Source organism: Neobacillus sp. NPDC058068 (genome assembly GCF_042885335.1).
Classification (GTDB): domain Bacteria; phylum Bacillota; class Bacilli; order Bacillales; family Cytobacillaceae; genus Neobacillus.
On record NZ_JBHVSI010000008.1, the window covers coordinates 1 to 57,671 of the forward strand.

Consider the following 57,671-nt stretch of genomic DNA (forward strand, 5'->3'; position numbering starts at 1 on the left):
GCGGGACAGGTGAGACCCCGCAGGCGCTTTAGCGCCGAGGAGGCTCACCGCCCGCCCCGCGGAAAGCGAAGCGCCTGGAACGGAAATCAACATTCGCTTTTAACACAGCCTTATTTTTAAATATATTTTGAGATATTTCATTCATCATTACCTATTTACGGATAACACTGAATTTTGTTTCATAAATTATTGGACATTCTTGTGTATAACCTACACAAAAGCTACAATAGAATGGTGAATCTATATTGAGGTGGTTGTTATGAATATTTTTAAGCAATTAGTTAAGAGTATCTATTCTCCAAAGGATATTGCCTTATTTCGTTTTCAAGGAATCGGAAAAACAATTTTATATGTCTTCCTTCTAACTTTGATTTCCATCCTTCCTTCGATAATTTACTTAAGCACTGCCCTAACTACGGGGATAGATTCCGCTAGAACCATTATTAGCAAAGAATTACCTGACTTTTCAATAAAGAAAGGGCAGCTTACAGCAGATACATTAGTACCAGTTACTAGTAATCAAGATAACTTTACGATTATTCTTGACCCAACTGGGACAATTTCAGACACAGATGTTGAAAATGAAGGCAATGCTTTTGCCTTGTTAAAGGATGAATTTGTCCTAGCTGCAGGCGGTCAGAGCAATATTTATCCATATGCGATGCTGCAGGGATTAAATTTCTCTAAAGAAGAATTGCTCAAATTTATTGATACAATAGCGGGAAATAGAGGGATTATCATTCCACTCCTCTCTTTATTCATCTATTTAGTTTCTAGTGCAGCCAGTTTTGTGGAGGTTTCCGTCCTCGCCATAATTGGATTAGTACTAAAAAACCTATTAGGAAGAAAGTTAACTTATCGACAATTGTGGCGAATGGCCGCATACAGCGAAACCCTGCCTACGTTATTTTTCACAATTATGGCAGCCATTAAAACATCCGTGCCGAACAGCTTTATGATCAATTGGTTAGTCGTAATTATCGTCTTGTACCTGGCTATTAATGAAATACCCAAACCAAAAAAGAAAATAACTGAATAAGCGTCCCTTGTGGATGCTTTTTTTGCTTATTTGTTCTATTAGAAAATGGACAAGCATACGAATGTACAAACATTCCCTTTTGGAGGCTTGTCCGATGAAACAATTATTTGGGTTCTTATTTGCCATTCTAATCATATATGTCATTTATTTCGATTTAACAGTTGGCACGCTTCCAGCTGCTTTTACACAGCAGCGTGTAGATGCAAAGATAGAAACAACAACGGTAAAATCCAAAACTGACATTCCCTCTTTTGAAGCCAAAGTCAAACCTGGTGAAACGGTCATCTCAATTGTTGAGCATAAACTAAAGAAACCTCTGCCGGTTTCGATTACTGATCTTATCAACGACTTTCGAAAATTGAACCCAAGCCAATCGCCCGAGAAAATTCAAATTGGGTCCACATATCATTTTCCTGATTACTCAAAATAAACAGGATGGACGCTTATTCTTGTCAAAGATAGCAAAAGACTGGTAAAATAAACTCGGATTGTTGTTATCCTAACGGATTCCAATTAAAGGAGCGAATAAAAGTTGAATGAAATTACCCATCGTACAAAGACCCGGCCAATTAAAGTTGGTAATTTAACGATTGGCGGGAGTAATGAATTAATTATACAGAGCATGACAACCACTAAAACGCATGATGTTGAGGCAACTGTTGCTGAAATCAAACGCCTTGAGGACGCAGGCTGTCAAATTGTCCGAGTTGCCTGTCCAGACGAACGTGCTGCAAACGCCATCCCAGAAATTAAAAAAAGAATAAATATTCCCCTCGTTGTTGATATTCACTTTGATTATAAATTGGCTCTCAAAGCGATTGAGGGCGGTGCTGATAAGATTAGAATTAATCCAGGGAATATTGGAAGACGGGAAAAGGTTGAAGCTGTCGTCAAAGCGGCAAAGGAACGGGGTATCCCGATCAGAATTGGGGTAAATGCGGGCTCTCTTGAAAAGAAGATATTAGAAAAATACGGTTATCCAACAGCAGATGGCATGGTCGAGAGTGCGCTTCACCACATCAAAATTCTCGAAGATTTAGATTTCCATGACATTATCGTGTCGATGAAAGCTTCTGACGTAAACCTTGCGATTGAAGCCTATGATAAGGCTGCCCGTGCTTTTGATTATCCATTGCATTTAGGGATTACTGAATCGGGAACACTTTTTTCTGGAAGTATAAAAAGTGCTGCAGGACTTGGTGCAATCATCAATAAAGGGATTGGAAACACGCTTCGGGTTTCTCTAAGCGCAGACCCTGTTCAAGAAGTAAAAGTAGCAAGAGAACTTTTAAAGATTTTTGCTCTTTCATCTAATGCTGCAACTCTCATCTCCTGCCCTACCTGCGGTCGCATCGAGATTGACCTGATTAGCATTGCAAATGAAGTCGAAGAATATATTCAAAATGTCAAGGCGCCGATTAAAGTCTCTGTGCTTGGCTGTGCCGTTAATGGTCCTGGTGAAGCAAGAGAAGCAGACATCGGAATCGCTGGTGCCCGCGGCGAAGGCTTGTTATTTAGAAAAGGTGAAATCGTCCGCAAGGTTCCGGAGGCGGAAATGGTTGAGGAATTGAAAAAGGAAATTGATAAAATAGCTGAAGAATATTTCCAAAAGAAAGCGGAAGAAGAAGCGAAACTTGCAAAATAATGTATCAAAAAACCCGGTTAAAGTACCGGGTTTCTTTTTTGCTCCTATGCGTGCAGATTATGTTAAAAGAACGGAAGAATGAAGATACCGACAATAATCGATAAAGCCCCAATTCCGATTGCCCAAGCACCGAGACCTGCTGCTCCTCTGCTTCTGGCAACGAACCCTAACACAATACCTGCAGCACCAAAAAGAATAGGCAACACAAACAGTGATAAAATCGAAAGTGCTAAAGCCAGTGTCCCCATACCGGTTCCACCAGCTGCCCTTTCCCTATTGTCATCCCGATCCCTTCCTCGTACGACAGGAACAGGCGCCGCAATTTCCGCTGCTGTTTCTTCGTTATATTCTGAAGACCTGATTGGAACAGAAGCACCAATTTCCGCAGCCGTATCTTCATTATATGCAGCATCCCTAATTGGAACGGATGCTCCAAACGTGGTTTCTTCTAAATCGGCCGAGGATTGAATTGGATCAGGATGATCAATTTCTCTAGTTGCTTCCCTGAATTCAGAAGGGAAATTTGGGATATCTTGTCCAATAACAGCACTTTGGAGAGCCTCTTGCACTTTCGTGTCTCTTTCATCTGCCATCCTAATCCCTCACTTTCAGTAATAGGAGCATTTATTATTGTTAGCCTCTTGTTGAGTTTTAAAGATGTTAATGTTTATCTTATCTAGTGATAAATTTCTTTTCCTGATAAAATTTTCTACAAATTAATAACCCGTCTTTGGTAAAATATTAATGGGAATACTAAAGCAATTTGAAGGTGTGCATGCAAATGAGAAAAAGATTTGGAATCGACATTGATGGTACGGTCACATGTCCAAAATCAATATTACCTTATATAAATAAAGCTTTTGGCATGAACATTGCCTACGAGGACGTGGACCAATATGAATTAACCCCCTTTGTAAATGTTTCTGAGGAAGAGTTTGCGAAGTGGTTTGCTGAAAATGAACCAACTATTTATCAAGAATCACCATTTGCGCCTGGAGCAAAACGAATTTTACATAAATGGGAAAAAGACCATGAATTGTTTTTTATTAGCGCCCGGTCCTCCCATTTACTTGAAATCACTGAAAAATGGTTCTTTGATAAAGGTTTAACCTTTCATCACATTGAATTAATCGGCTCCCATAATAAAGTGAAAACAGTGAAAAAGCATCAAGTGGATATTTTTTTTGAAGATAAACACGATAATGCTGTGATGATTCATGAAGAGTGTCAAATTCCGGTCATCTTATTTGATACACCCTACAATCAAAATTCGATACCAAAGGGTGTCATCCGCGTTAATAATTGGAAAGAAGCTAATCTGTGGGTTGAAAATTGGCTGAAACAAGAGAAAAATCGTCAAGAAATGCTAATTTAACAAAAAAACTCGCCAATAATGAGCTGCACCCCAATTGTTAGACATAACTAACAGTTGGAGGTGCAGTTTTTTTATGGTGAAATTTTCTCCTGGGGACAAATTAAAAGCAGTTAAAGAATACATAAATGGTAATGACGGATTAAGAACAATTGCGAATTCTATCGGTGTACACCATAGTTTATTGAACGAATGGATTAAACACTATGAACAATTTGGGGAAGATGCTTTTGAAAAACGCTATACATCCTACCCGGCACAGTATAAACTAGACGTACTTAATTACATGAATGAACATGGGACGTCTATCAGGGAAACTGCGGTGATTTTCAAAATTCCATCTAGTGCTACACTTCGAAAATGGAAAATCGCCTTTGAAACAGAAGGATTTGATGGCCTACAACCAAAAGAAAAGGGGCGGCCGTCAATGAAAAAGGAGATTAAAAAAATATCAAAAAAACAAGCACCAGCAGAGGGATCGATAGAAGCACTTCAAAATGAATTAGAACGTTTACGTATGGAGAATGCTTATTTAAAAAAGTTGAATGCCTTAGTTCAAAGCAAGGAAAAATTACAAAGCAAGACAAAGCGAAAGTAGTTTTTGAACTAAGGCTAGAATTTCCTGTTGGTGCATTACTTGAACTAGCTGACATTAAAAGAAGTACATATTATTACTGGATTAAAACATTCGATCGTCCAGATAAAGACGCCGAATTAAAAACATTGATTCAGGCTATTTATCATGAACATAAAGGGCGTTATGGTTACCGTCGTATTACAGCTGAATTGAAGAATCAGAGGCATAAGATAAATCATAAAAATGTCCAGCGATTGATGAAAGGGCTGGGCCTAAAATGCATTGTTCGTATGAAAAAATATCGCTCATATAAGGGGGAAGTGGGGAAAACGGCACCGAATATCTTGAACCGCAACTTCGAGGCAGACACCCCAAATAAGAAATGGGTAACTGATATTACAGAGTTTAAATTATTTGGGGAAAAGCTTTATTTATCCCCTATGTTAGATTTATATAATGGTGAAATACTCACTTATACTCTAGCATCGAGACCTAGATATTCCCTTGTTAAAACAATGCTGGATAAGGCATTAGAACCACTAGCAGATGGAGAAAAGCCGCTTATCCACTCAGATCAAGGATGGCATTACAGAATGCCCCAATACCAAAAGGCATTAAAAGAACGAAACCTTACCCAGAGTATGTCTCGTAAAGGAAACTGTTATGATAATGCCGTAATGGAGAACTTCTTTGGGATCTTAAAATCTGAGTTTTTATATACACAAGAGTTTGAGAGTGTTGATCATTTCAAACAAGAACTAGAAAAATATATCCATTATTATAATCACAAACGTATTAAGGCAAAATTAAAGGGTTTGAGTCCAGTACAATACCGAACTCAAACCCAAGAAGCTGCCTAAAAATAAAATGTCTAACTTTTTGGGGTCACTTCATAATGAACTGGCGAGTTTTCTTTTACAAACATTCCGGACAGCGTCCATAAATTTCAAATTTATGTCCGGAAATATCGTATCCTTTTAAGTTTTCACTTAATCCATCCATAGGACAGGTTTCAATTTCTTTTGTTTTTCCACAGTCTAAGCAGATAAAATGATGATGATGCTGGTGTCTGGAACAGGTAAACCGGAAATGCTTTTCGCCTGATAACTCCGTCATTTCTAAAATCCCCATATTAACAAATAAGGTCAGATTGCGATAAATAGTATCAAAGCTTAATCCCGGATAATCATCCTTTAACTGATCAAGGACATCCTTAGCGGTTAAATATTTATCGCTGTCTGCGAATAATTGGAGCATATCCTCTCGTTTTCCCGTCTGCTTAAATCCATGTTCTTTTAAATATTGAATAGCCTCCTGCACATTCACTTGACTCCACCCCCAATATCCACCTGTTTATGAATCATTATTTTTTTATAAAAGATTGCCAGTACTAATATTAGCACCGCAAGCATGACGATGGTTCCCCCTGGAGCCAGGTCAAGATAATAAGCAGTGAAAAGGCCTCCAAGAACGGAAATTTCACCAAAAAGCACAGATAAGAAAATCGTTTGTTTAAACCCTTTTGCAAGGCGGATACTTGCTGCCACTGGTAACGTCATTAAAGAAGAAACCAAAAGAATCCCAACAATTCGCATTGAAGCTGCAATTACAAGTGCAACCATGACAATAAAAATGAAATGAATACTTTTTGCGGCAATTCCAGAGGCTTTTGCATGTTCCTCATCAAAGGAAAGTAAAAACAGCTCTTTGTACAATAAAATTATGACAATAATAACAAGGATACTAATAATAAAAATAACCCATAAATCGGTTCTGCTGACCGCAGATACACTGCCAAATAAATAACTGAACAAATCCGTATTAAATCCATTTGCCAGCGAAATGAAAATAACCCCGAGCCCAATGCCGCTAGAAAGGATAATCGGAATCGCCAATTCCTGATAATGCTTATAGACAGCTCTTAGTTTTTCAATAAACAATGACCCGCCAACCGAAAAAACCATCCCCATGTAAAGGGGATTTAAGCCGGACATTATTGGAAAACTCCTTTCAATGAGGAGACTGGCAGCAATACCGGCAAGCGTCACATGACTAAGGGCATCGGCAATCAAGGATAATCTTCGGACCACGATAAATACCCCGAGCAATGGGGCAAGGATGCCAATCATAATCCCAGTTAGGAAGGCATTTTGTAAAAATTCATAATGGAATAGTCCCTGAATCATCTTACAACACCCCCGTGTTCATGGTGATGGGTAAGCAAATGAACATCATGACCATAAACTTTCGACACATCTTCATTTCTAAATTGTTCAAATTCATTCGTTTCTCCGTGAAAATGCAAATATTTATTTAAGCAGGCAACATGTGAGACCCTATCCGATATTGTACCAATATCATGGGTAACCAATAGCAAGGTAATATTGCGGCGTGTATTTAAATCACCCAGCATTTGATAAAAAGAATTAACATTTTCGGCATCAACGCCGACAGTTGGCTCGTCAAGTATAAGCAGCCGTGGTTCACTCACAAGGGCACGGGCAATAAAAACTCTTTGCTGCTGCCCGCCTGAGAGTTCGCCGATATTTCTGTTACTATACCTTTTCATTCCGACCGCATCCAAGGCATCATTTACTTTGACTTCATGTTCCTTTTTAAAAAATGTAAACAGGCCTAATTTTTTTGTTAAGCCACTTGCGACCACTTCAAAAACGGTTGCCGGAAAACCGGTGTTAAAGGAATTGGCCTTTTGTGATACATAGCCGACTTGCTGCCAGTCCCTAAATTTGCTAATTTCTTTCCCAAATAAATGGATCTCTCCAGTTTGCAGCTTTAGTAAACCTAATATTAATTTTAATAAAGTCGATTTCCCCGACCCGTTTGGACCGACAATGGCCAAGAAAGAACCATCCGGAATCGTCATATTGATATTCTCAAGGACAGTATCCTTTTCATAGCGATATGACAATTGTTTTATTTCAATGATTGGTTGCATAGCTGAACTCTCACCCTTAATTATAAGAATCATTCCGATTTAACCTTAAGTAGTATACAATAGGCCCATCCAATTTGTAAAGGCTACAGACTTTTGTTAGATGCTTAAAGACAAATAATCCATTGTCACACTCCTGAATCTTTCTCATACATTAGCATGGAGGAGTGGTGAGAGAGTGAAAATATTTGAAAACATCATTAATCATAAGATTAACACGATAACTGCTGATGAGCTGTTAAAGTATGCCCAGCAATTTAATGTTGCAATTAATCGGCAGCAGGCCAGAAGAATTGCCGAATACTTAAGAGGTAAAAATATCAATATCTTTGATGACGGACAGCGGACCAAATTAGTGAAACAAATCGCCAAATTGGCCGGCCCCGAAACAGCTCGTGAAGTAAATAAATTATTTATGCAGTTTACAAAGCAATAAAAAGCTGTGCCTTGGGCACAGCTTTTTTCCTTATCCTTGCATGATTCGATCTAGCAGGTCTTCGTTGAACTGCTGATTGCGCAACATCTCGATTTCAAATTTATACGGTGCTTTTTTATTGTTCTTATCCTCGCCAACGTATGGGGTTTCTAAGATTTTAGGGACATCAGTCAGCTGTGGATGATGAACAATGTAATTGATGGCATTAAATCCAATATGACCGAACCCGATATTTTCATGCCGGTCCTTTCTCATTCCCACCGCATTTTTACTGTCATTGATATGGAGCACCTTAAGCTTCTCTATGCCAATAATTTTATCAAACTCATTTAAGACACCGTCGAAGTCCTCGACAATGTTATAACCAGCATCATGGGTATGACAGGTGTCGAAACAAACAGAGAGTTTGTCACTAAAGTTAACACCGTCGATAATCATTGCCAATTCCTCAAATGATTTACCACACTCCGAACCTTTCCCAGCCATTGTTTCCAAGGCGATTTGCAGCTGCTCCTTGCCAGTTAAAACTTCATTTAAGCCTTCAATAATTCTCTTAATTCCGGCCTCTGTACCGGCACCTACATGGGCACCAGGGTGCAGGACAATTTGCTTTGCACCAATCGCCTCAGTTCTTTCAATTTCACTGCGAAGGAATCTTACCCCCAAGTCAAACGTATCTGGATTGGTAGTATTTCCGATATTGATAATATAGGGAGCGTGCACAACAATTTCTGAAATCCCGTTTTCCTCCATATGCCTTTGCCCGGCCTCAATATTCAAGTCTTCAATTTTCTTTCTTCTTGTGTTTTGCGGTGCACCCGTATAGACCATAAATGTATTAGCACCGTATGATACCGCCTCATGACTTGCTGCGAGAAGCATATCTTTTCCGCTCATAGACACGTGTGAGCCTATTTTTAACATTTTATTCTCTCCCTGCTGCCGCTTATTTTTTTCTCTGATCGATTCTCCGCTTCCGTTTTTTAATTTTATCCATTTCCCATTGCATTTTCTTTTTATAGCCCGGCTTTACTTTTTGCGGTTTCTTAACCATTGATTTGGCTAATCTTTCCGCATCATCCTCTTTCCTTACGCGGGTCTTTCTTTTATTTCTTTCATCTGCCTCAACAAATCCATCCTTTTTGAGATCAACATACTGAAATTGAATACCCATTTTTTCTAAACGATTTAAGGCGTCTTCATCGGAAAGTTCATAAACCGTAAGTGCAACCCCTGAGTATCCAGCCCGTGCCGTTCTTCCTACCCGGTGGATATAGAAATCTAAGTCTGGTGGAAGCTCATAATTAATGACATGGCTGACACCCTCAATATCAATTCCTCTAGAAGCAAGATCGGTGGCAACGATATATTGGTATTCCAAATCCTGAATCTGCTTCATCATTTTCTTTCGTTCGCGCGGATTTAAATCGCCATGAACACGGGCGACCTTTAAACCTTTTTCACTTAAGAAGCCGGCAACTTCTTCAGCCATTTTTTTGGTATTGGTAAACACAATCGCTAAATACGGATTGTATTGTACTAGCGCATCGTGAACAAGCTGCTTTTTATTACGATGTCTTGAAGGCAGGAGATAATGCTGCAGGTTTTCCGCTGCTTTTCTCTTTGAATCAATCTGAACTGTCTTTGGATTTTCCATATATTTTTTTAAAAATGGTTTTAATTTTTCCGGAATGGTTGCTGAAAAGACGAGCATCTGCAGGTTTTCTGGCATTTTAGCCGCTACCTGATCCAAATCTTCAATAAATCCCATATCGAGCATCATATCGGCTTCATCGACAACAAGAACTTCCGAGGTATGAATAAAAAGAGCCTTCTCGATCATGAGGTCTTTAATTCGGCCAGGTGTCCCAACGACAATATGCGGCTGTACCTTTAATTTCTCGATTGTCCGCTGCTTGTCCGTCCCGCCAACATAGCATCTTGTCATTATAGGGCTTTCAGGACTGCATTGTTCTGTTACCTTCAAAATTTGGTGATAAATTTGCGTCGCTAATTCCCTTGTCGGTGCAGTAATAACGGCTTGAACTTCCTGCTTATCCGGATTGATTTTTTCAAGGATTGGCAAAACAAAGGCAAATGTTTTACCAGTTCCAGTTTGCGATTGACCGATCGCACTTTCCCCTTTTAATACGAGCGGAATCATCCGTTCCTGAATTTCAGTCGGCTCATAAAATCCAAACTTATTTAGGGATTCTATAATAAATGGTTGAAACTTAAAACGATTAAAACGATTTTCTTTCATGTAATTGCTCCTTATTATTAAAATAATCTAGTGATTATGGATTGATTTCTTCCCTTAAGCAAGAGCTTCCACTTTTCTTTCCATCATGTAATTATAGTAAAGTTTCTCTTAAATCACCAGCTAACAATCCTTTTATTCTAATCTTTTACCTTAAATTCACTTTTTAACATCAAATTTTGTTTATATTCTTGTGTTTAATACCTAAACCAAATTAGGTTATCTGCATAATTTAATGTATGAAGTTCATTTGAAGGGATGTTATAGGTATGATGCCAAGACCAGGAATGCCCATGCAAGGTGGGATGGGGGCAGGTCTGTTTGGAGGAAGAGGAGCAATGGGTCCTATGGCCGGAAGAGCGATGATGGGGCCTGGGGCTGGTCCATTTGGCGGCGGCGGCCAGATGATGGGGCAAATGATGGGCCGCCAAATGGGCAGGGGCGGCGGCGGTTTACTTTCGAGACTTGCCGGCGGAGGAGCGCAAGCCGGCGGCGGTCCGGGTGGTCTAATGGGTATGCAGGGTGCCGGAAGAGCGGCTTCAGGAGGCGGCGGCTTATTTTCGAGACTTCTCGGCGGAGGAGCGCGAGCCGGCGGCGGCCCGGGTGGACTAATGGGTATGCAGGGTGCCGGAAGAGCGGCCTCAGGAGGAGGCGGCTTACTCAAATCCTTAGCTAACCCCGCAGGAATATCAGGATTTCTGAATAATACCCAGAATGTGTTGAAGACAGCACAGTCAATTGGTCCGATGATTCAGCAGTATGGCCCAATGGTCAGAAATCTTCCTGCCATGTGGAGGCTATATAAAGGCTTCAAAAATGCAAAAGGTACGGTAGAAGAATCTGATGAAAAAAATAAAAAGGATACAGCCATAATGATTGAAGAGTCATCAGAAAACAGAACCTCACGGAAAAAAACCGGCCAGAAAAGACCACAAACAAGTTCCAAAATAAGCAGTCAACGGTCAAGTACTGACAGAAGAAGGAAGCCGTCAAGTTCACATAAAAGGAGCCCATCCCCAAAAGGAAGGTCCGTTCCTAAAATGTATATATAAGAGAAGAATGCTGTGTCCCCGCAGCATTCTTTCTATTTGTTCAAATTATTTAAGAAAAATTGTATCTTTGTAATATACCTATTAGTTTTATATAATACATATGTAGACTAGTAAACAATGTCTTATAGGGGGACTTCATATATGCAAATAATTAAAATCTCTCCACGCGGGTACTGTTACGGTGTTGTCGATGCAATGGTCATCGCAAGAAATGCCGCATTAGATAAATCTCTGCCGCGCCCAATCTATATTTTAGGTATGATTGTTCATAATAAACATGTAACCGATGCTTTCGAGGAAGAAGGAATTATTACCCTTGACGGCAAAAACCGCAAGGATATTCTCGATAAAGTCGATAGCGGGACCGTAATTTTCACTGCCCATGGAATATCTCCAGAAGTCCGCGAGCTCGCGAAAACCAAAGGTCTGGTAACAATTGATGCCACATGTCCGGATGTGACCAGAACCCATGACCTGATTGAAGAGAAAACAAAACAAGGTTTTCAAGTTATCTATATCGGGAAAAAGGGACATCCAGAACCAGAAGGAGCTGTTGGTGTAGCACCGGGTATGGTTCATTTGGTTGAAACCCCAAATGATGTTGAAGCGTTAACGGTTGAAAGTGAAAATCTTATTGTTACTAACCAGACTACCATGAGTCAATGGGATGTCTCCGATACGATGAAAAAAGTCCAGGAAAAGTATCCACATGTGGAAGTTTATAATGAAATTTGCCATGCGACCCAAATCCGTCAAGAAGCAGTTGCGGAACAAGCAACCGAAGCAGATGTGACAATTGTCGTCGGCGATCCAATGAGTAATAATTCTAATCGACTTGCCCAGGTTTCGGAGGAAATTGCCGGAACAAAGGCCTACCGCATCGCTGATATTACCGAATTAAAAATTGATTGGATTAAGGATGCCCAATATGTTGCTGTTACATCAGGAGCATCAACTCCAACACCAATAACAAAGGAAGTCATTACATTCCTTGAACAATTCGACCCAAATAATGAAGCAACCTGGGAACTTAGCAAAAAGGTCCAATTAAGCAGGATTTTACCTAAAGTGAAAAAGGCAGCAGAATAAAATAACAAAAAGAACCGCGTCTAAATGGTAGACCGGTTCTTTTTGTTTTATATAAATTGAAAAGGTTCGGTATTGACTTCAGAAGGAAAAATCTCCACTTTATAGCCTGATTCCTGGCACATTTTTTGTAAGGTAGCGGTCAACCCTTTTTTCATCACTTTTTCGACATTATGGCCCGGATCAATCATGTTCAAGCCTTGCATCATCGCATCATGTGCGGTGTGGTAATAAATATCTCCTGTCACATAGACATCTGCCCCTTTAAATTTGGCATTCATGAAATATTTATTACCATCCCCGCCTAAAACAGCAACCTTTTTTACCTTTGCGGCTAAATCGCCCACTACCCGGACTTTATCCACTTCTAGTGCTATCTTCACCTTTTCCGCGAATTCAGCTAAGGTCATTTCCTCGACTCTCCCGATTCTGCCAAGCCCAAGAACTTCCCCCTTATTTTCGAGTGCATACACATCATACGCAACCTCCTCATATGGATGTGCTTTAATCATTGCCGTAATCGTCTTCTTCAGAAGAGACTCGGGAACAATGGTCTCAATCCGCACTTCATCCACTTCCTCCAACTGTCCAGCTGTCCCCAAAAATGGATTAGTTTGCTCACCCGGCAGAAACCGCCCAGTCCCAGTTGCTGTGAACGAACAATGGCTGTAATTGCCGATAAAGCCTGCTCCTGCATCGCCCAAGACCTGTCTAATCTCTTCTGAATGACTAGCTGGGACATAAACAACTAATTTCTTTAGCTTTGTATCAAAAGTAGGGACAAGTACCTCTGCACCTTCTAAATCTAGAGCCGCTGCCAGTAAATCGTTCATCCCGCCCTTTGCGACATCAAGGTTTGTATGCGCTGCATAGACAGCGATATCGTGTTTAACTAATTTTTCTATCATTTTTCCTTGAACCGTATCGGTCAGTAAATTTTTAAGCGGGCGATAAATGATCGGATGATGGGCAATTATCAGCTGCACATTTTTTTCGATTGCTTCGTCGATTACATTTTCGAGCACATCAAGGGCGATCATAACCCGTTCAACCTTCTTATTTAAACGTCCGATTTGTAAACCAATTTTGTCACCCTCCATCGCCAAACCCTTCGGTGAAAACTGTTCGAAAAGTTGAATGATTTCATGGCCATTAGGATTCTTCATTTTTCAAAGCCTCCTCTATGAGTTTTATCTTATTCAATAGCTCTTGTTTCTTTTCGATTGTTTCAGCTGTTTCGGCTGCCCCCTCAAGTGCCCCGTATATGCGCTGCCAATTTTTCTTTTCTGCTGTCCATTTCTTCCGGAAGGCCGCATCTTGGTTTTTCACAAGGAATGGTCCTAGTAAAAGTCCCATATCTTTATTCGTCTTATATGGCTTGTCAGGGTCTCCTTTTTCAGCTATTAATATCTCGTAAATCTTTCCATCCTCCTCGATTATTTCTTCGTCAACAAGCTCCCAGTTGTTTGCTAAAAGCCAGTTTCGAATCGATATCGCACTAATATTCGGCTGTAACACAAGCCGCTTGACCGAACCCAGCTTGTCTTTGCCATTTTCTAAAATACTTGTAATTAAAGCACCGCCCATGCCGGCGATGGTAATGCAATCTACTTCTCCCGGCTGAATCACTTCAAGACCGTCACCCATCCGTACAGAAATAGTATCAGATAGCCCTTCTGACAAAACATTCTTTTCAGCCGATTGAAAGGGGCCAGCTGCCACTTCACCCGCAATCGCAAATCGAATGCCCGCATTCTTCGCTAAGTAACAAGGCAAATACGCATGATCGGAGCCAATATCCGCAATGGTTGCCCCTTTCGCCACATATTTAGCCACTGTTGCCAACCGTACTGACAATTTATTTGTATTCAAAAATACCACCACTTCTTTATATAATCATTTAAGTATAAAAAAAGTCCTTTACAGATGCAAAGGACTTTTTTATATTACCTTACTTAATCTTCGACACCCATTCTACCATGGCATCCATTTGTTCTGGTGCTACTAAGCCTGCCGGCATTCCTTTATCACTGCCATTCGTTAAAAACCCTTTGATTTCGTCTTTTGATATCTTATCACCAATACCTTTTAACGAAGGACCCATACCACCTTGATATTGGTCGCCGTGGCAGCCAATACAGCCGGCATTTTTATAAATGTCTTCAGGTTTGGCTGAAGCCGTTTCTTCTGTTTTAGCGCCGCCAGCCCCTTTATTATCCGTTGCAATCTCTTTCATATCACCAAGGCCTTTGAACGACAAGATAAATACAAGTACAATTCCAAAAACCAAGATAAGAATGTAAGGAATGGCTGGATTTTTCTTCATGATAATACCTCCCATATGTACGAATATCTGTTAAATAAAAAATCGTTTACAAACAACTACTATTTTACTTGAAAAAGAACAGAAGTAAAAGCCCTAAACATATTTTATCACTATAATCTTTGTAAAAAACAAAAAAGAGGCTGTATAACATAAAATTATCTTTTCAGCCTCTTGTTATCTTCCCCTATTTAGTTCAAATATAACATTTGGCCATTGAGAATTGTCCAGCTCCAGGCGCTTGCGCTTTTCTTGCTAACAACCAATTAATCGTGAAATAACCATTCGTTGAACTTCAGATGTTCCCTCGCCAATTTCCAGAAGCTTTGCATCACGCATCATTCTCTCGACGTGATATTCCTTCATATAGCCGTAACCACCATGAATTTGGACGGCTTGGTCCGTCACTTCCATGCATATTTCTGAAGCATAGAGTTTACACATGGCAGCTTCCTTAGAAAACGGTCTTCCCTGGTCTTTTAACCAAGCCGCCTTATACACCATATTTCGTGCTAATTCAATTTTCATTGCCATATCAGCAAGTTTAAATTGAATCGCTTGAAAGGAAGAAATCGATTTACCAAACTGTTTCCGTTCCTTCGCATAGGCAAGCGCCTTTTCATACGCACCCTGAGCAATCCCTACTGCCATTGCCCCAATTCCTATACGTCCGCCATCAAGCGTAATTAAAAACTGCCTAAAGCCCTCTCCACGCTCTCCTAAAAGGTTTTCCACAGGAACTCTTACATCCTCTAACACAAGCTCCGTTGTATTCGATGCATTTAAGCCCATTTTTTCATAATTATCGATGACTGTAAAACCAGCTGCATTAGTGGGAACGATGATTGCTGTAATTTCCTTCTTCCCATCTTTCTCGCCCGTCACAGCCGTGATCGCTAATTGATTGGCAAAGCTGGCATTGGTAATAAAACACTTATTACCATTAATGATAAATTCACCATTTTCCTCTTTGGCAGATGTTCTCGTTCCGCCTGCATCTGAACCGGCATTCGGTTCAGTCAAACCAAATGCGCCAAAAGATTCTCCCGTACAAATCGGCGTTAAATATTTTTGCTTTTGTTCCTCTGTCCCAAACAAATAGAGTGGCGCCCCGCCTAAGGAAATATGTGCAGAGTAGGTAATACCTGTCGAACCGCACGCTCTGCTTAATTCCTCTACTACGATAGCAAAGCTGACAGTATCCGCACCGCCTCCGCCGTATTCCTCAGGAAAAGGAAGCCCCATAATCCCCATCTCAGCCAATTTCTGAAATATCTCCAAAGGAAATTTCTTACTTCGATCCCGTTCTATGGCACCAGGTGCAACTTCTTCATCTGCAAACTGGCGGATCATTCGTTTAATCATTTCTTGTTCAGAAGTTAAATCAAAATTCATTTCCATCCCCCTAGAACACTTTGTATACGCTTTCTTTATTATTATACGAGTATTTATCTTGATTTCTCAAGGTTTAAAAATTTTAGAAAATATAATATTATGTGAATATAATAAAAATAACTTGACCTTTAATGGGAAAAAGAAGAATTGAATGAAGACTATTACAACCCGCAAAAAATGAATGCCATTGAATCTTTTTTTGCAAAAATAAAAAACGTTAAAAATGAAATAGATTTCCCTTTGTCTATTTGCAAAATGAAAGACAATTCAGTAAAATAACAGAAAGCGAATGCTTTACTTTACCAAAGAGGTTTCGGCAAAAAAAATAGTTCACCCCTGTAAGGAGTAAACTATTTTATCTTTATATTCTATTCCAAAAAGTCTTTCAGTCGTTTGCTCCGGCTTGGGTGGCGTAATTTCCTTAATGCCTTCGCTTCAATTTGGCGAATACGCTCACGGGTTACACCGAATACTTTTCCTACCTCTTCAAGGGTGCGAGTCCGGCCGTCATCCAACCCAAAACGAAGGCGAAGAACGTTTTCTTCCCGGTCCGTTAACGTATCAAGGACATCTTCAAGCTGCTCTTTTAATAATTCATAAGCAGCATGTTCAGAAGGTGATGTTGCATCCTGATCTTCAATAAAATCTCCAAGGTGTGAATCATCTTCTTCTCCAATTGGTGTTTCAAGCGATACTGGCTCTTGGGCAATTTTGAGAATTTCCCTTACCTTATCAGGTGTTAAATCCATATCTTCACCAATTTCTTCAGGTGTTGGTTCACGTCCAAGATCCTGAAGCAATTGACGCTGAACACGAATCAATTTATTAATGGTCTCAACCATATGAACAGGAATACGAATGGTCCTTGCTTGGTCTGCAATTGCACGGGTAATCGCTTGACGAATCCACCATGTTGCATAGGTGCTAAACTTAAAGCCTTTGCGATAATCAAATTTCTCGACAGCTTTAATGAGACCCATATTTCCTTCTTGAATTAGATCCAAAAATAGCATTCCCCTGCCAACATAGCGTTTTGCTATACTTACAACAAGGCGCAGGTTTGCTTCAGCAAGACGGCGTTTTGCTTCCTCGTCGCCTTCTTCAATGCGGTTAGCGAGCTTAATCTCATCTTCAGCAGAAAGCAAATCTACCCGGCCAATTTCTTTTAGGTACATGCGAACGGGATCGTTTATCTTTACTCCAGGTGGAACACTCAGATCATTTAAATCAAATTCGTCATCTTCTTTTGCTAACTTTTTAATATCTGGATCTTCATCGTCACTTTCTCCGACCAATTCAATCCCCTGATCACCTAAAAACTCATAAAATTCATCCATTTGATCAGATTCCAACTCAAAGTTTGCCATTTTTTCAGCAATATCATCGTAGGCAAGGACGCCGGTTTTCTTTCCCAGTGCCGTTAACATGTCTTTCACTTGTTCAAAAGTTAATTCATTTTCAACTTCTTTTGAACGGGCTGATTTTTCAGCAGCCATATGGGGCCCCTCCTTCCAAAATCAAAGACAATTCCAATATAATCTATAGCGATTTACGTAATTGGTTGATTTCGTTTCCAATTTCAGCAGCTCTGCTAAATTCACCTTGCCGCTCTGCTTCCTTTAGTTCCACTTCTTTTTCTTTTATCTTTAACAACTTTGGATAATTCAACACCTGTTTGATATAATCAGTTAATTCTTGATTGCTTAACTCGTCATTAATCGACATCATTTCAATGTTCGCAACCATTCTTCTAAGATTTCCATCTTGAATATAGGTTAAAAATGCACTTGAGTCAGGTTCTTCGTGTTCCTCATAAAATCCTAACAGATAGGTTATTATTGCCTGATGTTCATCATTATTAAACGTATTCCCCGCAAGTAAATCCTGAACCTTATAGGCAACATCGCGGTTTTTCAGCATATGAGCAATTAAACGTCTTTCTGCCGTAAAATGGGCGGGCTTTAGTTCATTTACCTGTTTTACAATTAAAACTGGTTTATTAACAGATTCCTTTTTCCCTGCTGAAACCCTCTTTTCAGCAAAGAACATCTGTTTTTGCTGCTGGTTTAAAGCATCAAGCGAAAGCGAAAATTCTGCTGCAAGCTGTCTTAAGTAATGATCTCTTTCAACCGCTTTATCTAATTTGCTGATTTCTTTAATTATCACTTCGATATAAGCAAGCCGATCTCCTTCAATTTGAAGATTTTTCCCTCTGCGAAAGTAAAGAAATTTAAAGGCCATCCAAGTTAAACTTGCACCAATCACTTCATTGCGGAATTTATCTGGGCCCTTTTTTTTAATATATTCATCAGGATCCAGTCCATCAGCCATCATGGCAACCTTGATTTGAAAACCCGCATTGTTTAAGTGATTACCGGCACGGAAGGCAGCTTCAATTCCCGCTTTATCAGAATCATAGCAAATGGTTACGGATTGAACGCTTTGACGTAATAGGGCTATATGTTCATCTGTCAAGGATGTCCCCATTGTGGCAATACCATTCTCCACCCCAGAGCGATCCGCAGCAATGCAATCAGCAAATCCCTCAAATAGAACAGCATGCTGCATTTTTTTTATACTTGGTCTAGCCAAATGATAATTATAAAGAATTTTGCTTTTATTAAAGATTGCTGTTTCGGGACTATTTAAATATTTTGGCTCATCATGCCCAAGTGATCTCCCTGAGAAAGCAATCGTTTTGCCGTTTCGGTCATGGATCGGAAACATAATTCGATCCCTGAAGCGATCAAAGTAATTCCCGTCCCTTTCACGCCTGATAATTAAGCCGGCCTTTTCCATCCATTCGGCTGAAAAATCCCTTTTAGAAAGGAATTTATACACAAAATCCCATGAATTTAATGAATAGCCAATTTGAAACTTATCGATGGACTCACGTGTAAAACCTCTTTCTAGCAAATACTCCAATGCATGCTGGCCTTCTTTTGTATTTACCAGTAAGTGATGATAGAATTTCCGTAACAGTTCATGAGCATCATGCATTGCTTGAAATTCTTTGGAAACTTTTTTCTCACCATGTGCTGCTGATAAATTAATTTCAAGGTCAACATTAACCTTCGCTGCCAGTTTAATGGCTGCTTCTTGAAAGGAGATTCCTTCTAGCTCCATTAAAAAAGAAAAAACATTCCCCCCAGCTCCGCAGCCAAAGCAGTGGAAAATTTGTTTGTCGGGTGATACTGAAAAAGATGGGGTGCTTTCTCCATGGAATGGACATAATCCGAAGTAATTTCGCCCTTGTTTTTTCAGTTGGACATAGTCACTAATTATCTCGACAATATCAACAGTTTGACGAATTCTATCTATTTTTTCTTCGGCAATACGGTCTGCCATGAAAACATCTCCATTTATACTACAGGTATTCGGCAGAAACTTATTAAATTCCTGCAAATTTCGACAAAATTTTTATTAATTTTGTCCTGAATCTGACTCGAGTCCTCCCTGTATATCGTAATATCTCCTTTACCCTAATTGTTCATGATGAATCGGTCTGCGAAAACTTTCCTGAATCAACATATTTCCAGGCTGCATATGTATTCTTGTCTTTCACATGCGATACAGGAGCAGCAAACAGTACTTCAATGGAAAAATGAGCAGCACCTTCGACAAAAAATGTCGGAATGCTTTTTACTTAAGTATTAATTCTACATCACTCCGCATATTCCTTCTTAACAAGTGAACTTTTATAAAAGGATTTATGTCGAATTTTTTTGGGAGTTTAAAGGGGTCCCTGCCTTGACATCTAACAATAAATAGTTTATTCGTTCACATCCAACTCTAAACCTAAAAAGATACATTTTTATCACAATTTTTTATTATAGTATATAAATTATCATTTTGCCATAATTATTTCTTACTACATCTCATATTTTTTTTAAAAAAAACACATAATCAAATGATTATGTGTTACGGTCTGCCTTTTTGAATATAATTTTGAATCACGTTTGCCGTTTCTTCAACTGCTTTATTTGTAACATCAATAACTGGACAATTAATTTTTTTCACTACATTTTCGAAAAAGGCCAATTCTTCTTTAATCCGCTCGATATTCGCATAACTCGCCTGATCATTTAAACCTAACGATATTAAACGTTCTCGTCTAATATTGTTTAGTTTTTCTGGGCTTATTTTGAGACCAAAACATTTTTCAATTGGAACTTTATAGAGTTCTTCGGGTGGATCGACCTCTGGGACAAGCGGGACATTCGCTACTTTTAAGCGCTTATGAGCCAAATACTGTGATAATGGCGTTTTCGATGTTCTTGAAACACCAATCAAAACTATGTCTGCTTTTAAAATTCCTCTTGGGTCACGTCCATCATCATATTTAACTGCAAATTCGATTGCTTCTACCTTTTTGAAATAATCCTCATCAAGCTTTCTGACAAGACCCGGTTCACATAAAGGCGTCTTTCCACTGAACACTTGGATCTGATCTATGATCGGACCGATCAAATCCACTGACAATATTCCTTCCTTTTCCGCTCTTTCCTTCATATATGTACGCATTTCAGGCTTAACGAGGGTATAGGCAATCATCCCTTTATCCAGTGATACTAGCGATAATACCTCATCAATATGTTCCACGTCTTCTACATATGGAAACGTTTTTAACACCATCCCGGCGCCATTAAACTGGCTGACGGCGGCTTTTGTAACTAATTCAGCTGTCTCACCAACTGAATCAGAGACAACATAAATGATTGGAATACTCATTCTCCCTCAACAACTCCTAATCCTAGTTTATTCGTCGCCTAACGACACAAATGCTTTTGTGATGTTTGTTTTTGTTACTCTGCCAATTACCTCGAAACCTTTGTCTGATTTCTTAACTACTGGTAAGGCATCAATTTGCTTTTCAATCAATTTTTTAGCGACATCAATTAATAAATCTTCCCGTTCACACATGGTTATATTTGGCATCCTAGTCATAATGATATTGACTGGAATCGCGGTAAGCTCTTGTTTCCCTATACTTGCCCGAAGGAGATCCTTTCTGGATAATACACCAACTAAAATTGTTTTTTGATCGACTACAAACAATGTTCCTACATCTTCAAGGAACATGGTACAAATAGCATCATAAACAGAAACATTTTCATTCACTACAACTGGAATGGATTGATAATCTTTGACATAAATTTTCTGCAGGTTCTCTGTTAACAACTGAGCCCCGGATTTACCTGTATAAAAATAGCCGACACGAGGTCTTGCATCTAGAAAACCTGCCATCGTTAAAATAGCTAGATCCGGTCTTAATGTCGCTCTGGTCAAGCTTAGCTGGTCAGCAATTTGCTCACCGGTAATCGGTCCATTTTCCTTTACAATATCCAAAATATGCTCCTGGCGTTTAGTCAGTTCGATTGTTCTCACCACCTTAAAAATAAATCTGAAGACCTAATAAAGTCATACTATAATAGAATTATTATATACCAAATAGCGTTGTTTTTAAAAGAAAACCCGCCGGTGGCGGGTTTCTTTTAAAATGACATTTTTTCCTGTAAAAAGCTCACTAGTTCAGTAATCGGGAGTCGTTTTTGCTCCATTGTATCACGGTCACGAACTGTAACCATGTTGTCTTCCTTGGAATCAAAGTCATACGTAATACAGTATGGTGTACCGATTTCATCATGACGGCGATAACGTTTTCCGATCGAACCCGCTTCATCATAATCTACTGAATAATGTTTAGCTAATGTTGCGAAAACCTCTCTTGCCTCTTCAGACAGCTTCTTCGATAACGGAAGGACTGCCGCCTTAAATGGTGCGAGTGCAGGATGGAAGTGCATTACCGTTCTAGACGTGCCATCTTCAAGCTGTTCTTCGTCATATGCATCAATCAAGAATGCAAGCGTTACTCTGTCGGCACCCAGTGAAGGCTCAATACAGTAAGGCACATACTTTTCGTTCGTCTCAGGGTCTAAATAATGAAAGTCTTCGCTAGAATATTCCATATGCTGTTTTAAATCATAATCTGTTCTCGAAGCAACACCCCATAATTCACCCCAGCCAAACGGGAACTTAAATTCAAAGTCAGTTGTCGCATTACTGTAGTGAGAAAGTTCATCTTCTGAGTGGTCGCGCAGTCGTAAATTTTCTTCAGTAAGACCTAATGACATTAACCAGTCTTTCGCAAATTGCTTCCAATAATCGAACCATTTCAGCTCTTCACCTGGTTTGCAGAAAAATTCAAGCTCCATTTGTTCAAATTCTCTTGTCCGGAAGGTGAAGTTACCAGGGGTAATTTCATTTCGGAAGCTTTTTCCGATTTGGGCAATACCAAATGGCAGTTTCTTTCTCATCGTCCGCTGCACATTTTTAAAGTTAACGAAAATACCCTGTGCAGTTTCCGGGCGAAGAAATATTTCATTCGTGCTTGATTCTGTTACCCCTTGGAAGGTTTTAAACATTAAATTGAACTGGCGAATTCCGGTGAAATCATGGCTGCCACAATCTGGGCAAGCGATATGATGCTCTTTAACCAGCTCTTCCATTTGGTCAAACGGCAATCCGTCAACAACCATTTCAATGCCTTTTTCATCAAGCGCATTTTCAATTAATTTATCGGCACGATGACGGGCTTTACAATTCTTGCAATCCATCATCGGGTCGTTAAAGTTACCAATATGTCCAGACGCTTCCCAAGTTCGCGGATTCATCAGGATACTTGCGTCCAAGCCGACATTATATGGAGACTCTTGAACGAACTTCCTCCACCATGCCTGTTTTATATTGTTTTTAAATTCAACGCCTAATGGACCGTAATCCCAAGTATTAGCAAGACCGCCGTAAATTTCCGATCCCGGAAAAATAAATCCTCTGTGTTTGGCATGTGATACAATTTGCTCCATCGATACTTTCATTGCTTTTCGCTCCTTTTTTAGATAAATAAAAAACTCTCGTCGCTATGCTTTATTAAGCATAGGGACGAGAGTTACCCGCGGTTCCACCCTATTTGCTGCTATGATAGCAGCCTCTTTAAGTTGTGTTATAACAACACTTGATTGCTCAAGAACGCCTTCGTTAGTGCCCTATACCCTAGCTTACACCGTCCTAGGTTCGCTTTTATAGAGTTGACTAACTACTCTTTTCCGTCACTGCAATTATTTTATTAACCAAAATTTTAACCAATACTCCAAACATTGTCAACAAGGCAATTATAAAAGATTGCGAAATTGATCCATGGAATTAAGGAATTTTTTCGTTTTGAGATGTAAGCCGGAATACTCTTCATAATAAGCAGTAATCACTTTTTTCAATTCAGCCTTCGTTTCTTCTTTAACCGAAATATTACCTAACCTGGAAAGATCAAAATAATAAAATAGCCGTAATAATTTAACTGCAGCTGCTGATAATTTAAAATGATACGGATCCTTATCTAAACAGCGGTGGCAGATAAATCCACCTTCCCGAATCGAAAAGGAAAAATGTCCATCTGTACTGCCGCAGATGGAACATTGATTTAAGATGGGATACATACCGATGACATTTAACATTTTCATCTCATAAATATTCATCAGAATATCCGGGTCATAGCCTTCATTCATGAAATTTAATGTTTGATAAAGCAATTCAAAATGAAACGGGTTTGGTTTTTTCTCGTCTGTACATTTATCAGTTAATTCAACAATGTAACTTGCATAGGCAGTTAAAAAAATATCCTCACCGATCGAACGCAATGAGGTAATGATTTCTCCCTGCTGTAAGCTTCCTAATCCGGAACCTCTAGAAATGAGAAAATACCCATGTGTAAACAGCTGGGTAATGGAGGAAAGGCGGCTGTTTGGCTTTTTTGCTCCTCGTGCCATCGCACCAATCTTTCCCCATTCCCTTGAATATATAGTTACAATCTTATTGGTTTCACTGTAATCTGTCGTTCTAATCACGATGCCTTCACACTTCTGAAGCATTAAAAGCCACCTTCTTAAGGAGCGCGAAAGACTTGCTTATGAAACGGGAAAATCGATTTGTGCTAGCTCTTCATTCAGATTTCCGGGTATTTCTTGGTTTTCCTTCTCAAGCTCTTTGAAGAGAAGATATGTGTCAATATTACCTGTCTGAAGGAATACTTTCCACGTAAAATCCATCAACGAAAACCCCACCTTTCAATATTTAGACTAGCTTTATTCGGGTCCCAAACCTTACAATTATCATAGCCTGCCAGCGCAAAAATCATAAGACGAAAATATTGTTAATGTTGTCCATGCATAAATTGTAGATAAGATAATATTTTATTAGGGTGATTATTAGTATTCATCTTCGTTGAAGCCGTAATCGCGAAGCTGGGACATCTTATTGCGCCAATCTTTTTGAACTTTCACCCAAAGCTCTAAAAACACCTTTGAACCAAGGAGATTTTCAATATCTACCCGGGCCCGCTTTCCGATCTCTTTCAGCATACTTCCTTGTTTTCCGATAATGATCCCTTTTTGTGAATCTCTTTCCACTATTACAGTTGCCATGACATGAATGATATCCTTACCCTTTTGCCGCTCCATTTTGTCAAGAACAACAGCCAAAGAATGGGGAATTTCTTCCCTCGTTAAGTGCAGCGCCTTTTCCCGAATCAGTTCAGTAATGATAAACCGTTCAGGATGATCGGTTACCTGGTCAGCTGGATAATATTGTGGACCATCGGGTAAGAAGGACTTTATTTGGTCTAACAATCGCTCCACATTATTTCCTTCAAGCGCAGATATGGGAACAATTTCTTTAAAGGCGTATTTGTCTTTATAAGACTGAATAATTGGCAATAATTCATCCGGGTGAATTTGATCAATTTTATTAATCACAAGGAATATTGGTGTGTTGACCGTTTGGAATTTTTCAAGAATAAATTCTTCACCACGTCCAAATCCTTCTTCAGCATTTACCATAAATAGAATCAAATCTACTTCTTTTAGTGTATTTTGTGCAACCTTCATCATAAAGTCGCCTAATTTATGTTTTGGTTTGTGGATACCTGGTGTATCAATAAAAATCATTTGTGCGTCATTAACTGATAGCACACCCTGAATTTTGTTACGAGTTGTTTGCGGTTTATCACTCATAATGGCAATTTTCTGGCCAATCACTCGATTAAGAAAGGTTGATTTCCCTACATTCGGCCGGCCAATAATCGAAATAAACCCAGACTTGTATCCGTTTCCATTCCCATTATTCTGCATGTAAATCCTCCGGTGAAAATGCTCCAGGCAATAATTCTTCGACGGTAATTTCTTGAATATCCCCTTTTAAGTTGGTTAAAACCACCTTCATATCCTTAGGGCACAGTTCAGAGATTACCTGCCGGCAGGCACCACAAGGAGAACATGGTCGTTCTGTATCAGCTACAACAGCAAGCAGCGCAAAATCCCGATCGCCATGTGAATAGGCACTAAATAGAGCTGAACGTTCTCCACAGTTGCACATACTGTAAGCGGCATTTTCTATATTACAGCCATGATATACTTTTCCATCCGTTGTTAACAATGCTGCCCCTACTCCAAACTTCGAATAAGGAATATAGGCTTTTTCTCTTGCTTTTTTTGCTTCTTCAATTAATTCTTCGATGTTCACAATTTTTCTTCCCTTCCAGCAGAAATCTGCTGTTCCTTTATTTTACATCAAAAATGAGAGAAAATCATTACCTGCAACAAAAAAGTAATAAAAAAATTAGAATTTTCTCACAAATCAACCTATCCAAGAATTATAAGCTGAAATGTTATTTTACCGAATTCCCTTTCCCTTTTCAAACCGTTGCTAAAATAAATTTAGAATGTAAGGGAAAAAAATGATCATCCCAATTGCCACCGATAGGACAGCATAAACTAAGACTGCCCCGGCAGCCAAATCTTTCGCTTGTTTTGCAAGTGGATGATATTCTCCTGTCACTAGGTCAACCACACGCTCGATAGCGGTATTCACCAGCTCTAAGGCAAACATGCCGCCAATCGCGAAAAGGATAAATAACCACTCTATTTTCGTAATCGAAAAATAATACGAACCGAGTAAAACAATGATAGAGCTGATGAAATGAATCCGCATATTTCTTTCTGCTTTAAGAGCTATATTAACCCCTGAAATGGCATATGACAAAGAGCTAATGAAAGATATCGGATTTCGTTTATCTTGTGAGTCCATACTCGTTTAATATTTCCTTTTGCAGAGTGAACATTTCTCTTTCTTCATCCTCGCTCATGTGGTCATAGCCTAAGAGATGCAGGAAACCATGAACCGCGAGAAATCCGAGCTCCCGTATAAAAGAATGCCCATACTCCTCTGCCTGTTCTTTTGTTTTTGGAACAGAGATAATAATATCCCCTAGGACACGAGGAAGCTGGTTTCCGGTTATTTCAATTTCACCTTCACCCAGTTCTTCCATAGCAAAAGAAATAACATCGGTTGGGGCATCTTTCATACGATATTCCCGGTTAATCTCCTGAATTCTCTCGTTGGAAACAAATGTGACCGAAACTTCGCTATTGATTTCAACATTTTGTTTATTTGCGGCAAAATTTAATACTCTTTCAATTTCAAGCATTTGTTCGTCTGAAAGTTCATTGGTTTCATCAATACAATCAATCAGTAATGTCATGCTTGCTTCACCTTCTTTTTCGTCATTTCTGGATATTCAATCCGCGAGTGAAAAATCCCCTTTAATGTTTCGCATAACGTATGGGTTACCGTTTCAATTTCTTTGATTGTAATATCGCATTCATTTAATTGACCATCCTGGAGCCGGTCAGCGACAATTTTATTGACAAGCGATTCAATTAATTCGGGCGTGGGCTGTGATAAAGACCGGACAGCCGCCTCCACGCTGTCTGCAATGCCAACCACAGCAGACTCTTTAGTTTGCGCCTTTGGTCCCGGATAGCGAAAATCGCTTTCCTTTGTTTCTTCTTCGTTTTGGAGCGCCTTATGGTAGAAAAATTTCAATAAAGTTGTCCCATGATGCTGTTCGGCAATATCAATAATTTCTTTCGGCATATGGTATTTCTTCAAGATGGATGAACCGTCTATTACATGCGCAATGATGATATGAGAACTCTTGTCTGGCGGCAAGCGATCATGCGGATTGTCATGGTGCATTTGATTTTCAATAAAAAAGTTTGGCCTTTTTGTTTTGCCAATATCGTGATAATAGCTGCCAACCCTTGCCAACAGGCCGTTTGCCCCAATTGCCTCACATGCAGATTCTGCTAAATTAGCGACCATTACACTATGATGATATGTACCGGGTGCCTCCATTAAAATTTTTCTAAGCAGCGGATGATTGGGATTAGATAGTTCAATCAACCTCATCGTCGAGAGAATCCCAAAACTAGCCTCTAAAAAAGGCAGTAAGCCAATGGTTAACACAGCTGAGCCAATTCCTGATACCAAGGCTGTAATAAGATAATACCCATATTCGATTCCTGAAAACTGACCGTTCGGCAGAAACATTAGCGCCACTATCGCCAAAAGATTGACTAATGACGCAATCGAGCCTGCTTGCAATATTTTCGAGCGATGATTTTGCCCGCTCAAAAACAGGATGCCCGCTAAAGCGCTGAAAAGGATATAAATACCTTCCGAAAAGTTTAGGGTTCCCGTCACTCCCTCATTGAAAAGAACACTACCGCAAACCGCCAGAATAATCGCCGTGAGGATCGCCAGCTTTTCATCAATTAATATCCTAATTAGCATGCCCCCCATCGCGGCAGGGAATAAATAGCCAATTCCCGCGTAATTAAATATTTGCAGCAGACTGACCAGTTTCATAATTAAAATGGAAAGTAGAAAAATAATCCCATACAATAATAAAAACATTTGCCGTTTCTCGGGAAGAGATTGCATTTGATAAAAATAATAATAAACGGCCGAAAGAATAATGGTAATTAAAACAACTAAGCCAATGAATGGTTTAAATGATTTTTCAGTGTTGAGAAGACCGACTAGCTTTAACTGATGATAAATATCCTGATTAATTAATTTTCCTTCTTCGACAATGATTTGCCCCTGAAGAATCTTTACATGTTCTACGTTTTCAGCCGCCTGCAGTCGTAAATCCTCTGTGGCAGCCGGGTCATAAAATTCATTCTGGATAACTGCATACCTGCCCAGATCAATCGCAGCACTTCTTAAACTATCATTTAATGCTGAGTATTTTAATTCTTCTTCGACTCGCTTTTTAGCGTTTTCTACTTCATCTCCAGGTATTCTTTTCGTCATCACATTGTTGATTGCTGTTACGGTCAAATCCTTAGCGTTCGACAACTCCTCGTTACTCGCTTGGACTAAGCTTGAGAACACTTGACCGGGGAGATCCTTCGAAACACCGGAGGTCAATTTTGCTTTAAGCCTTGTCACTTTTTCTGATACACTCGGCTCCTCTTTTGCCGGTTTTTCCTCCGTAGCCGGCTCTTCCTGCTTCTTTAATTCTTCTTTTATTTCATCATTGACCTCTGCTGCTGCGGAAAAAATAGACGTAATTAAATCCACTCGGTTTTGCGTGTATTCATTTTTTAAGGTATAAACAGGCTGGACTTGGTCGCGTGCCTCTTTCCGTTTTTTCTCGGTACTATTTTTATCCTCCACTGTTCCAGGGGATCGAATCGTTTTTTCTGCAACGGAAAACAAGCTCAAGTCAAGTTTTTCTGGTTTTACTTGACTATACATTGCCGCAAAAAGGATGGCTCCTAATACAATAAAAAATAAGATTCGAAAAAAAGTAAAATCGAGCAGCTTGCGTACCCGTATGAAGTATTTCTGCAGTTTTCCCAACTTTATCCCCCCAAAACACGGCCCGACATTATAACGCAAGAATAAACATATTATTACTGAAAGTTCGCTTTATGTAAAATGATAACAGTTTTTCTTTCAAGTTTCATCCACTAAACGAAGAAGATTCATTATTTCGCTTTATCTTGGTAAGGAAAAAGGGGTAAACCATTTATTCAGGTTTACCCCTTGTGTTTTTGTTAGATTGTTTTCTTCTCATACGCTTCAATAATCCTGCCTACAAGCGGGTGACGGACAACATCGGTTTGTTCTAAAAAGGTAAACGAAATGCCGTTTACATTTTGTAAAATTTCTTCCGCTGCGATTAATCCGGATTTTGCTCCCTTAGGCAAATCAATTTGCGTTTTGTCGCCAGTAATAATCATTTTCGACCCAAAGCCTAGTCTTGTCAAAAACATTTTCATTTGGGCATGTGTCGTATTTTGTGCCTCATCTAAAATAACAAAAGCATCATCTAACGTACGGCCTCTCATATACGCAAGAGGAGCAATTTCAATCGTCCCCCGTTCAATTAACCGCTGTGTATGTTCGACGCCTAAAACGTCATTTAAAGCGTCATACAAGGGCCTTAAATATGGATCCACCTTCTCTTTCAAGTCTCCGGGTAAAAACCCAAGACTTTCTCCCGCTTCAACAGCCGGCCTAGTTAAAATAATTTTATTTACTTGACCGTTTTTTAGGGCACCCACAGCCATAACAACTGCTAGATAGGTTTTCCCCGTTCCAGCTGGCCCAATCCCAAAGACAAGATCATGCTTTTTTATCGCCATTACATATTGCCTTTGTCCGAGGGTTTTAATCCGAATGGTTTTACCTTTGACATTTTTGCCGATTTCCTCATCATATAAATTGACAAAGTAATCAAGTGTTCCCTTATTCGCCATTTGAACCGCATAGTGAACGTCTCTTTGGCTAATATTAATTCCCTTTCGAATCACAATCATTAATTTGTCAAGAATTTCCCCAGCAAGGCTGACCTTCTCTTCGTCGCCTGACAAATTAACAGATTCCCCTCTTGTAATGATGGAGACATCAAGTTCTTGTTCAATTATTTTTAAATTTTGATCAGAGTTACCCAGTAGTGTAATCGCCTCGGCTGGGTTTTCTAGCTGTACTTTAATTGTTGTTAATTTTTCTGTCATTCAGGTGTCTCCTTGAATATCGGTTGTCCGACTGCTATATTTTCAATTATTTTAAAGTGAATATCTAGTATAACTTTACCATTTTTAGTTGACTTGTGTAAAATTTTTTCATCTTTGATGATAGCATCTTCATCTAATTCGCTTTTTATTTGTTTTCTTGCCAAGTTAAGCGCTTCTTTTTCTGCCTCTTCGTTTGTATATTCACGAGTAAACTCTTCCCGTTCTCGAATTGTTTTATGAACATAGGATATCGGCAAATCCCACTTTAAAAAGTGAATTTTACGAACATCCTTTTCTGTCTCATATTTTTCAAACTCTGGCTTCCCAAAGCCCCAAATTGGGATTTCCCAACTGCCCACTAAAAGAGATCGTTTTTGTTTTTCCTTGCCATTATATACCTTAAAGCTCGTTATTAACGGAAGCTTGACGTTACTTTTATACCAAGTTTCTCCCCAAACCTTGCCCGTAGCTGCAACTAACTCGGTCTTACCTTCTTGTCCATACACCCCAGAAACGAGTATTTGCCCCGGCTCTACATGGTCATTCCTCTCAACCACCGGCTGACCCGTTTCAACAAACATCTTTACAATAGTGGCCTTCTTTTTCGCGACAAGATTTTGCGGGGATAATTGCTCTGGCTTTTTGGGCTCATTTTTTTCGACCGCTTGAAGATGATAGGTTGTCCCGTTTAATTCCACACCAACCCAGGTAAGATCGCCAATGTTATTCGTTAATTGCCGCTGTATTCCTTCCACATTTTTAACGAAAAATTGAACCTTGCCAATTTTCACACCCATCTTGTCCAATTCTTTGCGAATTTTGTATTCTGTCGCGGGCTTGGCCCCTTTTATTTCAATGCCCCAAATAACGTTAGATAACAATAAGATAATCAACAGGAAAACTCCTGCACCTAGTAAAAAGCCGCTATTTTTTAACAATCTTTTGAATAAAAATGGGATTCCACTTCTTCGTAAAAATGTGATTGAACATTCGCTTTTTCTTGCATAAAAACGAATGTTCTTGGCATCATGAAGCCTCATTTTAAAGGTAACCGTCTCCGTTCCATGCCGCTTAACATTCCAAATATGAATACCATTCCTTATTAGCACATTTAAGAAACGCTCAATCCCCTTCCCAGATACTTTAACGGTCACTCTGCCATAGAGAAATTCAATCCACTGGTTCTTCATTTTTTTCCTCCCGGATTATCAGTTATATACATGACCTGATCAATTTTTCCTTCTAACAAAATTTCTTCAGGTAAAATCGTTTTAATCACAAAAGAACTTCCCTTTATCAACAATTGGCCTTGCTTTAATAGCAGGCGCAGCTCTTTATCGGTAAAGGCCAGCAAGCCACGGTGGTTCTCAATATACACATGGATTTGGCCAATCATCGTAATCCGAGGCAGATCCATCATGACATCCTGAGGAAGATCCATTTTATTAGCCATCCAATTGCGGATTCGCCCGCCCCATTTTTTTGCCATAAAAAAAGAACCCCCTTTCATCTCAATTTATGAAATGAAAGGGGGTTCTAGCACATTTTTTTCGATTTGATTTATGATTGCCTGTTTAGCCTCTTTTAGTAAAATACGGTTTTTTCGAACGAGGCTCGCCAAGAATTTCTGACCAGACAATTCCATTAACCAGTGTTTTGGCGTCCGGGTATTCAGAAAGAATAGTTCCAGCTTCTTCTTGCTTATCCTTCTCAATATGTTCTTTAATTCTTTCTTTTTGCTGTCGAGAGGCGGCCGCTCTCTCTCGACTGAATTCAGACTCTTTTCTTACCTGCATGTACTCATTTTCGAGATTTTCCGGAGCAGCTGTTTTTTGCTCAACGATTACAGGGCTCGTTCTTCTTGGTTTCATAATTGGGCTCGGTTCACTTAATTCATTATCAGTAAGCTCTTGAAAAAGTTTGCGGATTTCCCCAATGGCATTGGTTGAAGTTGGCTTATTTGGGGATTGGCCGCGATTATTTTTTACTTTACTAAACATCGAAGTGATAATGCCGATAACAATCATGACTAATAGTGTATTCAATTCTTCACCCTCCTTTTTTGATCAAAGTGGGTTTTACTGGTCATCCTTTTTCTCACCGGTTATTTTCCCAATAGAGCCTCTCATATCTGTATCGGCGGAAATGTTTTTAATGTTCATATAGTCCATCACACCGATATTTCCTGATTTTAGTGCTTCTGCCATCGCTAGAGGAACCTCTGCTTCTGCTTCCACAACTTTTGCTCTCATTTCCTGTACTTTTGCCTTCATTTCTTGTTCAGAAGCGACAGCCATTGCCCGGCGCTCTTCCGCTTTTGCCTGCGCAATCTTCTTATCAGCTTCCGCTTGTTCTGTTTGCAGCTCTGCACCAATGTTTTTACCGATATCAACGTCAGCAATATCAATCGAGAGAATTTCAAATGCTGTACCTGCATCAAGCCCTTTTGCAAGGACCGTTTGTGAGATTAAATCTGGATTCTCAAGGACCTTACTATGACTATCTGATGAACCGATGGTAGAAACGACCCCTTCACCAACACGGGCAACAACCGTTTCTTCACCGGCACCACCGACAAGACGCTCGATATTGGCACGAACGGTAATTCTAGCCTTCGCTTTAACTTCAATCCCATTCATCGCAACACCCGCAATAAACGGAGTTTCGATAACTTTTGGATTAACACTCATTTGCACCGCTTCTAACACGTCACGACCGGCAAGATCGATGGCTGCACAGCGTTCAAACGATAGTTCAATATTGGCACGGTGTGCGGCAATCAATGCATTTACTACCCTATCGACATTCCCGCCGGCAAGGTAATGGCTTTCAAGCTGATTGATCGTGACATTGATTCCAGCTTTATGAGCTTTAATCAGCGGGTTAACTACCCTGCTTGGAGTTACCCGTCTAAGTCTCATCCCTACTAATGTAAAAATACTAATTCGCACTCCGGCAGCAAGTGCTGAAATCCAGAGCATAACTGGTACAAAGGATAATAGAATTCCAAAAAGAATTAAGGCAACGACGACAACGGCAAGAATAAAAATTGTTCCATCATTAATTTCCATTTATAAAAACCTCCTTCAACTATTTCACTTCTCTTACAACAATGCGGGCTCCTTCAACTTTAATTACTTTTACTCTGGCATCCTGTTCAATAAAGCCGCCTTCACTGACCACATCGATTCGTTCATGATTAATGATAACCGTACCAGCCGGCCTTAAGACCGTTAATGCTGTCCCTGTCTTCCCCAAAAGGTCTGTCCGGTTAATATTCGAAACATATCCATTCTCATTTCCCGCTGAATCAGACAGAACCATTTTGCTAAACAGCACCAGCTTTTTGTCAAAAACCTTAATCATGATAAAGAAAACGATGATCGAAATGATGATGGCAATTAAGATGGAAACCCCCATTTGCAAAGCATCTTCTCCTGATAAAAAAAGACTTAAAATTAATGCTGCAACACCAAGTGTTCCCGCAACCGCCCCCGGTACAAAGAATTCCAAAAAAATAAGAAGAATTCCTGCTACAAACAGGACTAATGTACCGAATCCAACAAGCCCCGCTTGAAAATGACCATAAAAGAATAGCAATAATGCAAATACACCGATGAACCCAGCTATACCAAACTTCGATGAAAAAAGTTCTAACACAATGCCGACTCCTGCAATCGTTAAGAGAACGGTTACAACAATCGGGTCAGTAAGCAATTCAATCATCAGCTGCCCCCCCTTTTTTTCTTTTTTTCAACTGACTGTATGTAGTACGTATGAAAGCAATAAAAGTTTCATTCGTTTATAAAAAAAGGCTCTGTTAAAAGTGAATGTTGATTTCCGTTCCAGGCGCTTCGCTTTCCGCGGGGCGGGCGGTGAGCCTCCTCGGCGCTAAAGCGCCTGCGGGGTCTCACCTGTCCCGCTGCTCCCGCAGGAGTCTCGCGCCTTCCACTCCAATCAACATTGTCCTCAAAATCAACAATGTGCTTTAATACAGCCTAAAATAAAAGACCGCAGACTTTAATGGTCTGCGGTCTTAGTGTCAGAATACTATGAAAGGTGTTGTTGTACAAATTTATTTACAAGTGACCCGTCTGCTTTTCCCTTAACTTTGGGCATAATCGCAGCCATCACTTTTCCCATTTCCGCTTTTGATTTTGCACCGACTTCAGAAATTGTTTCTTTTACAATCTCTGATAATTCAGCTTCAGAAAGCTGTTTCGGCAAATACAGGTCGACGATTGCCAACTCTGCACGCAACTTATCAACTAGATCTTGACGACCAGCCTTATCAAATTCATGGAGGGAGTCTTTGCGTTGTTTTACTTCGCGAGAAAGGATTGTTAGCTCTACATCTTCGGAAAGCTCTTTTGTTCCGAGCTTAATGGCTTCATTTTGCAACGAAGCTTTCACCATCCGAATGACTGAGAGTCTGTCTTTTTCCTTGTTTTTCATCGCTTGTTTCATATCATCATTTAAACGCTCGAGAAGACTCATATATTACACCCTCTCTTAAAACTTACGTTTTCTAGCAGCTTCAGACTTTTTCTTACGTTTTACACTTGGCTTTTCATAGAATTCGCGCTTTCTTGCCTCTTGCAAAGTACCAGTTTTTGATACTGTACGTTTGAAGCGACGAAGAGCATCTTCAAGCGATTCGTTTTTACGAACGACGGTTTTAGACATTCTCTTTCCCTCCCTCCGAAACACAACACACTTACATTCAATCCATGTACCTTGCAATTATAATATAACCTTGAAACAAGGTCAACTGAAATTCGCAGTGTTAGGACGAGCTTTTCATTTTTTTTATGCAAATTATAGAAGAGCCTGTCTGAAAAAGTGGCATGTCCCGCAGTATTTGACCATAGAATGAATGGGAGGGGGCCAAAGACATGCTATACATACTATTATTTCTTCTTTGTATTTTATTATTTATTTTTGGTATGACCATTATTAGGTTTGGGTTATTCAATTTGTCGGCGAATAAATTGAAAACATGGCTGATCAAACTAACACGTACACCATTAAAAGGGATGTTGACAGGAACATTTATTACCGCTCTCCTGCAAAGCAGCACTGCTGTCATGGTCATTACCATTGGCTTAATTTCGGCTAGAATTATGACCTTTCCTCAGTCAATCGGGATTATTCTCGGCACCAATATTGGCACTACATTTAAAACTGAACTAATTACCTTTGATTTAGATGCGGTCCTAGTTCCCCTTGCCGTTAGCGGAGCATTTCTAATTTTATTTAAAAATAAAAAGGCAAGAAGTATTGGCATGCTTCTGTTCGGAATTGCCTCTGTTTTCACGGCGATGAAAGGTTTTGAATTATTAGCGGAGCCATTAACTACAATGGACTTTATCAATAAATTTATCTTATCGATTAATGATAATATTTTTTTAAGCTTATTAACAGGCACAGTGATTACGGCGATTATTCAGTCAAGCACGGCGATGACTGGGATTGCGATGGGTTTTCTAACTGCCGGGCTGCTGCAGTTGGATGCCGGCATCGCGATTGTACTTGGTGCTAATATCGGCACCTGTATTACAGCGGTTATTGCATCGATTGGCGGCGGAAAGGAATCTCGCCTGGCCGCATTTGCCCACGTTTGGTTAAATGTATTCGGGGTCTTGCTGTTTATTCCGCTGATCCCGATACTCACTGATAATGCACCGTTACTCGCAAGTAAAAGAGATGTACAATTAGCGCATATTAGTGTGATTTTTAATGTTGCCACTTCCCTGCTTGTTTTACCGTTTGCTACTAGGTTTGGTGAGATGATTTTATACTTGCACGATCGAAAACCAAAACGCCCTGTATCGTAGAAAGACAGCAAATTTGCTGTCTTTCTTTGTTATTGAGTACTGGGACTTGCAAGAGTGGGTGGGATTGGCTTCACGCGAATTGTAGAGTACCGAGATTCGTTTTTTTACTTGACGGGCACTGTGATCTTCCTGAGTGCCCGAGATGTGCTCTTTTCTTGCTTTACGGGCGCTGAGACATTAATTCTTTTTTTAGTAATTTGAAGTCACTAGCATCCCGTTTATGATTGCGACACTTGAACTTGCTCCAATCCTGGTCGCTCCGGCATCAATCATTTTTTGGGCGTCTTCTGTGCTTCGTACACCGCCGGAAGCTTTGACACCGATATCAGGTCCTACCGTTTTTCTCATTAGGGCAATGTCTTCAAAAGTTGCCCCGCCTGTTGAAAATCCGGTAGAAGTTTTTACATAATCAGCACCAGCTTTAACAGCAAGTTCACAGGCGCGAATTTTTTCTTCCTTTGTTAAAAGACTTGTTTCAATAATCACCTTCGTTAATGCTTTTCCCTTGGCTGCTTCAACAACAGCCCGGATATCGCTCCCCACCAATTCATCATTGCCATCTTTTAGTGCCCCAATATTAATGACCATGTCTACTTCATCAGCACCATGTTCAATTGCATTTGTTGTTTCAAACGCTTTCGTTTCAGAAGTTGTCGCACCTAAAGGAAAGCCAATTACCGTACAAACCTTGACATCACTGCCCTGTAATAATTCCTTTGCCGTCCTGACCCAAGTTGGATTAACACATACGGAAAAGAATTTATTCTCCCTGGCTTCTCGACAGAGAGTTTCGATTTGTCCTTTTGTTGACTCCGGCTTTAGTAAAGTGTGGTCAATCATTGCAGCAACATTTGTAGTAGTAGCCATATGCATACTCCCTCCGATATCATTTTATTTTCAGAAAGAAATTTGCTGCTTATAATAGTTTGCCCCAAAATAAAAAGGACCCGAAATAGGTCCTTTCCTTAAATGGCAGCTTCTTCTTTAGTAAATACTTCTTTCTTCACTAACGCAGATTCCTCAACAACCTTAACAAATTGGCCTTCATTGTATGGATATCCAGCTTTGGTTATCTTAACTTTAACAATTTTACCAATCATCTCTTCAGTTGCCGGAAAGACAACTTTCAAGTAGTTGTCAGTATAACCAACATATAATCCAGAATTTGCTTCATCCTTATATACCTCTTCTGGAATTACTTCTAATACTTCACCTTCAAAAAGTGAGGCGTATTCCTTTGCCAGTTGATCGGAAAGGGAAATTAAGCGGTGAACCCGTTTATTTTTCACTTCTTCATCCACTTGGTCTTCCATCCGTGCAGCCGGCGTTCCTGTACGCTTAGAATACGGGAATACATGGAGTTCAGAGAATTTATGTTCCTTAATAAAATTGTACGTTTCCATAAATTCCTCTTCGGTTTCCCCAGGGAATCCAACGATCACATCAGAGGTCACCGCAAGGCCCGGAAGCACCTCTTTTAGACGGTCCAGTCTCTCACCAAAGAATTCCATCGTATATTTGCGGCGCATTCTTTTTAAAACGGTATTGGAACCAGATTGCAATGGAATATGCAAATGCCGGACAACAATATTCGAATGTTTAATTACCTCGATCACTTCATCGGTGATCTGGCTCGCTTCAATTGATGAAATCCGGAGACGTTCAATTCCGTTTACTCCCGCTTCTAAATCACGAAGGAGCATCGCAAGATTATAATCCTTCATGTCTTCACCATAACCGCCAGTATGAATACCTGTTAATACGATTTCTTTGTAGCCTGAATCCACAAGCTGCTGCGCTTGGCGAATCACTTCTTTCGGATCACGGGATCTCATTAGGCCGCGGGCCCAAGGAATGATGCAGAAGGTACAGAAATTGTTACAGCCTTCTTGGATTTTTAACGATGCTCGTGTTCTGTCAGTAAAGGCCGGAACATCAAGCTCCTCATAAACACGATTTTTCATAATATTGCCGACGCCATTAATCGGCTGGCGCTCATGCTTATATTGTTCAATATAGCCGAGCATTTTCACACGGTCCTGTGTGCCGACAACAATATCTACACCAGGAATCGCCATGATTTCAGCAGGGGATGTTTGTGCGTAACAGCCAGTAACACAGATGACTGCATCAGGATTTTTCCTCACTGCACGGCGGATAACCTGACGGCTTTTTTTATCGCCGGTATTCGTTACTGTACAGGTATTAATAATATAAACGTCGGAAATTGATTCAAAATCAACCCGATCGTAGCCTTCTTGTTTAAACAACTGCCAGATAGCTTCAGTTTCATAATGATTCACCTTGCATCCAAGTGTATGAAACGCGACTGTTGCCATCGTATCCTCACCTCAATAGTTCAAAATGATAGGAAATGGCCGAAAGTGCATAGAGCGGGGCCGTTTCCGTTCTTAAAATCCGCGGGCCTAACCCGCATAGACCAAAACCATGATCCATTAATTGCTTAACCTCTTCGTCCGCTAAGCCGCCTTCAGGTCCAAAAACCAAAAGCAATGACTCACCGTTCTTCATTTGTTTGAGGGTTGAAGAAAAAACGGAAATTTCGCCTTTTCTGCTCTCATCCTCAAAGGCAGCTAATTTATAATCAAAATCCTCACTTTTTCCCATTAGAGCTTTAAAGCTCATCGGGCTTACGATTTCCGGCATAAACGCTCGATGAGATTGTTCAGCAGCTTCTTTAGCAATTTTTTGCCATCTCTCTACTTTCTTCGCTCCCTTTTTTTCATCCCATTTTACAACTGAGCGAGCACCAGAAAATGGGAGAAACTGATGGGCTCCGAGTTCCGTTCCTTTTTGGATAATCCATTCGAGCTTGTCCCCTTTCGGAAGCCCGCTGGCAATCGTTATTGAAATTGGAAGCTCAGAAATCTCTTCTTTCCATTGTACAACGTCTGCAACGACACTTTCATCGGTAATTTCTGCAAGCCTGCATATAGCCTGTTTCCCTTCTTGGTCAACACAAATGATTTTATCACCAACTTGCATTCGCATAACCTTGACGATATGATGACGGTCTTCTTCGTCAATGAAAAAACGCTCATCATTTACTCGGTGTTTAACAAAGTAGCGTTGCACACTTTTGCACCCTCTCTAAAACATTTTACTCTTTATTTTACTAAAAATAATTTTAATTGGGAAATGAAAAAAAGGGGATTCTCCCCCTTTATTCCAGCATTATTTCCGTTTGGCAATAATTGCAACCCAGTCTTCCATCAAAATGGTTTCGGAAATTTCAAAGCCCGCTCTCAGTAGAACTTCTTTAACCTGATCTTTCTTCTGCTGGATAATGCCTGATGCAATGAAAGTACCACCAGGCTTCACAACATGGGCAACATCGTCCGTAAACCGTAAAATAACTTCGGCTAGAATATTAGCCACTACGACATCCGCAGAATTTTCCTCGACACCATCAAGCAGGTTGTTTTGCGAAATAGTCACGGAATCATTTACTTTATTTAACTTAATATTTAACCTGGCAGTCGTTACCGCAACTTCATCCAGGTCATAGGCCCTAACATCTTCCGCACCAAGCTGTGCGGCGGCAATGCTCAATACGCCAGAACCAGTCCCGACATCAATTACTCTGTCGCCCGGACGGACAGTTCTTTCAAGCGCTTGAATACACATCACTGTTGTTGGATGTGTTCCCGTTCCAAACGCCATACCAGGGTCTAATTCGATAATTAATTCATCGCTGCTGACAGGCTCATAAATCTCCCAAGTCGGTACAATCGTGAATTTTTCAGAAATTTTCACTGGGTTATAGTATTTCTTCCAAGCTGTTGCCCATTCTTCTTCGTTCACTTCACTGATGGTTACTTGGTTTTTGCCAATATCAATATCATAAATAATTAAATTATTGATGGATTCCTTAATGGCATCTACTGTTTCACCTAGGAAGCTGGTAACTGGCAGGTAGGCTTTCACAATAACCCCTTCTTGTGGGTAATCGTCTGGATTAAGTTGGTAAATTTCTCCGAATTGATCTTCCCTTTCCTTTGTCAGTTCAAAAGGATCTTCAATAACTACACCGCTCGCTCCAGCTTCATGCAAGATATGAGAAATAGGTTCAATTGCCTCATTTGTTGTGTGAATACTGATCTCGGACCATTTCATCTTACCAACTCCAATCCTTACTCGCTTTTAAAGGCACGTTTTACTTTTGAGAAAAAACTTTCTTCATGCTCACCAATTGGCGAAGAGCCGCTTAGCTCTGCAAATTCTCTTAGAAGCTGCTTTTGTTTGTCTGAAAGCTTTGTTGGGGTAATAATGCGAACGAGAATATACTGATCCCCCACACCATATCCGCGGACATTAGGAACACCTTTCCCTTTCAAACGGAACTTTTTGCCCGTTTGTGTACCGGCAGGGATTTTTAGCTTTACTTTTCCATGGAGAGTCGGAACTTCGATTTCATCACCCAAGGATGCCTGAGCAAATGTGATAGGCATTTCACAATAAATATCATCGCCATCTCTTTCAAAAAACTCATGCGCGCGTACTTGGAAAACAACGTAAAGGTCACCAGCTGGCCCGCCGTTTGTTCCCGCTTCCCCTTGCCCCGCCATGCGAAGCTGCTGTCCATCATCAATCCCGGCAGGAATTTTGACGTGTATTTTCTTGCGCTTTTTCACTTTTCCTGCGCCGCCGCAAGTGGAACATTTATGTTTTATTTCTTTCCCTGTTCCATTACAGTGATGACAAGTGCGACGATTAACAATTCTGCCAAACGGTGTATTTTGTTCTACGTTCAACTGTCCGGTTCCTTGGCAGTGCTGACAAGTCTCAGGCTTTGTTCCTGGCTTAGCTCCAGACCCGCTGCATGTTCCGCATGTTTCTTCACGTGGAATTTCAATGTCTGTTTCTTTGCCAAACGCTGCTTCTTCAAAAGAAACGGTCATCGTGTATTGAAGGTCTGCACCCTGCCTTGGCGCATTTGGATCACGTCGTCTCGAACCGCCGCCGCCGCCGCCAAAAAAGGTATTAAAGATATCTTCAAAACCGCCAAAGCCGCCGCCAAAATCTCCCCCGCCGCCAAAACCTTGATTTGGATCGGTATGGCCAAATTGGTCATAATGGGCCTTCTTTTGATCATCGCTTAATACTTCATATGCTTCTGTAATTTCCTTGAATTTATCTGCCGCATCTGGCTCTTTATTAATATCTGGATGATATTGTTTAGATAGTTTACGATAGGCTTTTTTTATTTCATCCTTTGAAGCGCTCTTAGTAATTCCAAGCACTTCATAGTAATCCCGTTTACTCATGATTACCACTCCCGAATCTGTCACATAAAGATTATTCTAACACCGATAATGATGCTATTGCAATAAAAAAGCCAAAGCAGTTAAACTGACTTTGGCTTTTTCTTTTTTCACAGCCGATTACTTATCATCTTTTACTTCTTCGAATTCTGCATCAACGACGTTGTCGTCTTGGGCACCAGCATGAGCGCCGCCTTCTTGGCCGCCTTGCTGTGCTTGCGCCTGCTGTGCTGCTTGCTCATATAGCTTAACAGTCAAAGCTTGAACGATTTCTTGCAATGCATCCTTTTTAGTGCGGATTTCATCAAGATCATTTTTCTCTATTGCTTGTTTTAATGCTTCTTTTGCTTCATTAGCTTTTTCGACTTCACCAGCATCAACTTTACCTTCAAGATCCTTTAAGGTTTTTTCAGTTGTAAACACAAGCTGATCTGCTTCATTACGCAGTTCTACTTCTTCTTTACGCTGCTTGTCAGCTTCTGCATTTTCTTCTGCTTCTCTGACCATTTTTTGAATTTCATCATCAGAAAGACCAGTAGAAGACTTAATTGTAATTTGCTGCTCTTTATTCGTACCTAAATCTTTGGCCCGAACGTTTACAATACCGTTTTTATCAATATCAAAGTTAACTTCGATTTGCGGAATTCCCCGTGGTGCTGGTGGAATATCAGATAATTGGAAACGGCCTAATGTTTTATTGTTGGCCGCCATTGGACGTTCCCCTTGAAGCACATGGATGTCAACAGCAGTTTGGCTATCTGCAGCCGTTGAGAAAACTTGTGATTTAGATGTTGGGATGGTTGTATTACGGTCAATTAATTTCGTAAATACGCCGCCCATTGTTTCAATTCCAAGGGATAGCGGTGTAACGTCAAGTAAGACAACATCCTTAACATCACCTGTGATAACGCCGCCTTGAATCGCAGCACCCATCGCCACTACTTCATCCGGGTTTACTCCGCGGTGAGGCTCTTGTCCAGTTGCTTTTTTGATTGCTTCTTGGACAGCAGGGATTCGCGTTGAACCACCGACAAGGATAACCTTATCAATTTCTGATGGTGACATGCCGGCATCGCTAAGAGCTTGACGAGTTGGACCCATAGTCCGTTCAACTAAATTAGCGGAAATTTCATCAAATTTTGCTCTAGACAAGGAAACTTCAAGATGAAGCGGTCCAGCAGCTCCCGCAGTAATAAATGGAAGTGAAATCTGAGTTGAAGTCACACCAGACAAATCTTTTTTCGCTTTTTCAGCGGAATCTTTTAGGCGTTGTAACGCCATTTTATCTTTAGAAAGGTCAATTCCATTTTCTTTTTTAAATTGTTCCACTAAGTAATCAATGATGACTTGGTCAAAATCGTCACCGCCAAGACGATTATCTCCGGCAGTTGATTTTACTTGGAAAACGCCGTCCCCTAGTTCAAGGATAGATACGTCAAATGTACCGCCGCCAAGGTCATAAACAAGGATAGTGTGGTCTTGATCGGTTTTATCTAAACCATATGCAAGTGCTGCAGCAGTTGGTTCATTGATAATCCGCTCTACTTCAAGACCAGCAATTTTTCCGGCATCCTTTGTAGCTTGACGTTCTGCGTCATTAAAATAAGCCGGTACTGTAATAACAGCCTTTGTTACTGGCTCGCCAAGATAATCTTCAGCATAAGATTTTAAATATTGAAGAATAATGGCAGATAATTCCTGTGGTGTAAAGTTCTTACCTTCAATCTCTTGTTTAAAACTTGTGCCCATGTGACGTTTGATAGACATAATTGTATTTGGGTTCGTAATTGCTTGGCGCTTTGCCACTTCCCCAACTTGACGCTCGCCATTTTTAAACGCAATAACGGACGGAGTTGTACGATTTCCTTCTGGATTAGGAATTACTTTTGGTTCTCCGCCCTCAAGCACTGACACACATGAGTTTGTTGTACCTAAGTCAATACCAATTATTTTACTCATAGCCTTTACCTCCTAAAAAATATGTAGAATTATTGATTTACTTTAACCATTGATGGGCGAATGACCCGATCCTTTAATATATACCCTTTTTGAAATTCATCAGTGACAATGTTGGAGCCGAAATTCTCATCTTCTCCCTGCATCACCGCTTGGTGCTGATGGGGATCAAACTCTTTCCCAACCGCTTCAATCTGCTCAACGCCTTCTTTTATTAGGGCATCTAATAAATTGCGGTAAACCATGTCCATGCCTTGCAGCACAGACTTTGTTTGTTCATTGTCTGCTTCTAAATTCATTGCTCTTTCAAAGTTGTCTAATGCAGGCAGTAAATCTGTTATTAGGTTTTGAGCTCTATATTTTTCGCCAGCCTCTTGATCCAATCTAGTTCGGCGACGGAAATTATCAAAATCTGCTTGAAGTCTTAGGTAACGATTTTCCGCTTCCGCTAACTTCCCCTGTAGTTGTTGAATTTCTTCGAGCTGTTCTTCGACGGGATCAACAATAGTTTGTGCGGTTGTTCCATTCTCATCAAAAACAGGCTCAACTGTTTTTTCTTCAGTAAGTTCAACATTATCAGTATTTTCAGATTCTACTTCTTCATTAATGGTATTGTTTTTCTCAATTGTCAACTTACTCACCTCCCTTAAAAGCGTTAGGTATAATATTAAGATTTCCATAGAAAAGGGGGTAAAATAAGCAAGTATTTCACCCTTACTCAATATTACCTGTGTTAATTATTTTGATACAGCTTGGTTAACACTTCTGATAAATCCTTGCTTAAGAATTGCAGCAAGCTGATTACACGTGAATATTCCATTCTAGTTGGCCCAAGGATGGCTATCGTACCCAATTTTTCTTGACCAGCCGAATACGTAGCGGTAATTAGGCTGCAATTTTCCATTGCGCTATTATTATTTTCCCTGCCAATTTTCACATGAATCCCTGCTGAATTTTTTCTAATTAAATTATAAATCCACTCTTCCTGATCAATCATCATTAATAAACTGCGGATTTTTGAAATGTCATGAAATTCCGGCTGACTTAACATATTTGTTTTTCCGCCAAAAAAAAGCTTTTCATGGATTGGCATTTTCAAGGAATCGGCAATCGTATGGAGCATTAAATCGTAATTATGGATATGCTGCCTAAGGAGCATTGCGACTTCCTTGTAAATCTTATCGTTTAAATCATCAAGAGGCACTCCCGCTAAACGATCATTTAAAATATTGACCGTTTTTTCCAAATCTCCAGCATCCACCGAAGCAGGTATGGAAAACGTTCGGTTTTCGACATGACCTGTATCCGTAACAAAAATGGCTACTGCGGTTTCTTTGTTTAACGGAATAATTTGGATTCTTTTTAACTTATTAATACTTACGGCCGGTCCAAGGACGATCGAAGTATAATTGGTTAATTCGGATAAAATTTTCGCCGATCTTTGAATAATTTTCTCGAATTCAAAAATTTTCTCAGCAAAAATGGATTGAATAATGGATACATCCTGCTGATTTAACACCTGAGGCGACAATAAATGATCAACATAATACCGATACCCTTTTTCAGATGGAACACGCCCTGAAGAGGTATGCGTCTTTTCAATAAACCCCAAATCTTCAAGGTCGGACATTTCATTGCGAATTGTTGCTGAACTGAAGGAGATTTCCTCCTTTTTCGACAAGCTTCTTGAGCCGACTGGTTGGGCAGATCGAATAAAGTCATCAACAATTACCTGAAGAATTAACAATTGACGATCTGTTAACAACATTTATCACCTCTGTTAGCACTCCTGATTGCCGAGTGCTAATTATACTAATAAATTATCAAAAAAAGGGGGATGGTGTCAATCAAAAAGAAAAGTAGAAGCTAGACAATACCCAAAAAGGATTGAAAAACTTCATTGCCTAAAAAACGACCCTGTTTAGTTAAATATATATTATCCTTCTTCACTTCTATCCATTGTTTAGATACTAAATCAGTAATCTCGTTCTTAAATAACTCTTGTGGATCCTGGGCAAATTTCTTGATGAAATGAGAAATCGATACCCCCTCAGTTTTGCGTAAACCAAGGAACATTTCCTCTTCCATTTGTTCCGCTTTGGTTGTTATATGAGTTTCAAAAACCGGGAGTGCCCCGCTATTTATTTGATCGATATATTTTTTCACTGGTCCAGAGTTTGAGCGTCTACTTCCGTTAACATAGCTGTGGGCACCTGCTCCGAAACCATAATAGGATTCGTTATTCCAGTAAGTTAAGTTGTGCCTGCTCTCAAAGCCCGGCTTTGAAAAATTGCTTATTTCATACTGCCCGAAGCCGTGTTTTTCCATTTCTTCCATTAACATATCATACATTTGCGCTTCGATATCCTCACCAGGTGTCGGCAGTTTGCCTTTTTTTAGTAAGTTATAAAAAACTGTCTTTGGTTCGATGATTAACGAATAGGCAGAATAATGGGTAATATCTAATGTAAACGCCTCAGCTAATGATTCTTGGAAGTCGGTTACCGTTTGCGTCGGCAAACTAAAAATGAGGTCAATACTAATATTTTCAAAGCCAATCGCTTTTGCACGTTCAATTGTTTGATAGACATCCTTCGCCCGATGGACCCGGCCGATTTTTTTCAATAAGTCGTCGTTAAAGGTTTGGACCCCAAGGCTGATTCGGTTTACACCTGCATCTTTTAATATTTGCAATTTATCCGTTGATAAATCACCGGGATTTGCTTCAAAAGTGAATTCCAGGTTCGCAGATTTAGGTAAATTTCGGTTAATGCTTTCACAAAACTGTTCAAGCTGCTGCTCATTTAAAGAAGTCGGCGTACCGCCGCCGACAAAGATGGTTTCAAGCTGATCTGTTTGATATTCGCTGAGGGTCATCTTCATTTCCTGGTCAAGCGCTTGTAAATAGTCATTTACAGGCTGGCCCTTTAGAAATACTTTATTAAAATCACAATAATGGCAAATATGTTCACAAAATGGGATGTGGAGATAGGCCGCTTTAATCATTTTCTCACCTCTTTTTTGATAATTAAAAGAGGCTGGATTTTGTCTGTCAAAAGACTTGTCCCAACCTCCCGCTTTTTATTTCTTGGTATTGTTATCGTCCATTTTTAAGACAGCCATAAATGCCTCTTGCGGTACTTCAACGGAACCAACTTGTTTCATCCGCTTCTTACCTTCTTTTTGTTTTTCAAGCAATTTACGCTTACGGGAGATATCCCCGCCATAACATTTCGCTAATACGTTTTTCCGCATCGCTTTAATCGTTGAACGCGCAACGATTTTTTGTCCAATCGCTGCTTGAATCGGAACCTCAAATTGCTGCCTCGGAATTAAGTCCTTCAGCTTTTCGACGATTATTTTCCCGCGTTCATAAGCAAAATCATTATGAACGATAAAGCTTAAAGCATCAACCTTTTCAGAGTTAAGCAATATATCCATCTTTACCAGCTTGGACGGTTTATAACCAATCAATTCGTAATCAAAAGACGCATAACCTCTTGTACTTGATTTCAATTGATCAAAGAAATCATACACGATTTCTGCTAATGGGATTTCATAGATAATACTTACCCGGTTTTCCCCTTGGTATTGCATATCTATAAAAATTCCACGTTTTAACTGACAAAGCTCCATAATAGCCCCGACATAATCATTAGGTGCCATCATCGTTGCTTTTACGTATGGCTCTTCCACACGGTCAATTTTCTGCGGGTCCGGCAGGTTAGATGGGTTATCCACCTTGATTTCTGAACCATCTGTCATGTGGACATGATAGATAACGCTTGGCGCGGTGGTAATTAAATCAATTTTGAATTCCCGCTCAATCCGTTCCTGGATAATTTCCATATGAAGGAGTCCTAAGAAGCCACAGCGGAAGCCAAATCCAAGTGCCTGGGATGTTTCTGGTTCGAATTGAAGCGCCGAATCATTCAATTGTAGCTTTTCTAGTGCTTCACGAAGGTCATTAAATCTTGCTGTATCAATTGGATAAAGACCACAATAGACCATTGGATTGAGCTTTCGATAGCCTGGAAGCGGTTCAGTTGTTCCATTTTTGGCATTTGTAATCGTATCACCGACACGTGTGTCACCGACATTTTTAATCGAAGCTGTTAAAAAGCCAACGTCACCGACGGTTAATTCATCAAGCATTGTTGCTTTCGGTGAAAAAACACCTACTTCATTTACTTCAAACTCTTTTCCAGTCGCTACCATTTTTATTTTGTCACCGACTTTAACGGTTCCATCGACAACACGAATATAAGCGACAACGCCGCGATAAGCGTCATATAAGGAATCGAAAATCAATGCTTTTAATGGAGCATCAGGGTCGCCAGTTGGTGCTGGGACTGATTTTACGACTTGTTCAAGGATGTCTTCGATACCGATTCCTGCTTTAGCAGAAGCTAAAACCGCTTCGGAGGCGTCTAAACCAATGACATCCTCGATTTCATTACGCACCCTTTCCGGGTCCGCACTTGGTAAGTCGATTTTATTGATAACCGGTAGGATTTCAAGGTCGTTATCAAGGGCAAGGTATACGTTCGCTAGTGTCTGTGCTTCAATTCCCTGTGCAGCGTCAACGACTAAAATCGCCCCTTCGCATGCAGCAAGGCTCCTTGATACCTCGTACGTAAAATCGACATGTCCTGGTGTATCAATTAAATGGAAAATATAGTCTTCTCCATCATTTGCTTTATATTTTAACTGGACGGCATTTAACTTGATTGTAATCCCGCGTTCTCTCTCAAGATCCATTGAATCTAAAAGCTGGGCCTTCATTTCACGGGATGTTAAGGCATTCGTTTTTTCCAAAATTCGGTCAGCCAGTGTTGATTTCCCGTGATCGATATGGGCAATAATCGAGAAATTTCTTATTTTTGCTTGTCGTTTGAGTCTATCTTCTCTGTTCATGGTAGTTCACTCCTACTATACTCGCACATTTACACTATTTTTGATTATATCAGCAAAGAAAAGTGGAAATCAATGTTTTTATAAGAAAAGCGGAAGCGCCCTGGTCAGCGGCGTATGGCCTGGAGCACTCCAACTGAGATAAAGGAAACACGAAGAGCCGGAGGCGATTCGATGTTGACTTATCGTAGGGCGGAGGGCGAAGGACATTAGCCGCTAGGGCGCTGGAGCTAGACAATTCTCAAAGTCGAAATTTATACTTCTTATCTTATCAGAAAAGCGCAAGCGCCCTGGTCAACGGTGTATGGACTTTAATTACAAGATAAAATTAGCGGCACCATTAAGGTACCGCTAACCATTTTAGTCTGTAATCATCTGAATCAGTTTTTCCGAGGCGCCGGAAATCCCGTCTGACAGTTTCTTCCCCATCGATGAGAAGAAGTTAAACGCACTGATTTCCTCTAATCTTTTCTTTTTCGCCGCAATATCATGACTAGAAATATCATTTCCAAGAATGGAGGCACTTATATTGTTTCCTGATTCTTCGATAGAAACCGCATTTTGAAAGTTAGCATCGTCATAGCCCTTCATTTTATGAATCCCATTATTGGCTAATTGCATTCCTGTTAAAACTGAGATTAACATGAGCGCGGCAATGCATAGGCTTTTTAACATAAACATCCTCATATGAATGCTCCCTTACTATTGTTTATCAGTCGATTGGTCAACATTCTGATTCACTTTTTCTGCCTGCCAGTAATATTCACTGAACACATCAGCGAGTGCTTCAGCCGAACGGTTTAACTCTTCAAACGTATTATCGACACCGCCGAATTCAATTAGGATTGCACTATCGGATAGATTTTGATTGTAAACACCATTCGATCCGGGATCTTTTTTTAACATAATTCCCCTGCTTAACCCTTTATATTTCTTTTCTAAAAGGTTATGGAGTTCCCTTGCTAGTTTTTCATTCTTTTCATAATTGGGGTTTTTACCACCGATTACAAATACTAATTTCGCATAGGATTTTCCGTTAATATCAACAGTTGTATCCTCTTTCCGCTTAGAATCCCGGTGAATATCAATGAGATAACGTAAATCACGGTTGGAAGCCATTGCCGTTTGAACAACTGAGCGAGATTCCTGATAGGATTTCCCATAACCTAAGCCCTTTTTATTTAAATTCGCCTGGACATCCGTTTTATCAACAAAAGTACCGATTCCTCTGTCTTCTAAGCTTGTTTTTAATTGGTCGCCAACTTTTGTTACGTTAATTTGTGAATGATATGCCTTATCAGGATCGTTAACGTCTTTTAGATATGGGATATAGGACTCGCGATTATGTGTAAAGTAAAGATAGACAACCTTGTGCTCTCCTGTTGTTTGTCCAGATGCGATTGGCGGTTTTTCTTCTCCCGGCTTATCTAACCCCTCTAAATTCTGTAAAGAAGCTTCTTGTTCGGCTTTCATAATTTCGATCGGAGGCGCCGATTCAATCGGCATATTCGTATAATTCGTCCCTTCGCCGGCAACAACAATTTTTCCATCGAATTGAAAGAATCCGGGAAGCTCCCTGCCAAGAAGGCTTCGCGGGTCATTCAGATTAATATTGCTTGCTAGCTTAAATACCAAACTGCCGAGCTTAGGCGTCGGGGTCCATTTATTTTCTGCCTTCAAAAAATGATGATTTTCCCAACCCATTAATTGATAAAGCAGTTCACCGTTCACATTTGTAGCAGCCTGATTGACTGAAGAAGACATAGGTCGAAATTGCGGCTTTAACGAGGTTAACAGCCCGCTTATCGAAAAGACCAATATCAAAAATAATGAAAGAGCGGCGAAAATTTTCAGGATGCTTGTCCCTTCGACAATCATAAACGTGCCTGATGTTCTAGTATTTTTCATGGTTCCACCCCACTTAGAATTCTAGTAAATCTTATGACATTACTAGAATTGATAGAACCATAAATTTACGAGATAAAAGGGACCTGAAGGAAACTGGCCCCTTATTAAATTGGACTATCTTGTATAATACCCTGCGTTTTCTTGGTCAACTGCGCTGTGGAGGGAGGCGTTCAAACCGTTGGCAATCAGGTTGGCCATATCCTCGATGAAGACGTCGACTTCCTTTGGCGTAACCATTAAATTATGGCCAATTGGCGACAAGACCTCATAAATTAACTTCCTTTTTTCATCCTCAGATAATGTGCCAATCATGCCAAGAAACGTTTTCCGGTGCTTTTCTTCAGGTAAATCCTCTTCCGTTAACTTTCGCTTTTCGCCAAAGCTCATTCCCGCTGGGGCAAGTGCCCTTGAAGGACGATTTCCTTCCCTGAGCTCTTTTCCGAAATGCTTTAAAATGAAATCTATCGTATCACTCGTAATCGAAACAGCGTCGACCACTGTGGGAACACCAATGGCGATGACGGGAATACCTAATGTTTCTTTACTTAATTCTTTCCTTTTATTGCCGACACCAGAACCAGGGTGAATACCTGTATCGGATATTTGGATGGTCGAATTTACTCTTTCAATCGATCTTGACGCGAGCGCATCAATCGCAATCACGAAATCCGGTTTTGTTTTTTCAACCACGCCAAAAATAATATCGCTAGTCTCAATCCCGGTCAGTCCCATAACACCAGGTGAAAGGGCACTAACGGAGCGATATCCTTCCTCGACATTCTCCGGCTGAAGCTGGAATAAATGACGAGTGACAAGCAAGTTTTCACAAACTAACGGTCCAAGTGCATCTGGGGTTACATTCCAATTCCCAAGACCGACAACCAGACAGGAATCTGTTTTTTTAATCCCGGTCCCTTCTAAAAAATGAGAAAATTCCCTTGCAAAAACTTCGCCAACCTTCTGCTGAACCTCCGTATTTTGCTGGCGAATCCCTTGGACTTCAACGGTTAAATATCTGCCTGCCTTTTTACCAAGCTGCTGCTCGCCCTGTTTGGTAACTTCAACTAAAGAAATTTTTATATCATCAACATCTTTTTCCTTTATGATGACACCTTCAATTTGCGAAAGGTTTTCCTCCTGTCCAACTGTTCCGCCTTTGCCGGCAAGGACCATCTCCCTTGCTTCAATCGCCAAATCAGTTCGAACCGAATACTGACTTAAATCAATTGCTTCACCCATTACCATTCACTCCCATTATGAAATCTCCTATAAATAGAAACTATTTCCTATTTTTACCCTTCTCATTCCAAAACATGCAGAGTAAAATTCTTTCCTGATAATTGTGTATTGCAATATAGGCTCTCGTTTGATAAAATACTTCTTGTTCTGAATTATTATTGATGAATGTATAGTCGAGTTCATATAGTCTCGATTCTTTGTAGGAGGTGAATGGAATGCCTAACATTAAATCTGCTATTAAGCGTGTTAAAACAAATGAAGCGAAAAATGCTCAAAATACAACTGCTAAATCCGCAATGCGTACGGCTGTTAAGAAAGTAGAAGCTGCTGTTACTACTAACGACGCTGCTGCTGCAAAGGAAGCATTAGTAACTGCTGCTAGTAAATTGGACAAGGCTGCTGGAAAAGGTCTAATCCACAAAAATGCTGCTGCTCGTAAAAAATCACGTCTAATGAAAAAAGCAAACGCGCTTTAATAAGCGAAAAAAAACGATTCCTTTTACAGGAATCGTTTTTTTTACTTCTTTAACCGAAACAATAACATCTCAATCAGTAATGATTTATTCATACCGCCTGTTTTCATTTGATAATCCGCCTCAGCAAGCATCTCCATTAGGCTAGTTAATTCTTCATCGCTAAATTTATTGGCCTGGCCGAGCGCAAGCTTGACGCGGAACGGGTGTGTTTTCAGGAAACCGGCAATTTGCTGCTGCCCGTACCCTCGTCTTGAAAGCTCCTTCACTTGATAAATTAACCGGAACTGCCCTGCAAGCAGCGCCAAAATTTTGATTGGTTCTTCATTTTGTTTTAATAAATCATAATAAATTCGTAAGGCCTCATCCAGTTTACGCTGGACCACTTTTTCAATTAAGGTAAAAATATTTTGCTCAAGTGAGCGGGAAACTAACTTTTCAACTAAATTGACATCAATTTTCTTTTGGTCTGCGGCATACAAAGCTAATTTATCGACTTCGCTTGTAATCATAAACATGTTTGTTCCGACAAGCGCCAATAATTGCTCAATCGCATTTGGTTCAAATTCAATCCCGCTGCTCTTCGCTCGGTTCTTCACCCAATTGATTAATTCATGTTCTTTTAATTTTTTCGCTTCAACTAATTCTGCTTTTCGTTTCAATTCTTTGGTTATTTTTTTTCGTTCATCTAATTTTTCGTATGGAGCAGAAATAACCATTACCGTATAGGGCGCTGGTTCTTTCAAATAGGCCTCAAATTTCACTAAATTATGTTCAATCTTCTCTTTTGATTTTTCTGCCGTTAAAAACGCAGGATTATGTAAAAAGATCACTTTTCTTTCTCCGAAAAATGGAAAGGTTTCAGCATCCTCTAACGCCACATCGATAGGTGTATCTTCTAAATCATAGACCGAAAAATTAAAGTCCTTCTCTTCTTCGTTTAATGCCTCGTTCAGCAGTAATTGTTTCGTTTCATTGATTAAATATGCCTCTGTTCCATATAATAAATAAATGGGAGCAAAATCCCTTTGTTTAATTTTCCGCCAAATATCTAATACCATTGTCCGCGCTCCCCTTCATTTCACTCACATCTATCGTAAAGAAGCTTGGACAATTTGACAAGTACTTAAAGGGAATTAGCAACTTTTCAATAAAGTGCCAATTCCCAATTTATAATGAACGCCCGGCAATTTTTAGACCTAGGTTCTAAGCTGCCCGGCGGAATTCCTTTGTAATCATAGTGTTGCCTACCTCGAGTCAAACTATTTTGACAACTCTTGTCAGTATAGGAAAGCAACTAATAAGACGGTTTGCGCTCTCTGCCGTTTTCCACAGGCAGGCTGGATTTTTTCAGTCGAATGGCTTATACTATATGATGAAATAGGAGGGGTAGACTGTGAACGAATTCGAAAAAAATCCGGTAAGTAAACGAAACGATGCAATTGATTCTGGAGTAGGATTTGGGGTTTCCTTTGGTTTTTTTGCTTTAATGTTTATTATTGCAACAGTCATTAAGCTAATCGGTTCATAAATATTTGGCTACATATGTGTCATTTAAGAGGCTGCAATTTGCAGCCTTTTTGCTTTGAATAATACATCCTATGGCAGATAGGTTGAAAAGGTGCCATTATTTCGATAAAAACGGAAGGTAATGGCACCCTGCAGGTCCGTCCGGTAAATGGTCGTGTTCGTTTCTCTCAAACGCTCCAGAACCTCTTGATGTGGATGGCCATAACGATTGGTTTCACCTGCTGAAATTAACGCTGTACTCGGTTTGATTTGTTTGATGAACGCTTCGGCACTTGAGGTTTTACTTCCATGATGACCAGCTTTTAGCACATCAATCGTTAAATTAGGATATTGTTTGCTGATTTTCGTTTCCCCTTCTTGGTCAAGGTCCCCGCCAAAGAACCAGGTAACTCCCCCTACTTGCGAAACTAGAGCGATTGAACCGCTGTTTCGTTCACCGCTAAAATTCTTTTCAGGTGATACGATATTGAAATTATTTCCCGCACTTTTCCATTGATCCCCTGCCGATACTTTTACGACTGGGATTTTTCTCCTTTCTGCCTCCTGAATAATTCTTAATTCCGTTTCAGATGGTGCAACGACAGAAGGCAACAGGATTTGTTTGACCCGAAGCTCTTTTAAAATCGAAAATGTCCCGCCAATGTGGTCCATATCCCCATGGGTAAGAATGAGTTTGTCGATTTTCGTGATTCCCTTTCCCTTCAAAAAAGGAACAACAACATCCCTGCCGACTTCATACGGTTTTAAACGGTGCTTCCATTCTTCTTCCTCGCCAAACGTCATCGTTCCCCCCGTATCGATGAGATAGGTACCCTTTCCATGGGGAAGGTGAATCAAGATGCTATCACCTTGCCCGACATCAATCATCGTCACTTCACCATACGGGTCTAGCCATTTCCAGACAGGTTGAAAGGAAAGGAGGAAAACGACTAAATAAATCAGATGAGTTTTCTTTTTTGGATACGCTTTAGCTTCCCAGATGTAAAAAATAGCAATGATGATAACGATGTAGATGATTAGCTGAATGATGTTCGGCCTACCAGGAACAAAAGCAGCGAAAGAAAAATGAGCAAAATAATTAATAAGATGATTGGACAGGTTTATTATTTTTTCGAAGATGTTGATAAGAAATAGTGGTGTGTTTCCAAAAAGAATTTGGATGATAAACAAAATGTATAGGCCTGGGAGATAAACAAACGAAAAAAGCGGAATGTATAACATATTAGCTGCAATTCCCATTAGCGACATTTCAAAGAAATGATAGAACAATAATGGAAGGGCTGCTAATTGAGCCGTTACTGAAGTAGCCAGAATTCGGGCGCCATTGTTTTGATAACGGCGCAAAATAATCGGCGCAGAGAAAATAATCACCAGACTTACCGAAAAGGAAAGTTGAAAGCCAATATCAAATATTACCTTTGGCGAAAAAAACAAAAAAATCAGGAACGCCAAACTTATTGCATCAATCGGTAAGAGCTTTAGCTTGCTTTTCCACTTAACAGTCAATAAGACAAGATAAATCATTAGGACCGCCCTGATCACCGACGGAGAGGCACCAGTAAGAATGACATAGACAGGTAAAATCAGCAGCAGGAAATTCATCATTAACTGTCTTGTCAGCCCGATTCGAATACCCAAATAAAAAACCATCCCCACTAACAGCGAGACATGAAGACCTGAAATGGCCAACAAATGGATGATGCCCGTTTTTTGAAAATCTCCCAATAAAACAGGGTCTAGCATACTGCGATCGCCAAAAATTAAGGCGGCTGAAAGTGAGGCAATTTCAATTGGAAAATGTGCTTCAAGATAACGAATTCCTAAAAAGCGAAGTTGTTTCACAATGGTCATTGGCGAGGGTCTCATCGGGGAACAATTTTGAAGCGGATTTTCCTGGCTTTCAACGATCCAATAAATATCCTTCGAAGCTAAATATTGACGGTAGTTAAAGCTATTTGGATTTTTTGCGATGGCTGGTTTTTTCATGGTGCCTGACACCTGGCACAAACAATTGTAAAAGCTTTTACTTTTTAACGACACTTGTTCTGCTTCCGATTTAATTTTGTAACGGATTAGGAGTTTTTCCTTGAATTGTTTTTCGGTTGCTTGAATCTGCAGGAGGTCGCCATCAATTTTTGGATTCTGGCTATATTCGATATAGAAATCAGTGATGGTTTCGGGGATTACAGATTTATTTTCTAATTGTGTCCGTCCCGCCAAAAACAAAAATGTTACAAAGATAAACATTACCACGAATAGTTGTTTATTTTTAAACCGTTTGTATTTGTTAAGCAGATAAAGATAAAAGAATGTCAGCAGAAAAAACGGAAGAGACGTAACTAGAGAACAGAGGACACCCAAAAGGGCCGCAAGTGCGAAATAAAAGTATTTTCCATTCATGATTCTTCTCCATTTGTAGTTTTTAAACGAGGGTGAAACGCCGGAATATCCGGCGTCGTTCTAGAGGAATTACTGATTTATCTTTCGAAAATCGATGACCGGTTCTGTCAGTTCAACCTTTTCTGTTTTCACATTTGCTTGTTCAAATAGTTCGATGGCAAACGGGTGATTTTTATAATCCATCGCATAATAAACTGTTTTAATCCCTGCTTGGATAAGTGCCTTACAGCATTGCAGGCAGGGAAAATGAGTAACATAAATTTCCGCCTCGGATGTAGGCACACCAAATTTTGCACATTGTAAGAGTGCATTTATTTCCGCATGAATTGTCCGTACACAGTGATTGTCGATGACGTAGCAGCCTTTATCAATGCAATGGTCGCCGCCAGCTATCGATCCATTGTAGCCGCCGGCAATGATTCGTTTATCCCTGACAATCGTCGCCCCAACCGTCAGTCTTGTACATGTGCTTCTTAATGCGAGTAAATGACTTTGTGCCATAAAATATTGATTCCATGAAATCCGATTCACATGCTCCCACTCCTTAAAACATTTTCTGATTTAAGTGTAAGCTTGTCTGGACGATTTGGTCAATCAGAAAAGCGCAAGCGTTCAGATGTTGACTTATCGTAGGGCGGAGCGCGAAGGCATCTCGCCGCTAGCGAGCTGGACATTTCTCAAGTCGAAATTTCTTATCTTTTAAAAATATCGCAAATTTCTTTAAATACAATTACTTTAGGAAAAAACAGCCTGTTAAGGGCTAGATTATCCATTTTGAACATCGAATTGGCAGTAAAATGTAATTAGATGATACTTGCCCGTTTGAAAGACATGTTTTTCTGGCGGAAAAGCAGTCAATTATACTCGCACAATTTTTTATTAGCGAATCTTGAGAGTTTATTAGCGAATCTTACAAGTTTATTAGCGATTTCGCCATCTTTATTAGCGAATTTAGGGATTTAATAGCGAATTGAAATTCACCATGGAACCTTCGGATAATAAACCCTTCCCTTTTTTATACCCGTGTAATTTACTTTTCTAGAAAGCATTAGCAATCTTTTAGCTGTATGAATCGAATCCAAATGACAAAACTCCCGAAACTGCCGATTAGTAATTTGCATATCGAACAATAGAAAGTAATCCATCAACGCAGCTATATGGGCATCAACAAAATATTTGTCACAACGGGGACAATACCATTTTTGTTTTTTACGGATAAGGGGCAGATAATTGCAGCATGGTCCAAGAACACCTGTTACTAGATCTGACTGTTTAATTCCAAACTTTTCAAGTAGGAATTTTGTCGGCGGAGTATTCATTTTCACAAGAAGGCGACAAACTTTCCGAAGCTCTTTCGGATTGAGAAGTGAAGTAGAATACAGTTTTTCAAAAAAATGAATCTTATTTAGAAAAGCGTCTGCCTTACAAACACGTGGCTTTACTTTGCTGGCGTTGGGACCAGAAACCACATATGTAGCCTATGGGTTCCTGATGACAACCATGTAATCAATGGGGATCGGGGGAAAACCATTCGCAGCGAGCCATTTTTTAATAAAAGCTTTATGCCTTTCAGCCTGGGCAATGGGGTCTGGATACCCTTTTTCCTTATCATTATTTATTTGAATAAATTGCTCATTTTCAGTATCAAAAATTAGTTTTCCAGCCATATTTTTGACATCAATAATGAGCCCAAATTCGGGTGTTAAAAGAAAGGTGTCTATTTGGCAGTTGTAACCTCCATCCGGAAGGTTTAAATCGTGATGAATCAGATATTTTTCCTGCGGAAGAGAACGGAGATAGTAATCTAGTGATACCTCACCTTGATATCCGGCTTCCCGTCTTTTGAATTCCTCAAAAATGGCTTGATATTTTTGGTGACTTAATGGGAGCCGCCTTAATATCGCCGCCAAAATGAGAAGTTTTAATGGAATAGTCCTTGCTTTTATGACCAAACAAATCACTCCCTTACATTTTGATGATAAAATTCTAAAAAGAGGTAGAAAATCCTGCCGAATTCTAGCGAAAATTGTTAAGAATTTATGTCTGATTTCTTTATTAGCGAATCTCGG

Annotated in this window: 57 protein-coding genes, 1 pseudogene and 1 other annotated feature; of the genes and pseudogenes, 11 read left to right on the plus strand and 47 right to left on the minus strand. The window is 40.0% G+C overall.

The annotated features are described in order from the left end of the window. The first annotated feature begins 259 nt into the window (after positions 1 to 259). From ACFVSW_RS10715 to ispG, 3 genes are all read left to right on the plus strand, one after another. Positions 260 to 1,039, plus strand: coding sequence for a DUF1189 domain-containing protein (locus ACFVSW_RS10715; protein WP_387315588.1), 780 nt, complete (start codon positions 260 to 262; stop codon positions 1,037 to 1,039). A gap of 94 nt (positions 1,040 to 1,133) precedes the next feature. Beyond that, a complete protein-coding gene (locus ACFVSW_RS10720; protein WP_387315590.1) occupies positions 1,134 to 1,469 on the plus strand; it encodes a hypothetical protein in 336 nt (111 codons plus the stop codon). Positions 1,470 to 1,580: 111 nt separating this feature from the next. Beyond that, positions 1,581 to 2,684: a flavodoxin-dependent (E)-4-hydroxy-3-methylbut-2-enyl-diphosphate synthase gene (ispG, locus tag ACFVSW_RS10725; protein ID WP_387316051.1), complete on the plus strand. Its 1,104-nt coding sequence runs from the start codon at positions 1,581 to 1,583 to the stop codon at positions 2,682 to 2,684. 62 nt (positions 2,685 to 2,746) lie between these two features. On the opposite strand, the gene ACFVSW_RS10730 is transcribed toward ispG, so the two are convergent. Continuing rightward, a complete protein-coding gene (locus tag ACFVSW_RS10730) occupies positions 2,747 to 3,103 on the minus strand; it encodes a hypothetical protein (protein ID WP_387316052.1) in 357 nt (118 codons plus the stop codon). A gap of 362 nt (positions 3,104 to 3,465) precedes the next feature. Between ACFVSW_RS10730 and ACFVSW_RS10735 the strand changes: the two genes are divergently transcribed. Together ACFVSW_RS10735 and ACFVSW_RS10740 are read left to right on the plus strand one after the other, a co-directional pair. After that, positions 3,466 to 4,059, plus strand: a complete 594-nt coding sequence (locus ACFVSW_RS10735; RefSeq protein ID WP_387315591.1) for a hypothetical protein — start codon at positions 3,466 to 3,468, stop codon at positions 4,057 to 4,059. Between the two features lie 73 nt (positions 4,060 to 4,132). Continuing rightward, positions 4,133 to 5,493 (plus strand): IS3 family transposase gene (locus ACFVSW_RS10740; protein ID WP_387315593.1). Its coding sequence is split into 2 segments (ribosomal slippage): positions 4,133 to 4,589 and positions 4,589 to 5,493, totalling 1,362 coding nucleotides; the frame shifts between segments, so codons are not numbered across the junction. Positions 5,494 to 5,548: 55 nt separating this feature from the next. Here ACFVSW_RS10740 and zur read toward each other — a convergent pair. From zur to ACFVSW_RS10755, 3 genes are read right to left on the minus strand one after another with little or no spacing between them, the layout of a single operon-like run. Further along, positions 5,549 to 5,959: a zinc uptake transcriptional repressor Zur gene (gene zur, locus ACFVSW_RS10745; protein WP_387315595.1), complete on the minus strand. Its 411-nt coding sequence runs from the start codon at positions 5,957 to 5,959 to the stop codon at positions 5,549 to 5,551. After that, the gene (locus ACFVSW_RS10750; RefSeq protein ID WP_387315597.1) at positions 5,956 to 6,819 is read right to left on the minus strand and encodes a metal ABC transporter permease; all 864 of its coding nucleotides are present in this window, start codon (positions 6,817 to 6,819) and stop codon (positions 5,956 to 5,958) included. The genes zur and ACFVSW_RS10750 overlap by 4 nt, the downstream gene beginning before the upstream one ends. Further along, positions 6,816 to 7,589, minus strand: coding sequence for a metal ABC transporter ATP-binding protein (locus ACFVSW_RS10755; protein WP_387315599.1), 774 nt, complete (start codon positions 7,587 to 7,589; stop codon positions 6,816 to 6,818). Before ACFVSW_RS10755 ends, ACFVSW_RS10750 begins: the two co-directional genes overlap by 4 nt. 175 nt (positions 7,590 to 7,764) lie before the next feature. Here ACFVSW_RS10755 and ACFVSW_RS10760 point away from each other — a divergent pair, with 175 nt between their 5' ends. Then, positions 7,765 to 8,022 (plus strand): DUF2624 domain-containing protein, encoded by a 258-nt coding sequence (locus tag ACFVSW_RS10760; RefSeq protein WP_387315602.1) that lies wholly within the window; start codon positions 7,765 to 7,767, stop codon positions 8,020 to 8,022. 30 nt (positions 8,023 to 8,052) lie between these two features. On the opposite strand, the gene ACFVSW_RS10765 is transcribed toward ACFVSW_RS10760, so the two are convergent. Beyond that, positions 8,053 to 8,946 (minus strand): deoxyribonuclease IV, encoded by an 894-nt coding sequence (locus ACFVSW_RS10765; RefSeq protein ID WP_387315604.1) that lies wholly within the window; start codon positions 8,944 to 8,946, stop codon positions 8,053 to 8,055. A gap of 22 nt (positions 8,947 to 8,968) precedes the next feature. Beyond that, the gene (locus ACFVSW_RS10770; protein WP_387315606.1) at positions 8,969 to 10,285 is read right to left on the minus strand and encodes a DEAD/DEAH box helicase; all 1,317 of its coding nucleotides are present in this window, start codon (positions 10,283 to 10,285) and stop codon (positions 8,969 to 8,971) included. A 266-nt stretch (positions 10,286 to 10,551) separates the two neighbouring features. Here ACFVSW_RS10770 and vrrA point away from each other — a divergent pair, with 266 nt between their 5' ends. Then, on the plus strand, positions 10,552 to 11,334 hold the full coding sequence (gene vrrA / locus ACFVSW_RS10775) for a VrrA/YqfQ family protein (RefSeq protein ID WP_387315608.1): 783 nt from the start codon (positions 10,552 to 10,554) through the stop codon (positions 11,332 to 11,334). 141 nt (positions 11,335 to 11,475) lie between these two features. Next, positions 11,476 to 12,423 (plus strand): 4-hydroxy-3-methylbut-2-enyl diphosphate reductase, encoded by a 948-nt coding sequence (locus tag ACFVSW_RS10780; protein WP_387315610.1) that lies wholly within the window; start codon positions 11,476 to 11,478, stop codon positions 12,421 to 12,423. A gap of 47 nt (positions 12,424 to 12,470) precedes the next feature. Here ACFVSW_RS10780 and ACFVSW_RS10785 read toward each other — a convergent pair whose 3' ends face one another. The 24 genes from ACFVSW_RS10785 to rpsU all read right to left on the minus strand — a co-directional run bounded on the left by ACFVSW_RS10785 (position 12,471) and on the right by rpsU (position 34,746). Continuing rightward, complete coding sequence (locus tag ACFVSW_RS10785) at positions 12,471 to 13,586, minus strand: Nif3-like dinuclear metal center hexameric protein (protein ID WP_387315612.1); 1,116 nt, start codon at positions 13,584 to 13,586, stop codon at positions 12,471 to 12,473. After that, complete coding sequence (locus tag ACFVSW_RS10790; protein WP_387315614.1) at positions 13,573 to 14,292, minus strand: tRNA (adenine(22)-N(1))-methyltransferase; 720 nt, start codon at positions 14,290 to 14,292, stop codon at positions 13,573 to 13,575. The genes ACFVSW_RS10785 and ACFVSW_RS10790 overlap by 14 nt, the downstream gene beginning before the upstream one ends. A gap of 79 nt (positions 14,293 to 14,371) precedes the next feature. Next, positions 14,372 to 14,746 carry a cytochrome c550 gene (gene cccA, locus ACFVSW_RS10795; RefSeq protein WP_387315615.1) on the minus strand — a complete coding sequence of 125 codons (375 nt, stop codon included), beginning with the start codon at positions 14,744 to 14,746 and terminating at the stop codon, positions 14,372 to 14,374. Between the two features lie 252 nt (positions 14,747 to 14,998). Continuing rightward, the gene (locus tag ACFVSW_RS10800) at positions 14,999 to 16,138 is read right to left on the minus strand and encodes an acyl-CoA dehydrogenase family protein (RefSeq protein WP_387315618.1); all 1,140 of its coding nucleotides are present in this window, start codon (positions 16,136 to 16,138) and stop codon (positions 14,999 to 15,001) included. 368 nt (positions 16,139 to 16,506) lie between these two features. Beyond that, positions 16,507 to 17,634, minus strand: coding sequence for an RNA polymerase sigma factor RpoD (gene rpoD, locus ACFVSW_RS10805; protein ID WP_387315620.1), 1,128 nt, complete (start codon positions 17,632 to 17,634; stop codon positions 16,507 to 16,509). Positions 17,635 to 17,677: 43 nt separating this feature from the next. Then, entirely contained in the window at positions 17,678 to 19,486 is a 1,809-nt protein-coding gene (gene dnaG, locus ACFVSW_RS10810; RefSeq protein ID WP_387315622.1) for a DNA primase, read from the minus strand. Positions 19,487 to 20,059: 573 nt separating this feature from the next. Further along, on the minus strand, positions 20,060 to 20,869 hold the full coding sequence (locus ACFVSW_RS10815) for a pyruvate, water dikinase regulatory protein (protein WP_387315624.1): 810 nt from the start codon (positions 20,867 to 20,869) through the stop codon (positions 20,060 to 20,062). 27 nt (positions 20,870 to 20,896) lie between these two features. Further along, entirely contained in the window at positions 20,897 to 21,529 is a 633-nt protein-coding gene (gene ccpN, locus ACFVSW_RS10820; protein ID WP_387315626.1) for a transcriptional regulator CcpN, read from the minus strand. A 104-nt stretch (positions 21,530 to 21,633) separates the two neighbouring features. Beyond that, positions 21,634 to 23,016, minus strand: coding sequence for a glycine--tRNA ligase (locus ACFVSW_RS10825; protein WP_387315628.1), 1,383 nt, complete (start codon positions 23,014 to 23,016; stop codon positions 21,634 to 21,636). Between the two features lie 57 nt (positions 23,017 to 23,073). Then, positions 23,074 to 23,260, minus strand: a binding site (T-box leader). A 50-nt stretch (positions 23,261 to 23,310) separates the two neighbouring features. After that, the gene (gene recO, locus ACFVSW_RS10830; RefSeq protein ID WP_387315630.1) at positions 23,311 to 24,063 is read right to left on the minus strand and encodes a DNA repair protein RecO; all 753 of its coding nucleotides are present in this window, start codon (positions 24,061 to 24,063) and stop codon (positions 23,311 to 23,313) included. A 36-nt stretch (positions 24,064 to 24,099) separates the two neighbouring features. Beyond that, entirely contained in the window at positions 24,100 to 24,243 is a 144-nt protein-coding gene (locus ACFVSW_RS10835; RefSeq protein ID WP_024030127.1) for a YqzL family protein, read from the minus strand. A gap of 156 nt (positions 24,244 to 24,399) precedes the next feature. Beyond that, positions 24,400 to 25,320 carry a GTPase Era gene (era, locus tag ACFVSW_RS10840; RefSeq protein ID WP_387315632.1) on the minus strand — a complete coding sequence of 307 codons (921 nt, stop codon included), beginning with the start codon at positions 25,318 to 25,320 and terminating at the stop codon, positions 24,400 to 24,402. Next, the gene (locus ACFVSW_RS10845; protein WP_387315633.1) at positions 25,310 to 25,711 is read right to left on the minus strand and encodes a cytidine deaminase; all 402 of its coding nucleotides are present in this window, start codon (positions 25,709 to 25,711) and stop codon (positions 25,310 to 25,312) included. The genes era and ACFVSW_RS10845 overlap by 11 nt, the downstream gene beginning before the upstream one ends. 183 nt (positions 25,712 to 25,894) lie before the next feature. Next, positions 25,895 to 26,275, minus strand: coding sequence for a diacylglycerol kinase family protein (locus tag ACFVSW_RS10850; protein ID WP_387315635.1), 381 nt, complete (start codon positions 26,273 to 26,275; stop codon positions 25,895 to 25,897). Next, positions 26,259 to 26,729: an rRNA maturation RNase YbeY gene (ybeY, locus tag ACFVSW_RS10855; RefSeq protein WP_024030123.1), complete on the minus strand. Its 471-nt coding sequence runs from the start codon at positions 26,727 to 26,729 to the stop codon at positions 26,259 to 26,261. The genes ACFVSW_RS10850 and ybeY overlap by 17 nt, the downstream gene beginning before the upstream one ends. Further along, the gene (locus ACFVSW_RS10860; RefSeq protein ID WP_387315638.1) at positions 26,726 to 28,900 is read right to left on the minus strand and encodes an HD family phosphohydrolase; all 2,175 of its coding nucleotides are present in this window, start codon (positions 28,898 to 28,900) and stop codon (positions 26,726 to 26,728) included. The genes ybeY and ACFVSW_RS10860 overlap by 4 nt, the downstream gene beginning before the upstream one ends. A 197-nt stretch (positions 28,901 to 29,097) precedes the next feature. Continuing rightward, positions 29,098 to 30,060, minus strand: coding sequence for a PhoH family protein (locus tag ACFVSW_RS10865; RefSeq protein ID WP_387315640.1), 963 nt, complete (start codon positions 30,058 to 30,060; stop codon positions 29,098 to 29,100). After that, positions 30,057 to 31,250: a sporulation protein YqfD gene (yqfD, locus tag ACFVSW_RS10870; protein ID WP_387315643.1), complete on the minus strand. Its 1,194-nt coding sequence runs from the start codon at positions 31,248 to 31,250 to the stop codon at positions 30,057 to 30,059. The genes ACFVSW_RS10865 and yqfD overlap by 4 nt, the downstream gene beginning before the upstream one ends. Then, the gene (gene yqfC / locus ACFVSW_RS10875) at positions 31,247 to 31,549 is read right to left on the minus strand and encodes a sporulation protein YqfC (protein WP_024030119.1); all 303 of its coding nucleotides are present in this window, start codon (positions 31,547 to 31,549) and stop codon (positions 31,247 to 31,249) included. The genes yqfD and yqfC overlap by 4 nt, the downstream gene beginning before the upstream one ends. A gap of 85 nt (positions 31,550 to 31,634) precedes the next feature. Then, a complete protein-coding gene (locus ACFVSW_RS10880; protein ID WP_387315646.1) occupies positions 31,635 to 32,105 on the minus strand; it encodes a hypothetical protein in 471 nt (156 codons plus the stop codon). Between the two features lie 33 nt (positions 32,106 to 32,138). Beyond that, a complete protein-coding gene (gene floA / locus ACFVSW_RS10885; RefSeq protein WP_387315649.1) occupies positions 32,139 to 33,131 on the minus strand; it encodes a flotillin-like protein FloA in 993 nt (330 codons plus the stop codon). Positions 33,132 to 33,150: 19 nt separating this feature from the next. After that, the gene (locus ACFVSW_RS10890; protein WP_387315651.1) at positions 33,151 to 33,786 is read right to left on the minus strand and encodes an NfeD family protein; all 636 of its coding nucleotides are present in this window, start codon (positions 33,784 to 33,786) and stop codon (positions 33,151 to 33,153) included. 324 nt (positions 33,787 to 34,110) lie between these two features. Next, complete coding sequence (locus ACFVSW_RS10895) at positions 34,111 to 34,557, minus strand: GatB/YqeY domain-containing protein (RefSeq protein ID WP_387315653.1); 447 nt, start codon at positions 34,555 to 34,557, stop codon at positions 34,111 to 34,113. Between the two features lie 15 nt (positions 34,558 to 34,572). Continuing rightward, on the minus strand, positions 34,573 to 34,746 hold the full coding sequence (rpsU, locus tag ACFVSW_RS10900; RefSeq protein WP_007087607.1) for a 30S ribosomal protein S21: 174 nt from the start codon (positions 34,744 to 34,746) through the stop codon (positions 34,573 to 34,575). A gap of 209 nt (positions 34,747 to 34,955) precedes the next feature. Here rpsU and ACFVSW_RS10905 point away from each other — a divergent pair, with 209 nt between their 5' ends. Then, positions 34,956 to 35,897 carry a Na/Pi symporter gene (locus tag ACFVSW_RS10905; protein ID WP_387315658.1) on the plus strand — a complete coding sequence of 314 codons (942 nt, stop codon included), beginning with the start codon at positions 34,956 to 34,958 and terminating at the stop codon, positions 35,895 to 35,897. Positions 35,898 to 36,086: 189 nt separating this feature from the next. On the opposite strand, the gene deoC is transcribed toward ACFVSW_RS10905, so the two are convergent. The 13 genes from deoC to gpr form a co-directional block, all read right to left on the minus strand. Then, a complete protein-coding gene (deoC, locus tag ACFVSW_RS10910) occupies positions 36,087 to 36,764 on the minus strand; it encodes a deoxyribose-phosphate aldolase (protein WP_387315660.1) in 678 nt (225 codons plus the stop codon). 98 nt (positions 36,765 to 36,862) lie between these two features. Beyond that, the gene (mtaB, locus tag ACFVSW_RS10915) at positions 36,863 to 38,236 is read right to left on the minus strand and encodes a tRNA (N(6)-L-threonylcarbamoyladenosine(37)-C(2))-methylthiotransferase MtaB (protein ID WP_387315662.1); all 1,374 of its coding nucleotides are present in this window, start codon (positions 38,234 to 38,236) and stop codon (positions 36,863 to 36,865) included. A gap of 7 nt (positions 38,237 to 38,243) precedes the next feature. Continuing rightward, a complete protein-coding gene (locus ACFVSW_RS10920) occupies positions 38,244 to 38,993 on the minus strand; it encodes a 16S rRNA (uracil(1498)-N(3))-methyltransferase (protein WP_387315664.1) in 750 nt (249 codons plus the stop codon). A gap of 99 nt (positions 38,994 to 39,092) precedes the next feature. After that, positions 39,093 to 40,034: a 50S ribosomal protein L11 methyltransferase gene (gene prmA / locus ACFVSW_RS10925; RefSeq protein ID WP_387315668.1), complete on the minus strand. Its 942-nt coding sequence runs from the start codon at positions 40,032 to 40,034 to the stop codon at positions 39,093 to 39,095. A 17-nt stretch (positions 40,035 to 40,051) separates the two neighbouring features. Continuing rightward, complete coding sequence (dnaJ, locus tag ACFVSW_RS10930; protein WP_387315671.1) at positions 40,052 to 41,185, minus strand: molecular chaperone DnaJ; 1,134 nt, start codon at positions 41,183 to 41,185, stop codon at positions 40,052 to 40,054. 117 nt (positions 41,186 to 41,302) lie between these two features. Continuing rightward, positions 41,303 to 43,141 carry a molecular chaperone DnaK gene (gene dnaK / locus ACFVSW_RS10935; RefSeq protein WP_387315674.1) on the minus strand — a complete coding sequence of 613 codons (1,839 nt, stop codon included), beginning with the start codon at positions 43,139 to 43,141 and terminating at the stop codon, positions 41,303 to 41,305. A 29-nt stretch (positions 43,142 to 43,170) separates the two neighbouring features. Continuing rightward, entirely contained in the window at positions 43,171 to 43,770 is a 600-nt protein-coding gene (gene grpE / locus ACFVSW_RS10940) for a nucleotide exchange factor GrpE (RefSeq protein WP_387315677.1), read from the minus strand. Positions 43,771 to 43,871: 101 nt separating this feature from the next. Then, positions 43,872 to 44,903 (minus strand): heat-inducible transcriptional repressor HrcA, encoded by a 1,032-nt coding sequence (gene hrcA / locus ACFVSW_RS10945; RefSeq protein ID WP_387315680.1) that lies wholly within the window; start codon positions 44,901 to 44,903, stop codon positions 43,872 to 43,874. A gap of 101 nt (positions 44,904 to 45,004) precedes the next feature. Then, on the minus strand, positions 45,005 to 46,144 hold the full coding sequence (gene hemW / locus ACFVSW_RS10950; RefSeq protein WP_387315683.1) for a radical SAM family heme chaperone HemW: 1,140 nt from the start codon (positions 46,142 to 46,144) through the stop codon (positions 45,005 to 45,007). Positions 46,145 to 46,219: 75 nt separating this feature from the next. Then, the gene (lepA, locus tag ACFVSW_RS10955) at positions 46,220 to 48,055 is read right to left on the minus strand and encodes a translation elongation factor 4 (RefSeq protein WP_387315686.1); all 1,836 of its coding nucleotides are present in this window, start codon (positions 48,053 to 48,055) and stop codon (positions 46,220 to 46,222) included. 357 nt (positions 48,056 to 48,412) lie between these two features. After that, positions 48,413 to 48,727, minus strand: coding sequence for a DUF3679 domain-containing protein (locus ACFVSW_RS10960; RefSeq protein ID WP_387315688.1), 315 nt, complete (start codon positions 48,725 to 48,727; stop codon positions 48,413 to 48,415). Positions 48,728 to 48,754: 27 nt separating this feature from the next. After that, a complete protein-coding gene (spoIIP, locus tag ACFVSW_RS10965) occupies positions 48,755 to 49,960 on the minus strand; it encodes a stage II sporulation protein P (protein WP_387315691.1) in 1,206 nt (401 codons plus the stop codon). Between the two features lie 114 nt (positions 49,961 to 50,074). Then, positions 50,075 to 51,199 carry a GPR endopeptidase gene (gene gpr / locus ACFVSW_RS10970; protein WP_387315692.1) on the minus strand — a complete coding sequence of 375 codons (1,125 nt, stop codon included), beginning with the start codon at positions 51,197 to 51,199 and terminating at the stop codon, positions 50,075 to 50,077. Between the two features lie 215 nt (positions 51,200 to 51,414). Here gpr and rpsT point away from each other — a divergent pair, with 215 nt between their 5' ends. Continuing rightward, positions 51,415 to 51,675 (plus strand): 30S ribosomal protein S20, encoded by a 261-nt coding sequence (gene rpsT / locus ACFVSW_RS10975; RefSeq protein ID WP_024029926.1) that lies wholly within the window; start codon positions 51,415 to 51,417, stop codon positions 51,673 to 51,675. A 41-nt stretch (positions 51,676 to 51,716) separates the two neighbouring features. On the opposite strand, the gene holA is transcribed toward rpsT, so the two are convergent. Further along, on the minus strand, positions 51,717 to 52,733 hold the full coding sequence (holA, locus tag ACFVSW_RS10980) for a DNA polymerase III subunit delta (protein ID WP_387315696.1): 1,017 nt from the start codon (positions 52,731 to 52,733) through the stop codon (positions 51,717 to 51,719). Between the two features lie 335 nt (positions 52,734 to 53,068). Here holA and ACFVSW_RS10985 point away from each other — a divergent pair, with 335 nt between their 5' ends. Further along, positions 53,069 to 53,203 (plus strand): YqzM family protein, encoded by a 135-nt coding sequence (locus tag ACFVSW_RS10985; protein ID WP_066090270.1) that lies wholly within the window; start codon positions 53,069 to 53,071, stop codon positions 53,201 to 53,203. A gap of 68 nt (positions 53,204 to 53,271) precedes the next feature. Here the strand turns inward: ACFVSW_RS10985 and ACFVSW_RS10990 are convergent, their stop codons facing one another. The 3 genes and pseudogenes from ACFVSW_RS10990 to ACFVSW_RS11000 form a co-directional block, all read right to left on the minus strand. Further along, entirely contained in the window at positions 53,272 to 55,602 is a 2,331-nt protein-coding gene (locus ACFVSW_RS10990; RefSeq protein WP_387315700.1) for a DNA internalization-related competence protein ComEC/Rec2, read from the minus strand. Between the two features lie 84 nt (positions 55,603 to 55,686). Continuing rightward, positions 55,687 to 56,133: pseudogene (locus ACFVSW_RS10995) on the minus strand (ComE operon protein 2); the annotation flags it as partial. A 947-nt stretch (positions 56,134 to 57,080) separates the two neighbouring features. Continuing rightward, the gene (locus ACFVSW_RS11000; protein ID WP_387315702.1) at positions 57,081 to 57,554 is read right to left on the minus strand and encodes a nuclease-related domain-containing protein; all 474 of its coding nucleotides are present in this window, start codon (positions 57,552 to 57,554) and stop codon (positions 57,081 to 57,083) included. Between the last annotated feature and the right edge of the window lie 117 nt (positions 57,555 to 57,671).

Excerpts from the sequence above, each read along its gene's own strand:
- ACFVSW_RS10715 (WP_387315588.1), top strand. The coding sequence starts at position 260 with ATGAATATTTTTAAGCAATTAGTTAAGAGTATCTATTCTCCAAAGGAT.
- ACFVSW_RS10720 (WP_387315590.1), top strand. The coding sequence starts at position 1,134 with ATGAAACAATTATTTGGGTTCTTATTTGCCATTCTAATCATATATGTC.
- ACFVSW_RS10735 (WP_387315591.1), top strand. The coding sequence starts at position 3,466 with ATGAGAAAAAGATTTGGAATCGACATTGATGGTACGGTCACATGTCCA.
- ACFVSW_RS10750 (WP_387315597.1), bottom strand. The coding sequence starts at position 6,819 with ATGATTCAGGGACTATTCCATTATGAATTTTTACAAAATGCCTTCCTA.
- ACFVSW_RS10755 (WP_387315599.1), bottom strand. The coding sequence starts at position 7,589 with ATGCAACCAATCATTGAAATAAAACAATTGTCATATCGCTATGAAAAG.
- ACFVSW_RS10765 (WP_387315604.1), bottom strand. The coding sequence starts at position 8,946 with ATGTTAAAAATAGGCTCACACGTGTCTATGAGCGGAAAAGATATGCTT.
- ACFVSW_RS10770 (WP_387315606.1), bottom strand. The coding sequence starts at position 10,285 with ATGAAAGAAAATCGTTTTAATCGTTTTAAGTTTCAACCATTTATTATA.
- vrrA (WP_387315608.1), top strand. The coding sequence starts at position 10,552 with ATGATGCCAAGACCAGGAATGCCCATGCAAGGTGGGATGGGGGCAGGT.
- ACFVSW_RS10780 (WP_387315610.1), top strand. The coding sequence starts at position 11,476 with ATGCAAATAATTAAAATCTCTCCACGCGGGTACTGTTACGGTGTTGTC.
- ACFVSW_RS10785 (WP_387315612.1), bottom strand. The coding sequence starts at position 13,586 with ATGAAGAATCCTAATGGCCATGAAATCATTCAACTTTTCGAACAGTTT.
- cccA (WP_387315615.1), bottom strand. The coding sequence starts at position 14,746 with ATGAAGAAAAATCCAGCCATTCCTTACATTCTTATCTTGGTTTTTGGA.
- ACFVSW_RS10800 (WP_387315618.1), bottom strand. The coding sequence starts at position 16,138 with ATGAATTTTGATTTAACTTCTGAACAAGAAATGATTAAACGAATGATC.
- rpoD (WP_387315620.1), bottom strand. The coding sequence starts at position 17,634 with ATGGCTGCTGAAAAATCAGCCCGTTCAAAAGAAGTTGAAAATGAATTA.
- dnaG (WP_387315622.1), bottom strand. The coding sequence starts at position 19,486 with ATGGCAGACCGTATTGCCGAAGAAAAAATAGATAGAATTCGTCAAACT.
- ACFVSW_RS10815 (WP_387315624.1), bottom strand. The coding sequence starts at position 20,869 with ATGAGTATTCCAATCATTTATGTTGTCTCTGATTCAGTTGGTGAGACA.
- ACFVSW_RS10825 (WP_387315628.1), bottom strand. The coding sequence starts at position 23,016 with ATGAAAGTATCGATGGAGCAAATTGTATCACATGCCAAACACAGAGGA.
- recO (WP_387315630.1), bottom strand. The coding sequence starts at position 24,063 with ATGCTTCAGAAGTGTGAAGGCATCGTGATTAGAACGACAGATTACAGT.
- era (WP_387315632.1), bottom strand. The coding sequence starts at position 25,320 with ATGCAGAATAATGGGAATGGAAACGGATACAAGTCTGGGTTTATTTCG.
- ACFVSW_RS10850 (WP_387315635.1), bottom strand. The coding sequence starts at position 26,275 with ATGGACTCACAAGATAAACGAAATCCGATATCTTTCATTAGCTCTTTG.
- ybeY (WP_024030123.1), bottom strand. The coding sequence starts at position 26,729 with ATGACATTACTGATTGATTGTATTGATGAAACCAATGAACTTTCAGAC.
- ACFVSW_RS10865 (WP_387315640.1), bottom strand. The coding sequence starts at position 30,060 with ATGACAGAAAAATTAACAACAATTAAAGTACAGCTAGAAAACCCAGCC.
- yqfD (WP_387315643.1), bottom strand. The coding sequence starts at position 31,250 with ATGAAGAACCAGTGGATTGAATTTCTCTATGGCAGAGTGACCGTTAAA.
- yqfC (WP_024030119.1), bottom strand. The coding sequence starts at position 31,549 with ATGGCAAAAAAATGGGGCGGGCGAATCCGCAATTGGATGGCTAATAAA.
- floA (WP_387315649.1), bottom strand. The coding sequence starts at position 33,131 with ATGGAAATTAATGATGGAACAATTTTTATTCTTGCCGTTGTCGTCGTT.
- ACFVSW_RS10890 (WP_387315651.1), bottom strand. The coding sequence starts at position 33,786 with ATGATTGAATTGCTTACTGACCCGATTGTTGTAACCGTTCTCTTAACG.
- ACFVSW_RS10895 (WP_387315653.1), bottom strand. The coding sequence starts at position 34,557 with ATGAGTCTTCTCGAGCGTTTAAATGATGATATGAAACAAGCGATGAAA.
- rpsU (WP_007087607.1), bottom strand. The coding sequence starts at position 34,746 with ATGTCTAAAACCGTCGTTCGTAAAAACGAATCGCTTGAAGATGCTCTT.
- ACFVSW_RS10905 (WP_387315658.1), top strand. The coding sequence starts at position 34,956 with ATGCTATACATACTATTATTTCTTCTTTGTATTTTATTATTTATTTTT.
- deoC (WP_387315660.1), bottom strand. The coding sequence starts at position 36,764 with ATGGCTACTACTACAAATGTTGCTGCAATGATTGACCACACTTTACTA.
- mtaB (WP_387315662.1), bottom strand. The coding sequence starts at position 38,236 with ATGGCAACAGTCGCGTTTCATACACTTGGATGCAAGGTGAATCATTAT.
- prmA (WP_387315668.1), bottom strand. The coding sequence starts at position 40,034 with ATGAAATGGTCCGAGATCAGTATTCACACAACAAATGAGGCAATTGAA.
- dnaJ (WP_387315671.1), bottom strand. The coding sequence starts at position 41,185 with ATGAGTAAACGGGATTACTATGAAGTGCTTGGAATTACTAAGAGCGCT.
- dnaK (WP_387315674.1), bottom strand. The coding sequence starts at position 43,141 with ATGAGTAAAATAATTGGTATTGACTTAGGTACAACAAACTCATGTGTG.
- hemW (WP_387315683.1), bottom strand. The coding sequence starts at position 46,144 with ATGATTAAAGCGGCCTATCTCCACATCCCATTTTGTGAACATATTTGC.
- lepA (WP_387315686.1), bottom strand. The coding sequence starts at position 48,055 with ATGAACAGAGAAGATAGACTCAAACGACAAGCAAAAATAAGAAATTTC.
- ACFVSW_RS10960 (WP_387315688.1), bottom strand. The coding sequence starts at position 48,727 with ATGTTAAAAAGCCTATGCATTGCCGCGCTCATGTTAATCTCAGTTTTA.
- spoIIP (WP_387315691.1), bottom strand. The coding sequence starts at position 49,960 with ATGAAAAATACTAGAACATCAGGCACGTTTATGATTGTCGAAGGGACA.
- gpr (WP_387315692.1), bottom strand. The coding sequence starts at position 51,199 with ATGGGTGAAGCAATTGATTTAAGTCAGTATTCGGTTCGAACTGATTTG.
- rpsT (WP_024029926.1), top strand. The coding sequence starts at position 51,415 with ATGCCTAACATTAAATCTGCTATTAAGCGTGTTAAAACAAATGAAGCG.
- holA (WP_387315696.1), bottom strand. The coding sequence starts at position 52,733 with ATGGTATTAGATATTTGGCGGAAAATTAAACAAAGGGATTTTGCTCCC.
- ACFVSW_RS10990 (WP_387315700.1), bottom strand. The coding sequence starts at position 55,602 with ATGAATGGAAAATACTTTTATTTCGCACTTGCGGCCCTTTTGGGTGTC.